Origin of the sequence: Jeotgalibacillus proteolyticus (genome assembly GCF_002926065.1) — a bacterium.
In the GTDB taxonomy this organism is placed as follows: domain Bacteria; phylum Bacillota; class Bacilli; order Bacillales; family Jeotgalibacillaceae; genus Jeotgalibacillus; species Jeotgalibacillus proteolyticus.
In genome coordinates this window covers 1-56,154 of sequence record NZ_PREZ01000010.1, presented here as the reverse complement: position 1 = coordinate 56,154, position 56,154 = coordinate 1, and the positions used below count along the sequence as shown (strand labels likewise).

The following is a 56,154-nucleotide window of genomic DNA, read 5'->3' as shown; positions in this document are numbered from 1 at the left end:
TAACTTTATTTTATTTAGAATGAAACTAAATTATCAAATCCATTAATTAGAATTATTATAATTTATTGTATTCCTAAACAAAATATTTGTCAATTTTACTGAGGATTTACTACTCTAATTGATAATGAGTATCATAGCCAGCTGTTTTCTAACTAGTGAAGAGGTTAAGAAAAGTGTGTATTTCACCCTCTTTACCCGGTTCACTGCGCTTCAGGGGGACGCTTTCCGCGGGACGGGGCTTGAGCTAACTTGCTACGCAAGTGGATCTCAAGCTCCCGCTTCATCCCGCAGGAGTCGCCCCCTTCCACTCCGTTCACCTCACGTTACTAAATTTATAAATTGTCCATATGCTTTTATCTAGTCAAGAGGATATGCAAGAACGCTAAGAGTCAATCTCCATTACGAGATCCTCATTTCTTTTTTGACACAGCTCTTACGATAAGAAAATGAGGGTTTGTCATGAGATAGTTATAAGATTTTTCATTTACCGTTCTCATTTTTTCTATTGGCTGAGGCTCAATCAATTGATCAAGATGAAAAAATCGGGTGGTATCGTTCACGATCTGCTGCAGAGGTCTTCGATAAAAGCTGACGTCAATCGTAACAGTTGGTTTATTCCAGGTTTCTGTTAACAATTGAGTTTTAAAATAATCTTTACATTCATATCTTGTCCAATCCATAAATGGATGATGAACTGAAAATAAGAGGGTTCCCCCAACTTTTAGAATGCGGTTAAATTCCTGAAAGACAGCAGTCCAATCCTTTAAATAATGAAGCGTAAGTGAGCTGACAATCACATCAAATGAATCTGCCTCAAACGGGAGCGGTTCCTGAAGATCGAGACAATAAAATGATGCCTGTCCGCCTAAACGCTGATTCGCTGCATTTACCATTTCAGGACTCACATCCACTCCCGTAACAATCGCTCCCTGCTGCCACAACTGGGCTGAATACCATCCAGCCGAGCAGCCGGCATCCAGCACCTTTTTTCCTTTTAATGGAGAAGGCAAAGAAGCCATCATAGCGGGGCGTTCATAATAAGCGTTATAAGGACTCCCCTCATCAATATCGTTTTGGTACGTAGAAGCTAGTATGTTATAGATGTCTCTCGTATTTTTGCTCATCTCATCCTCCCTTTGGACACTTAATATGTATAGTATAATGATAATTCGTTTTTACCGTAGCCTTCATTGCTTTCAACCCATTACCTGTTTTTGATTGTTAAAACACAAAAAAACTCCCAGCATAAAGGCTGAGAGTTTTGTAAAAGCAAAGATTAACGTTTTGAGAACTGAGGTGCACGACGAGCGCCTTTAAGACCTGGCTTCTTACGCTCTTTCATGCGAGAGTCACGAGTTAGTAGACCCGCGCTCTTAAGTGCGCCACGGTATTCTGGGTCAACGTGAAGCAATGCACGTGAAATTCCATGACGGATTGCTCCAGCTTGTCCAGTGTAGCCACCACCGTTAACATTTACGAAAATATTGTAGTTACCAAGAGTTTCAGTAATGTTTAGTGGTTGTTTGATTACTTCGCGCAATGCTGCGAATGGAATGTAGTTTTCTACTTCGCGTCCGTTGATCACGATTTGTCCGTCACCTGGTACTAGACGTACACGTGCTACAGAACTTTTACGACGACCTGTTCCGATATATTGAACTTGTGCCAAGATAATTCCCTCCTCTTTAGGTTAAATTAACCGCGTAGCTCGTACGCTTCTGGTTTTTGTGCTGCGTGTGGGTGCTCTGCTCCAGCATATACGTGAAGCTTCTTGAAGATTTGACGTCCAAGAGAGTTCTTTGGAAGCATCCCTTTAATTGCTAGTTCAAGCATTTTCGTAGGGTAGTTTGTACGCATTTCTAATGCAGTACGCTGCTTCAAACCACCTGGGTGCAAGCTGTGACGGTAGTAGATCTTGTCAGTAAGCTTTTTACCTGTAAGGTGAATTTTTTCAGCATTGATGATGATCACGTGATCACCTGTATCAACGTGTGGAGTGAATGTCGGTTTATTTTTACCACGCAAGATTGCAGCAACTTCACTAGCAAGACGTCCAAGAGTTTTACCCTCAGCATCTACTACGAGCCACTTGCGTTCTACTTCGTGACCTTTAGCCATAAATGTTGTACGCATGAGTTTACCTCCTAATAAGTTTAAAATGTTTCATCTATTCTTTTGAGCCGTATTTGAACACATCACTTGATGAGGTCCGGGTCTCATCAATGGGGTGAAATACATACCATAGGCTATAATATAACGTTTCAGCCCGTATGTCAAGGGGATGTTACACCAGGTCGAGTTGTTTTAATAAAAAACTTTTTCACTCAACGATTTCTTCAGAAACCTTTCCTTTGCCCCGCTCACCGTATTCTACCTTCCATAAATAAAGGCCGTGAGGAGGAGCTGTTTTTCCGGCTGCACTCCGGTTTTTCGCCTTTAACATTTCAGGGATGTCAGCAGGGGTGTATTTGCCGCTGCCTACCTCTAAAAGTGTTCCGACCATAATCCGGACCATATTATATAAGAAGCCATTGCCCTTTACGATAAAGATCCATTCAGAGCCCTGTTCGATAATATCAAAATACTCAATGGTCCTTACGCGATCGACTACCGCTGATTTTGCGACAGAAAAGCTTGTAAAGTCATGCTCGCCTACAAAATGCCGGGCAGCTTCCCGCATCAGTGCAAGATCAATCGTCACAGGATGGTGAACGGCGTAGTGGCGGCGAAACGGGGTGGGAAATTCGCCTCTGTCAATAACATAGCGGTATTCTTTCCCGCTTGTCTGGAACCGTGCATGGAAGTCAGGGTCTGCTTCCTCCACATTCATAACCACAATATCGTCCGGAAGCTTCTGATTTAACACGACAGGCCATCTTTCGGCCGGGATGCTGTAATCAGTGTCAAAATGAATAACCTGCCCTACAGCATGCACACGGGCGTCTGTACGGCCGCTTGCTGTCACCCGTGTCCTTTTGCCTTTATGGATCTCTGTTAAGACACGCTCGAGCTCTCCCTGGACGGTTCTCCCCCGCGCCTGGACCTGATAACCGAAAAAGCCGGCCCCGTCGTATGAAATGATGCATTTAAATCTGGGCATTCAAAATCCTCCTTACAGCCAAAACCTCATCCAGCTTAAAATTCCAGCCAAGATAATCAGTGTGAAAAGAGCCATCGTATCACGGATATGCCAGTTTAATAACCGGTACTTCGTTCTGCCTTCGCCGCCGCGATAGCCTCTTACCTCCATCGCTGTTGCCAGATCCTCAGCCCGTTTAAAGGCATTCACAAATAATGGAATCATTAACGGTACAACGGCTTTAATTCTGTCTTTTAACGGACCGCTCGACATATCTGACCCTCTGGCCATCTGCGCCTTCATAATCTTGTCTGTTTCGTCCATCAGCGTTGGGATAAACCGCAGTGCAATGGACATCATCAAGGCAAGCTCATGGGCCGGGAATTTAATTTTCTTTAAAGGATTCAGCAGACTCTCAAGACCATCTGTAATGGAAATAGGCGTGGTTGTCAGCGTTAAGAGAGAAGTCATAAAGACTAATAGTAAAAAGCGTGTTGAAATCATAAACGCCTGCCTTATCCCTTCTTCGTAAATCGTCAGGAAGCCAAGATCCAGCACGACTCTTCCTTCCCTCGCAAAAAAGATTTGAAGAATGAAGGTGAAGGCAATCAGAATCATAACAGGCTTTAGGCCGCTGATTAAAAAGCGAACCGTAATGCCTGACATCCAGATGGATGCCAGTGTGTAAATAGCCGCTATTCCATACGCCCAGGCGTTATCTGCTAAAAATATAATCGCAATAAAGGCAAAAACAAAAATCAGCTTCGCTCTGGGGTCCATGCGATGGACAATGGAATCAGCAGGAATGTAGCGTCCAAAGATCATTTTTTCCATCATGTTGCCTTACCTCCTGACAGCTCGCTAAAGGAGGCTGCCAGCTCCTCAATCGATAAACAGATTCCTGGCAATTTGCGCCCTGCTTTGGCCTCAAGCATCCGTTGGAACCTTACAACCTCCGGAACCCCAAGACCCCACTCAGAAAGGCGCTCAGCGTCACTGAAGAGCTCTCGCGGAGTGCCCTCATGGACCTTTTTGCCTTTATGAAGCACGACAACCTTATCAGCGTAATCCGCTGCGTCCTCCATGCTGTGGGTAACAAGGATCATGGTCATCTTTCTTTCTTTATGAAGACGGAAAAACATGTTCATCATTTCCTTGCGTCCTCGGGGATCGAGTCCCGCAGTCGGCTCATCGAGTACAAGCACCTCAGGCTCCATCGCAAGAACACCTGCAATGGCTACCCGCCTCATTTGTCCGCCTGATAAATCAAACGGGGATTCCTGCAGAATCTCCTCTGACAAACCAACCTGCTTGATCCAATAGACTGCACGGCATTTTGCTTCTTCCTCACTCACGCCAAAGTTCATTGGACCATAACAAATATCCTTCAGAACAGTTTCTTCAAAGAGCTGCTGCTCAGGAAATTGAAAGACGATGCCAACCTTTTGACGTATCGGCTTTAAGTCCTTTTCCTTGCGTCCAGCCTTTACCGTTCTGTCTCCGATGACTACTGAGCCTGAAGTCGGTTTTAACAGCGCATTAAGATGCAGCAGAATCGTTGATTTACCTGACCCTGTATGACCAATAACGGCAACACACTCACCGCTTGAAACCGTGAATGAGACGTTCTCAACTGCTTTTTTTTCAAATGGCGACCCCGCCGCATAACGATATTCTACTTCTTGAAGTGAGATGTCCATAGCTCATTCACCAACTCTTCTTCTGTTAAATGCTGTCCCTGCACCGGAACACCCTGCGCTTTTAATGCGTTTCCCATTTTGATCGGAAAGGGTAAATCCAGCCCTAAACTGACCAATTCATCACCGAGCTCGAAAATTTCCTCGGGTGTACCCGTACGGTAAACCTCTCCCTGGTTCATGACAATCAGGCGATCCGCTTTTGCAGCCTCTTCTAAATCATGCGTAATGGAAAGAACGGTCATCTCCTGCTCCTGCTTTAAAGCGCGAACCAGTGAGATCACCTCCTGCCGTCCTGTTGGATCAAGCATGGAAGTGGCTTCATCCAGAATAATGATATCGGGCTGGAGAGCCAGCACACTCGCCATCGCCACCCGCTGCTTTTGGCCGCCTGACAGATGGTGTGGCTCTTGATTTAGAAAGTCATCCATTTTCACCTGTCTCAGTGCGCTGTGAACACGCCTGACCATATCCTCATGAGGGACGCCATGGTTCTCCAAGCCAAAAGCCACATCATCTTGCACGGTTGTTCCGACAAATTGATTATCCGGATTTTGAAAGACCATCCCGATATGCTTCCTTGTCTCCCATACTGTGTCTTTTTCAAGCTTTTTACCCGCTATATGAATACTTCCCGCTTTAGGAAAATAAAGTCCATTCATTAATTTGGCAAGTGTTGATTTGCCGGAGCCGTTATGACCTACAATGGCTACCCATTCCCCTTCACGCACTGAAAAGGAAACATTCTTTAGCACCTGCTGCTCTGAACCTGGGTAGTGAAATGTGATAGAGTCCAGTGAAATAACTTCGCGTGACATCTATTCAAACCTCCTGACTAAACTGGCAGCCAGCACCTTTGCTTTTAAAAGGATTGCAGCTGATGCTAGATTCTCTCTATATACTTGCTATTCTCTACTCATCTGGATCAAAAACCTTTTTATACAAAAAAAGCGCGCACCTCATTCAAGGAAATGCGCTCGCTTGATTATCAAATCTATACGTTCCTATCCATTGTGACGATGGATGAATGAGGTGCTAAGAGCTAGACGCGACAGGGTTAGGTAAAACCTAAAGCCTGCCCATCGTAACACTCTGCTTTTTGCTTGTCGTCGTATTAAATCTGGTAGCTTTTAAAGAAAGAGGGCGAGAGCAGTTAGGCTCTAACTGTTCCGCCCTCTGTAAGTGTACGAATTAAACTAATTCGATAATAACCATTGGTGCGCCGTCTCCACGACGAGGACCAACTTTCATGATGCGAGTATATCCGCCTTGACGCTCTGCGTAGCGTGGTGCTACATCGTCAAATAACTTTTGAAGAGCGTATACTGAAGACTCAGCGCCTTCTTCATTCGTTGTAACGGCTTTATCACGACGGATGTAAGCAGCTGCTTGACGACGTGCGTGCAAGTCACCGCGTTTTCCAAGTGTGATCATTTTTTCTGCTACTGAGCGAAGTTCTTTCGCACGAGTTTCAGTTGTTTCAATGCGTTCGTTAACGATCAAGTCTGTCGTAAGGTCACGTAGAAGTGCTTTACGCTGAGAGCTTGTACGTCCTAACTTTCTGTATGCCATGAAGGGTTCCCTCCTTTGTTGAAATGGTGTCTAACTTTTATTCGTTCGACCTGAATCAGTCTTCTCTGCGAAGTCCCAATCCAAGATCATCTAATTTAGCCTTAACTTCTTCAAGTGATTTGCGTCCGAGGTTACGCACCTTCATCATGTCCTCTTCTGACTTGTTAGCCAGCTCCTGAACAGTGTTGATTCCTGCACGCTTCAGGCAGTTATAAGAACGAACAGATAAATCCAGCTCTTCGATCGTCATCTCAAGAACTTTTTCTTTCTGGTCTTCCTCTTTCTCTACCATGATTTCTGCATTCTGCGCTTCATTCGTCAAACCTACAAAAATATTAAGGTGTTCTGTCAGAATCTTAGCACCTAAAGCAATTGCTTCCTTAGGACCAATGCTTCCATCTGTCCAGACATCAAGAGAAAGCTTATCGAAATTCGTCATTTGACCAACACGAGTATTTTCAACCTGATAGTTTACACGAGAAACAGGTGTGTAAATCGAGTCAATTGGAATAACACCAATCGGTAGATCCTCACGCTTGTTTTGATCAGCAGGCGTGTAGCCGCGGCCGCGTGATGCGCTTAAACGCATACGAAGATGTCCGTTTTTGCCAATCGTTGCAATGTACAGGTCAGGGTTTAAAATCTCAACGTCGCTGTCATGGGTAATGTCAGCAGCTGTGATCACGCCATCGCCTTGCACATCAATTTCAAGTGTTTTTTCTTCATCTGAATAGATCTTTAATGCCAGCTTCTTGATATTCAAAATGATTGTTGTAACGTCCTCTACGACACCTTCAATAGTTGAAAATTCGTGAAGAACACTGTCAATTTGAATTGAAGTGATTGCAGCACCAGGAAGTGAGGATAACAGGATACGACGCAAGGAGTTACCCAATGTTGTACCATATCCACGCTCTAGTGGCTCTACAACGAATTTTCCGTACTTGGCATCATCGTTGATCTCAACCGTCTCAATTTTTGGCTTTTCAATTTCGATCATTCAAATTTACCCTCCTTCAAAACGTCGAAATCCCGGATGTTTTGATTCTATGAATCATTCCGAAATTCCCCATGTCTATCATACCCATTGTGCTTTACAACCGGATCTTTCATTTTCTGTACGAAGGAATCTATGATCCCAGTATCGACAAGGATCCAGATTTTATACAGAAAAATTAAACACGACGACGTTTAGGTGGGCGGCAGCCATTATGTGGAACTGGAGTAACGTCTTTAATCGCCGTTACATCAAGACCTGCAGCTTGAAGTGCACGGATAGCCGCTTCACGACCTGCACCAGGACCTTTTACTGTTACTTCAAGAGTTCTTAGACCATGTTCCATAGAAGCTTTAGCTGCTGTTTCAGCTGCCATTTGAGCTGCGAATGGAGTAGATTTACGAGATCCTCTGAAACCAAGTGAACCAGCACTTGACCATGCAATTGCATTACCATGAGTATCTGTAATCATCACGATTGTATTGTTAAAAGTTGAGCGAATGTGAGCAATACCAGCTTCGATATTCTTTTTCACACGACGCTTACGAGTTTGTTGTTTACGTGCCATGTTAAGAAGAAACCTCCTTTACTAATTATTTTTTCTTGTTAGCTACGGTCTTACGAGGACCTTTACGAGTACGTGCATTGTTCTTCGTGTGCTGTCCGCGAACAGGAAGTCCACGACGGTGACGAAGGCCACGGTACGAACCGATTTCCATTAGACGTTTGATGTTAAGGGATACTTCACGGCGAAGGTCACCTTCAACTTTCAAACGGTCAACGATTTCACGGATTTTATTAAGCTCATCTTCAGTCAAATCGCGAACGCGAGTGTCTTCAGATACGCCTGCTTCAGCAAGAATTTGACCTGCTGTTGATTTTCCAATACCAAAGATATACGTTAGAGAGATCACAACGCGTTTGTCACGCGGAATGTCTACACCAGCAATACGTGCCATTTAATAGAGCACCTCCTTCTTTATTAGCCTTGTTTTTGTTTATGCTTAGGATTTTCGCAAATCACCATTACTTTGCCGCGTCTGCGGATGACTTTACACTTTTCGCAGATCGGCTTAACAGATGGTCTGACTTTCATCTTATCTAAACCTCCTTAGTGGTTCGGAGTGCAAAAGATTATTTGTAACGGTAAGTGATACGGCCACGCGTCAAGTCATATGGAGAAAGCTCCACTGTTACCCGGTCGCCTGGTAAGATCCGAATAAAATGCATGCGAATTTTACCGGAAACGTGTGCAAGCACACTGTGACCATTCTCTAATTCTACCTTAAACATTGCGTTAGGCAAAGTCTCAACTACGGTTCCTTCAATTTCAATAACATCGTCTTTCGCCATCGAACAAGTCTCCCTTCTTTATCAAGCTTTCAGGATCTCATGAACAAATGATTGTACTGCATGACGCAGTTTTCCATTTGTCACACGCCCAGTTTCAGATATACTATTTTGAACCTCCGGGGATACATAATCGCATGAAGTCAAATGCTGAATGTTTTTCTTCTTGGGGCGGTCGAACTTCCGGCGTTCGCCATCCGCAATTAAAACAAACTTCTCATCCAACCGATGAATGACAACCGCGTATGTCAAAGCATCACGGCCCTTGTTCACATGCACAATCTGCCCTATCCCGGGGGGCGAATCGGAATCAAACAATAAGGATCACCTTCACTTAGGCTTTTGTCAGGATTTCATAACCGTCCTCAGTAATGGCAATCGTGTGTTCAAAATGCGCACACATTTTACCATCTACGGTCACTACTGTCCAGTTATCAGAAAGAGTTTTAACATAACGACTTCCTGCATTCACCATCGGTTCAATGGCTAGTACCATGCCGGGCTTCAGGCGCGGTCCTTTGTTGGGAGGTCCATAATGAGGAATTTGTGGTGCCTCATGCAAGTCTTGCCCAACTCCGTGCCCAACATACTCCCGTACAATTGAAAATGCATGATCTTCAACATAGGTTTGTATGGCATGAGAAATGTTCGAAAGACGAACCCCGGATTTAGCTTCCTTAAGTCCAAGAAAAAGTGATTCTTCCGTGACAGTAAGTAGCTTCTGTGTGTCAGCAGTAATACTGCCGACCGGATAAGTCCAGGCTGAATCTCCATGGTAGCCTTTGTAATGCGCACCGATATCGATAGAGATGATGTCTCCATCTTTTAGCTTCCGGTTACCCGGAATCCCATGAACAAGCTCTTCATTAACCGAAGCACAGATGCTGCCGCTAAAACCATTGTATCCTTTAAAGGACGGAACCGCGTCATGCTGCCGGATAAACCGATCAGCAATCGCATCGAGTTCCTTCGTCGTGATTCCAGGCGCAATATGCTTTTGCAACTCCTGATGGGTTAACGCAACAATCTTGCCTGCTTCGCGCATGATCTCGAGCTCGCGAGGAGTCTTGCAAATGATCATTAGCGAAGGCCTCCGAGCAAGTCATCAATATCAACGAATACCTTTTTGATATCCTGTTGGCCATTAATGTCTTCCAACACGCCTTTTTGACCATAGAAGTCAAGAAGTGGCTGCGTTTGTTTCATATTTACATCTAAACGATTCTTAACAGTTTCAGGCTTGTCATCATCACGCTGGTAAAGCTCTCCACCGTCTTTATCACATTTGCCCTCTACTGCAGGAGGATTGAAGATGGTGTGATACGCAGTTCCACAGTCTCTGCAAATCCAGCGTCCTGTGAGGCGTTCAACCAATTTATCATAGTCCACCTTGATGTTTAGAACATAGTCTATATTCTTGCCAAGATCAGCCAGTAACTGGTCAAGCGCTGCCGCCTGAGCCACTGTTCTTGGGAATCCATCGAGCAAGAAACCATTGCTGCAGTCATCCTTACTTAATCGCTCACGTACAATCCCGATGGTTACTTCATCCGGTACCAGTTCACCCTGGTCCATATACGATTTTGCTTCTAAGCCTAATTCCGTGCCGTTTTTAATTGCAGCGCGGAACATATCCCCTGTAGAGATATGAGGAATTTTATATTTATCTACAATCTGATCAGCCTGAGTGCCTTTACCGGCTCCAGGTAATCCCATTAAAACAATATTCACAAGTAAGCCCCCTCAAATTTGATGGGCTTCGGGGCAGTCAAAAGACCCCCAAAACCATGTGATTATCTCATAAATCCTTTGTAGTTCCGTTTCACCAGCTGTGACTCCAATTGCTTCATTGTTTCAAGCGCAACCCCTACAACGATCAAAAGACTTGTACCGCCTATTTGAACGGATTGAGGAAGTCCCGCAAGGTTAATGAAGAAAATCGGAAGAATTGAGATCACAGATAAGAAAATAGCTCCTACAAAAGTTAAACGGTACAGAACGCTTGTCAGGTAATCCTGAGTTGCTCTTCCCGGACGGATGCCTGGGATGTAACCGCCTTGTTTCTTAAGGTTTTCAGCCATGTTTTCCGGATTAACCTGAATGAAGGCATAAAAATACGTAAACGCGATAATTAAACCGACATAAATGGTCATCCCGATTGGCTGAGTATAATCGAACACTTCCTGGATCGTCGTCGTGATGTTGTTAGATCCGAAGAAGGTTACTAAGGTTTGAGGGGTAATAATAAAGGAAATCGCGAAGATAACCGGAATTACACCCGCAGCATTTACTTTTAAAGGCAGGTGAGTCGATTGACCACCCGTGCCGGGAGCATTTTTCCCTCCCACACGTTTTGCATACTGTACAGGGATTTTACGCAGCGCCTGCTGAATAAAGATAACCCCGACTGTAATTGCAATAACTGCTAATACAAGTAAAAGCATGATAATGATATTCAAGAAAAGCTGCTCTCCAGCTCCCTGAATTTGCTGCACGTAAATTTGATTAACGGCGTTAGGAATAGCTGCCACGATACCTGCAAAGATGATGATGGAAATTCCGTTTCCAACTCCCTTTGCCGTGATTTGCTCTCCTAACCACATTAAGAAGGCAGTACCCGCAGTCAGAACAATCGCAATCAGAAGATACGTTCCAATGGAAGTATCCTGGATTAACGTTCCTCCATACATACGGTTAAACCCGTAAGACATTCCGATCGCCTGGATGAAACCAAGGACGATAGTGAAATATCTTGTAAATTGAGTGAGCTTGCGTCGGCCAACATCCCCCTGCTTTGCCCACTCTGCAAATTTCGGTACTACGTCCATTTGCAAAAGCTGAACAATGATGGATGCCGTAATGTACGGCATGATTCCCATCGCAAGAATAGAGAAGTTGATCAAAGCTCCACCGCCAAATGTATTCATGAAGCCGATCAGGCCGGCCATTTCGTCCTGTGCCTGTAACACGCTTGCATCTACACCTGGAACGGGTATAAATGTTCCAATTCGGAATACCACCAACATTAAAAGGGTGAAAATAATTTTGTTTCTTATATCACCCACGCGCATAAAATTGGAGATTGTACGAAACATTAAACCACCTCAGTTGTTCCGCCAGCAGCTTCGATCGCTTCTTTAGCAGTAGAAGAGAATTTGTGAGCTTTAACAGTTAGTTTCTTCTCGATTTTCCCTTTTGCAAGAATCTTGATACCCGCTCTTTCTTTGCTTACAACACCAGTTTCGATAAGAAGTTCTGGTGTTACTTCAGTACCTTCTTCGAAACGGTTTAACGCATCAAGGTTCACAACAGTGAATTCCTTGCGGTGGATATTTGTGAATCCACGCTTTGGAAGACGACGTGCTAGTGGGTTTTGACCACCCTCGAAGCCAGGACGTACTCCGCCGCCTGAACGGGCGTTTTGACCTTTGTGACCTTTACCAGAAGTTTTACCGTTACCAGAACCGATACCGCGTCCTACACGATTACGCTCCTTACGAGAACCTTCTGCAGGTTTTAACTCATGAAGTTTCATAGTGGCACCTCCTTGTTGATAGACATTATATTAAAGTTCTTTGACTGATACCAAGTGAGAAACTTTGTTAATCATACCACGGATCGCAGCATTATCTTGTTGCTCAACCGTTTGGTTTGTTTTGCGCAAACCTAGTGCTTCAACTGTTTTGCGTTGATCTTTGTTACGGCCGATCAAGCTGCGAGTGAGGGTAATTGCTAGTTTATTCGCCATCAAATTTCCCTCCTTATCCTAACAGTTCTTCCACTGATTTGCCACGAAGTTTCGCGACGTCTTCTGCACGCTTAAGCTGCGTAAGACCGTTAATAGTGGCACGAACCATGTTGATTGGTGTGTTAGATCCTAGAGATTTAGATAGGATGTCAGCGACACCTGCAAGCTCAAGTACCGCACGAACCGGTCCACCAGCGATGATTCCTGTACCAGGAGAAGCTGGCTTGATCAGGATTGAACCTGCTCCAAAGCGACCTGTTACTAGGTGAGGAGTTGTTCCTCCTACCATTGGTACTTCAACAAGATTTTTCTTCGCGTCTTCGATTGCTTTACGGATCGCATCAGGAACCTCTTGGGCTTTACCTGTACCGAATCCTACGTGGCCGTTCTTGTCGCCTACTACTACAAGAGCAGAGAAACGGAAGCGGCGTCCACCTTTAACAACCTTAGCGACACGGTTAATCGTAACTACGCGTTCTTCAAGTTCGAGTTTGTTTGGATCAATGCGACGCATCTGGATTGTCCCTCCTTTTTCTATTAAAATTCAAGTCCGTTTTCACGTGCAGCATCTGCAAGAGCTTTTACACGTCCGTGATATAGATAGCCTCCACGGTCAAATACGACTGATTTCATACCTTTTTCTACTGCGCGTTTAGCGATAAGCTCGCCTACTTTAGCTGCAGCTTCAGCGTTTCCGCCAGCTTCAATGCCAAGCTCCTTGTCAGATGTTCCAGCGCTAGCTAGTGTTACGCCATTCACATCATCGATTAATTGAGCGTAAATGTGCTTGTTAGAGCGGAAAATGTTTAAACGTGGACGAGACTCCGTTCCAGTGATTCTAGAACGTACACGTGCATGACGTTTTTTACGTACCGCATTCTTGTCAGCTTTTGTAATCAATCAAGGTCACTCCTTTCATGCGCCTAAGCGGCATTATTTACCTGTTTTACCTTCTTTACGACGAACTTGTTCGCCTTCATAACGGATTCCTTTACCTTTGTAAGGCTCTGGAGGACGTACAGCACGGATGTTAGCAGCAAGTGCACCTACGCGCTCTTTGCTCGCACCTTTAATGATGATTTTTGTATTTGAAGGAACTTCAACTTCAATTCCTTCTTCTGGAGTCATCTCAACAGGGTGAGAGTATCCAACGTTAAGAATCAATTTGTTTCCTTGTTTTTGAGCACGATAACCGACCCCAACTAACTCAAGGCCGCGTTCGAATCCTTTAGCTACACCTTGAATCATGTTGTTCAAAATCGCACGGGTTGTACCGTGGATTGTACGGTGGTCTTTGGAATCAGAAGGACGGACTACAGTAAGTGTAGTACCTTCTTGTTCGAACTTCATTTCAGAATTGAAAGTGAAAGTTAATTCACCTTTAGGTCCTTTAGTTGTAACGGTTGAACCGTTAATAGTAAGCGTTACATCAGAAGGTACCTCAATTGGTTTTTTACCTACGCGAGACATTCTGTTGCACCTCCATTCCTATTCAAAAATATTACCAAACGTATGCTAGAACTTCTCCGCCAACTTGTTTAGAGCGAGCTTCTTTGTCTGTAAATACACCGTTGGAAGTTGACACTAATGCAATTCCTAAGCCGTTCAGTACGCGTGGAACTTCGTCAGCTTTAGCATAAACACGAAGACCAGGTTTAGAAATACGCTTAAGGCCAGTGATAACACGTTCGTTATTTGTACCGTATTTTAAGAAGATACGGATAATCCCTTGCTTGTTGTCCTCGATGTATTCTACATCACGGATAAAACCTTCACGTTTCAGGATTTCTGCAATTTCCTTTTTGATGTTGGAAGCAGGAACCTCAAGCTTCTCGTGACGAACTTGGTTCGCATTACGAATGCGAGTCAACAAATCTGCGATTGGATCTGTCATTGTCATATTATTTTACCTCCTTCCCAAAATCGGGTTTTACCAGCTGGCTTTCTTAACGCCAGGAATTTGACCCTTGTATGCTAGTTCACGGAAACAAATACGGCAAAGCTTAAATTTGCGCAGTACTGAGTGTGGACGTCCGCAACGTTCGCAGCGAGTATACTCTTGTACTTTGAATTTTTGTGTGCGTTTTTGTTTCGCAATCATTGATTTTTTAGCCACGTTTACGCCTCCCTTTTATAGAGATTACTTTTGGAATGGCATACCGAATTGTGTAAGCAATTCACGAGATTCTTCATCAGAATTCGCTGTTGTAACAATTACGATGTCCATGCCACGAACCTTGGATACTTTATCATAATCGATCTCTGGGAAGATAAGCTGCTCTTTAACACCAAGAGTGTAGTTTCCGCGACCGTCGAATGACTTCTTAGAAATACCACGGAAGTCACGTACACGTGGAAGAGATACAGAGATAAGCTTGTCTAGGAATTCGTACATGCGCTCGCCGCGAAGTGTAACTTTCGCTCCGATTGGCATACCTTCACGTAGACGGAAGCCTGCGATTGATTTTTTAGCTTTTGTAATCAATGGCTTTTGACCAGTGATTGTCGCTAATTCCTCAACAGCTGTATCTAGAGATTTAGTGTTTTGAACTGCGTCACCAACACCCATGTTGATTACGATTTTTTCGATTTTAGGTACCTGCATCACAGAAGTGTAGTTAAATTTGTTAACCAAAGCAGGTGTGATTTCGCTATTGAACTTTTCTTTTAGGCGGTTCATTCTTGAGTACCTCCCTTCTTCTTGAACTATTTATCTAAAGATTCACCTGATTTTTTTGCAATACGTACTTTTTTACCGTCCTCAACTTTGAAGCCAACACGAGTTGGTTCGTTTGTTTTTGGATCGATTAGCATCACGTTTGAAACGTGAATTGCTGCCTCCTGGTTGCTGATTCCACCTTGTGGATTCATTTGAGAAGGTTTAGAGTGCTTCTTGACGATGTTTACACCCTCAACAAGCACGCGGTCTTTTTTAGGGAAAGCTGCAAGAATTGTTCCAGTCTTGCCTTTATCCTTGCCCGAAATAACCATTACTTTATCGCCTTTTTTAACGTGCATCCTATCGCACCTCCTTGATACGGTGGTATTGATCAATTAAAGAACTTCTGGTGCTAGAGAAACGATCTTCATGAAGCTGTTGTCACGAAGTTCACGAGCAACCGGTCCAAAGATACGTGTACCACGAGGGCTCTTGTCATCTTTAATAATGACACAAGCGTTTTCGTCGAATTTGATGTAAGTTCCATCAACACGGCGTACTCCGCTTCTTGTGCGAACAACTACTGCTCTCACAACTTCACCCTTTTTAACAACGCCTCCTGGTGTTGCTTGTTTCACTGTGCACACGATCACATCACCAATGTTAGCAGTTTTGCGGCCAGAGCCACCAAGTACTTTGATTGTTAATACTTCACGTGCACCAGAATTGTCAGCTACTTTTAAACGGGATTCTTGTTGAATCATGTAGGTTACCTCCCTTCGGAATAAACATATCCGAACAATGTATTAGATAATAACCGCTTTTTCTACGACTTCCAATAGACGGAAACGTTTAGTTGCTGAAAGCGGGCGTGTTTCCATTACACGAACGATGTCGCCAATTTTGGCTTCGTTTTGTTCGTCGTGAGCTTTGTACTTTTTAGAGTATTTTACTCGTTTGCCATAAAGTGAATGTTTCTTTTGAGTCTCTACCAATACAGTAATCGTTTTATCCATTTTGTCAGACACGACACGACCGGTGTAGACTTTACGCTGGTTGCGTTCACTCATGCTGCAAACCTCCTCTCAGTTATCAGTTGTTTGCGCCAATTTCTCTTTCACGAATCACGGTTTTCATGCGAGCAATGGCTTTACGTACTTCACGGATGCGAGCTGTGTTTTCCAATTGGCCAGTTGCAAGTTGGAAACGCAGGTTGAAAAGCTCTTCTTTCAGTGATTTAACCTTTTGTTCAATTTCAGCAGTGGTAAGGTCACGAATTTCATTAGCTTTCATTTGATTCACCACCAATTTCTTCACGTTTTACAAACTTGCACTTAACAGGAAGTTTGTGTGCAGCAAGACGAAGGGCTTCACGTGCCACCTCTTCTGATACTCCTGCAATTTCAAACATAATCTTGCCAGGCTTTACAACCGCTACCCATCCTTCAGGAGCACCTTTACCAGAACCCATTCGGACTTCAAGAGGTTTTTTCGTGTAAGGCTTGTGTGGAAAGATTTTGATCCATACTTTACCGCCACGTTTCATGTAACGTGTCATAGCAATACGGGCAGATTCGATTTGACGGTTTGTGATCCAGCTGGCATCCACTGCTTGCAGGCCGTATTCACCGAAAGTTACCTCAGTACCGCCTTTCGCTTGACCGCGCATTTTCCCGCGGTGTACACGACGATATTTAACGCGTTTAGGCAATAACATGATTAGTTTCCTCCTTCCTCGGAATTCTTCTTGTTCTTGGTAGGAAGAACTTCTCCACGATAGATCCATACTTTAACTCCGAGCTTACCATACGTAGTATCCGCTTCAACGTGAGCGTAGTCGATGTCAGCACGAAGAGTATGAAGTGGAACAGTACCTTCGCTATAATGTTCAGCACGTGCGATATCCGCTCCGCCAAGACGACCAGAAACCTGAGTTTTGATCCCTTTAGCGCCAGCGCGCATTGTGCGTTGAATTGATTGTTTTTGTGCACGACGGAAAGACACACGGTTTTCCAGTTGACGTGCAATGTTTTCACCTACAAGTTTCGCATCAAGATCCGCTCTTTTGATTTCAACGATATTGATGTGAACACGCTTGTTAGTAATTTTGTTAAGGTCTTTACGAAGTGCTTCCACTTCAGTACCACCTTTACCAATTACCATACCAGGCTTAGCAGTGTGAATTGTAATGTTAATGCGGTTAGCCGCACGCTCGATTTCAACCTTAGAAACTGATGCTTCTTTAAGGCGTCCTTCAATGTAGTCACGGACTTTAAGGTCTTCATGAAGAAGATCTGCATAGTCTTTGCCTGCGAACCATTTTGATTCCCAGTCACGAATGACTCCGATACGTAGTCCAATTGGATGTACTTTTTGACCCACGCATTATCCCTCCTTTTTTTCAGATACCACGATTGTAATGTGGCTGGTACGTTTGTTGATTGCACTTGCACGGCCCATCGCACGTGGACGGAAACGTTTAAGTGTTGGACCTTCATTTACATAGGCCTCTGTAATCACTAGATTATTGATGTCCATATCGTAGTTATGCTCAGCGTTCGCTACAGCAGATTTCAATACCTTTTCAACTACCGGAGAAGCAGAACGTGGAGTGTGGTTTAAAATTGCAACCGCCTCACCAACCTGCTTGCCGCGGATTAAATCTGCTACTAGGCGTACTTTACGAGGAGCAATACGAACTGTTCTCGCAACAGCTTTAGCTTGCATTAGGATAGCCTCCTCTCAATTAGCGTCTTGTTTTCTTGTCATCGTTACCATGGCCTTTGTACGTACGGCTAGGTGCGAATTCACCAAGCTTGTGTCCTACCATGTCTTCTGTGACGTATACTGGAACATGTTTGCGTCCATCGTATACAGCGATTGTATGACCGATGAATGCTGGGAAGATCGTTGAACGACGAGACCAAGTTTTAACAACCTGCTTCTTGTCTGCTTCATTTAGCTTCTCAACTTTTACCATTAAATGATCGTCCACAAAAGGTCCTTTTTTCAAGCTGCGACCCATATTGGAACCTCCCTTCGTGATTGTCCTACGGCTCGATTGTTGAACCGTAGCTCAATCCCGTTATTTTTTACGACGACGTACGATAAATTTATCGGATTTGTTTGATTTCTTACGAGTCTTGTAACCAAGAGTTGGTTTGCCCCATGGTGACATTGGTGACTTACGTCCGATTGGAGCTTTACCTTCACCACCACCGTGTGGGTGATCGTTCGGGTTCATTACAGATCCACGTACAGTTGGGCGTTTGCCTAACCAGCGTGAACGGCCTGCTTTACCAATGTTAATAAGTTCGTGCTGCTCGTTACCAACCTGCCCTACTGTTGCACGGCAAGTAGCAAGGATCATACGAGTCTCACCAGAGTTAAGGCGTACAAGAACGTACTTGCCTTCTTTACCAAGCACCTGTGCAGATGTACCAGCAGAACGTACCAGCTGACCACCTTTACCAGGCTTAAGCTCGATGTTGTGAATGATTGTACCAACTGGGATGTTGATAAGTGGAAGTGCATTACCTGTTTTAATGTCCGCTTCAGGACCAGCCATTACTTCCATTCCTACAACTAGTCCTTTAGGAGCTAGGATGTAGCGTTTTTCTCCATCAGCATAATTGATTAGTGCAATGTTTGCTGAACGGTTTGGATCATACTCGATTGTGGCAACGCGTCCTGGAATGCCATCTTTGTTACGTTTGAAATCGATGACACGGTATTGACGCTTATGACCGCCACCTTGATGACGAACGGTTAACTTACCTTGGTTGTTACGGCCACCTTTACGCTTAATAGGCGCAAGAAGTGATTTTTCCGGAGTGCTTGTAGTGATTTCAGCAAAATCAGAAGTTGTCATGCCGCGACGACCGTTGGAGGTAGGTTTGTACTTTTTAATCGCCATTCTTATTCCCTCCTCTTCTAAATATCAGTTAATATTAAGCTTCGAAAAATTCGATTTCTTTGCTTTCTTGAGTAAGAGTTACAATTGCTTTGCGACGTTTGTTGGTATACCCAGCATAACGGCCCATGCGCTTGTATTTCCCTTTGTAGTTCATGATGTTAACTTTTGCAACGTCTACACCAAAAACTTCTTCAATAGCATGTTTAACCTGAGTTTTGTTGGCACGAGTGTCGACTTCGAACGTGTATTTCTTCTCACCCATAAGGTCTGAAGAACGTTCAGTAATTACGGGGCGCTTAATGATATCACGAGCTTCCATTATACAAGCACCTCCTCTACTTTTTGAACTGCATCCTTCGTCATAATCAACTTGTCGTGACCAAGTACGTCAAGAACGCTGATTCCGTTAGCAGCTACGATTGTTACTCCAGGAATATTACGTCCAGCAAGAGCAACATTTTCATCAAGACCGTCAGTCACTACTAGGACTTTTTTGTCTACTGAAAGGTTTTTCAATACTGATGCAAATTCCTTTGTTTTTGGCGATTCAAATGAAAGCGCCTCTAGTACTAAGATATTCTCTTCAACCACTTTGGAAGAAAGAGCTGATTTAATCGCTAAGCGACGAACTTTTTTAGGAAGCTTGTAGCTGTAGCTGCGTGGTGTTGGTCCGAAGACAACTCCACCTCCACGCCATTGTGGTGAGCGGATTGAACCTTGACGGGCACGACCTGTACCTTTTTGGCGCCATGGCTTACGTCCACCGCCGCGTACTGCGGAACGATTTTTTACTTTGTGTGATCCTTGGCGAAGTGATGCGCGTTGCATGACAACAGCCTCAAACATCACTGCGTTGTTTGGCTCGATACCGAAGATTGATTCGTTAAGCTCGAGTTCACCAGCTGTTGAACCATCCTGTTTGTATAGAGATACTTTAGGCATTCCTGTTTCCTCCTTTCCGATAGCGTCTATTATTTAGATTTAACCGCACTATTTACTTGAATTAGCGTCTTGTTAGGACCAGGAACGTTTCCTTTAACAAGAAGCAGATTACGTTCAGCATCAACCTTAACGATTGATAGGTTCTGAACTGTTACTCTTTCTCCGCCCATACGTCCAGGTAATAGTTTACCTTTGAATACACGGTTTGGATCTACAGGACCCATTGAACCGGGACGACGGTGATAACGTGAACCGTGAGACATAGGTCCGCGGGATTGGTTGTGGCGCTTGATTGCACCCTGGAAACCTTTACCCTTCGAAATACCTGTCACATCCACTACATCGCCTTCTGCGAAAATATCAACTTTGACTTCTTGACCAACCTCATACTCTCCAAGTTCTACACCGCGTACTTCACGGACGAAGCGCTTAGGAGCAGTTTCTGCTTTAGCAGCGTGGCCGCCTTCAGGTTTATTAGAAAGCTTTGCACGCTTATCTTCAAAACCTAACTGGATAGCCTCGTATCCGTCTGTATCAACTGCCTTCTTTTGAAGAACAACGTTTGGCGTTGCCTGGATTACAGTTACAGGGATCAAGTCACCATTTTCAGCAAAAACTTGAGTCATTCCAATCTTTCTACCTAAGATTCCTTTGGTCATTAGTCACACCTCCTAATTTGTTTTTATATTGTATTTGTTTGAATTAAAGTTTAATTTCGATGTCAACGCCAGACGGTAAATCAAGACGCATAAGTGCATCTACCGTTTGTGGTGTTGGATTCACAATATCTACAAGACGTTTGTGTGTGCGCATTTCAAACTGCTCACGAGCATCCTTGTATTTGTGTACCGCACGCAGGATCGTGTAGATAGACTTTTCAGTCGGCAACGGGATTGGACCCGATACACTTGCACCTGAACGTTTTGCAGTTTCAACGATTTTCTCTGCGGACTGATCAAGGATTCTGTGATCATACGCCTTCAAACGGATACGAATTTTTTGTTTTGCCATTATTTTCCCTCCTTTTTCGCCTATTTTGAAATAGACATTCTCCGCGAAAATTTCCCACACACCAGCCATGGCAAAGCGGCCGGGTGTGTCGGCAACCTCCCGCTTCATCGCAGTCAAAGACCAACATTAAACATTATACCGTGTACTAGTTGATCACGCAAGTCTTTTTACGAAATTAGTTTTCTTTCACACTTTCTTCATTATAGTAGGGATGCTTCCATGTTTCAAGTCATATGAAAATAGGCAGAAAATTCGTAGGTTTTATAAAGATTTGTCCCACTACAGCAACGATTCAACCCTCTATTCTCTTACGCTTACCGGATAGTAGATCAGAAAGAACAGTACTTATAAAACTGAGTTTCTTCTATATAGTAATAGCTGCTTTCCTTCTTCCTGAAATCTTACTACTCCTTATCCTGGACCTGGAGAATATAAAAAATCCCTGCAGCCAAATAGCTGCAGGGATTGTTGTTAGTGTCAGCAGAAATTACTTCTGGATAGAAGCAACAACGCCAGCGCCTACTGTACGTCCACCTTCACGAATAGAGAACTTAGTTCCTTCTTCGATTGCGATAGGAGAGATTAGCTCAACAGTCATTTCGATGTTGTCGCCAGGCATAACCATTTCTACTCCTTCAGGAAGGTTACAAACGCCAGTTACGTCAGTTGTACGGAAGTAGAACTGAGGGCGGTAGTTAGAGAAGAATGGAGTGTGACGTCCACCTTCTTCTTTTGAAAGAACATAAACTTCAGCTTTGAAGTTTGTGTGTGGAGTGATTGTTCCTGGCTTAGCAAGAACTTGTCCACGGTTGATGTCATCACGTGATACACCACGAAGAAGTGCACCAATGTTGTCACCAGCTTCTGCATAGTCAAGAAGTTTACGGAACATTTCAACACCTGTTACAGTTGTTGATTTTGGCTCATCAGTGAAACCGATGATGTCAATTACGTCACCGACTTTAACTTGTCCACGCTCAACACGTCCTGTAGCAACCGTACCACGGCCAGTGATTGAGAATACATCCTCAACAGGCATCATGAATGGTTTTTCAGTGTCACGCTCTGGAGTTGGGATGTAGCTATCTACTGCTTCCATAAGCTCATAGATTTTTTCTTCCCACTCAGCATCTCCTTCAAGAGCTTTAAGAGCAGAACCTTTGATTACAGGAACATCATCGCCAGGGAAATCGTAATCAGAAAGAAGATCGCGGATTTCCATTTCAACTAGTTCAAGAAGCTCTTCGTCGTCTACCATGTCACATTTGTTCATGAATACAACAAGGTAAGGTACACCTACTTGACGAGAAAGAAGGATGTGCTCACGTGTTTGAGGCATTGGGCCGTCAGCAGCAGATACTACTAGGATCCCGCCGTCCATTTGTGCAGCACCAGTGATCATGTTTTTAACATAGTCAGCGTGTCCTGGGCAGTCAACGTGTGCATAGTGACGAGTGTCAGTTTCGTACTCAACGTGTGCAGTTGAGATTGTGATTCCGCGCTCGCGCTCTTCTGGAGCACCATCAATTTGATCATATGCCATTGCTGTTCCACGACCATATTTCTTGTGAAGTACAGTTGTAATTGCAGCAGTTAAAGTTGTTTTACCATGGTCAACGTGTCCGATTGTTCCAATATTCGCATGGGTTTTCGAACGGTCGAATTTTTCCTTAGCCATTTGGGAAATCCTCCTTTGGATAGTTAAAGATTAGTTTTTTATTGTTATGGAATAAAGAAGTACGCAGGTACTCCCTTATCTCATAGCTTACATAAGTAGTTATACTTTATTGTAAGAGCTAAATCAATTATTCCCCTTTATTTTTCTTGATGATTTCTTCGGAGATTGATTTAGGTACTTCTTCATAGTGGTCGAAGAACATTGAGAACGTTCCACGTCCTTGTGTATTCGAGCGAAGTGACGTTGCATATCCAAACATTTCAGATAGAGGAACGAACGCTTTAACAATCTGCGCGTTACCGCGAGATGCCATACCTTCAACCCGGCCACGGCGAGATGTAATATCTCCCATGATATCTCCCATGTACTCTTCAGGAATTGTTACTTCAACACGCATAAGCGGCTCAAGAAGTACTGGGTTACACTTAGATACAGCGTTTTTCAATGCCATTGAAGCGGCAATTTTAAACGCCATTTCAGAGGAGTCAACATCATGGTAAGAACCATCATATAGACGAGCTTTAATATCGATTAATGGATATCCTGCAAGTACACCGTTATCAAGTGAATCTTCAAGACCAGCTTGAACAGCAGGAATGTATTCACGAGGTACAGTACCACCTACGATGCCATTTTCGAATTCAAAGCCTTTACCCTCTTCGTTTGGAGAGAATTCGATTTTAACGTGTCCAAATTGTCCACGACCACCAGATTGGCGTACGAATTTCCCTTCAACCTGAGCAGAGCCACGGAATGTCTCACGGTAAGATACCTGAGGAGCACCAACGTTAGCTTCTACTTTAAACTCACGACGCATACGGTCAACAAGGATATCAAGGTGAAGCTCACCCATACCTGCGATGATCGTCTGACCTGTTTCAGTGTCAGTGTGCGCGTGGAATGTTGGATCTTCTTCCTGAAGCTTTTGAAGCGCTTGACCCATTTTGTCCTGGTCAGCTTTTGACTTAGGCTCGATCGCAACAGAGATAACCGGTTCTGGGAATTCCATAGACTCAAGAATTACAAGACTCTTTTCGTCACATAGAGTATCCCCTGTTGTTGTATCTTTAAGACCAACAGCAGCCGCGATATCACCAGCATATACTTCAGCAATTTCTTCACGGGAGTTTGCGTGCATTTGCAGGATACGTCCAACGCGCTCACGCTTTCCTTTTGAAGCATTCTGAACATATGAACCGGATTGAAGTACTCCAGAGTACACACGGAAGAATGTTAATTTACCAACATACGGATCTGTCATAACTTTAAATGCAAGAGCTGCGAATGGCTCTTCGTCGCTTGGCGGACGTGAAACCTCTTCTTCGCTATCAGGAACATGTCCTTTAATAGACTCAACATCAAGTGGTGACGGAAGGTAGTCGATAACAGCGTCCAGCAGAAGCTGAACCCCTTTATTTTTGAAAGCAGAACCACAGATGACAGGATAGAACTCAACGTTTACAGTTCCTTTACGGATTGCAGCTTTAAGCTCATCAATTGTGATTTCTTCACCTTCAAGGTATTTCATCATTAGGTCTTCATCAAGGTCCGCTGCTGCTTCAATAAGCTTTCCACGGTACTCTTCAGCTTGTTCCTTGTACTCTTCAGGAATTTCGCGCTCTTCAGTGCGAGTTCCAAGATCATCTTCATAGAAGTAAGCAACGTTCTTTACAAGATCGATGATTCCTTCAAACTCATCTTCAGCACCGATTGGAAGCTGGATAGGATGAGCGTTTGCTTGAAGACGGTCATGAAGTGTTCCTACTGAATAAAGGAAGTCTGCCCCAATTTTGTCCATTTTATTAACGAACACGATACGAGGTACTCCGTATGTTGTCGCTTGACGCCATACAGTTTCAGTTTGCGGCTCAACACCCGACTGGGCATCAAGTACACCTACTGCACCATCAAGTACACGAAGTGAACGTTCAACTTCAACAGTGAAGTCTACGTGTCCAGGTGTATCAATGATGTTAACGCGGTGGTCTTTCCATGAAGCGGTTGTAGCAGCAGATGTGATCGTGATTCCACGTTCTTGCTCCTGCTCCATCCAGTCCATTTGTGACGCACCTTCATGCGTTTCACCAATCTTATGGATACGACCAGTGTAATAAAGGATACGCTCCGTCGCAGTCGTTTTACCAGCATCAATGTGAGCCATGATACCGATATTACGAGTGTTTTTTAAGGAGAACTCTCTAGGCATGGGTCTTTCTCCTTCCTAAAATGATAATATGGTAAAAACTGATTTTGATCTTACCAGCGGTAGTGAGCAAATGCTTTATTTGCTTCCGCCATTTTGTGTGTATCTTCACGTTTCTTCACTGCAGCTCCAGTGTTGTTTGCTGCGTCAAGAATTTCATTAGCAAGACGCTCTTCCATCGTTTTTTCTCCACGAAGACGAGCGTAGTTTACTAACCAGCGAAGACCAAGAGTAGTACGGCGTTCAGGGCGAACTTCAACCGGCACCTGATAGTTAGCTCCACCAACACGGCGTGCGCGAACTTCAAGAACTGGCATGATGTTCTTAAGACCTTGATCGAACACCTCAAGAGCATCTTTACCGCTGCGTTCCTGGATTACATCAAACGCTGAATAAAGAATTTTTTGAGCTGTACCTCTCTTACCGTCAATCATGATTTTATTAATTAAACGAGTAACCAGTTTCGAATTATAAATCGGATCTGGCAACACGTCACGTTTTGCTACTGCACCTTTACGAGGCATGTATGTTCCTCCTTTCACGAGAAAATCAAATTTTATTTAATAGATTATTTCTTTTCTTTTGGTTTCTTAGTACCGTATAGAGAACGACCTTGACGACGTCCGTCTACACCAGCTGTATCAAGAGCACCACGAACGATGTGGTAACGTACCCCTGGTAAATCCTTTACACGTCCGCCACGGATAAGAACAACACTGTGCTCTTGAAGATTGTGGCCGATACCTGGGATATACGCAGTTACCTCGATCATGTTAGTCAAACGTACACGCGCATATTTACGAAGAGCCGAGTTTGGTTTCTTCGGAGTCATCGTACCTACACGAGTACAAACACCACGTTTTTGTGGAGAAGATACGTTAGTCGCTTTCTTCTTAAAGCTGTTGTACCCTCTGTTAAGTGCTGGTGAAGTTGACTTTGTGCCTTTAGATTGACGCGGCTTGCGCACTAATTGGTTAATAGTTGGCATGAGTTTTTTTCCTCCCTTCAAAATTGTTGTAAGCCCACACATCCAGGTGGTTCATTTTTGGGCAAAAACAAAGTCTTTGTAGTACTAGTCTACAAAAACATCTTTAAATAGTAACGGCTACCGCAGCAGCACCGACTTCGATCCCGCATGCTTTCCCCAGCTTCTTCATTGAGTCGACATGGGAAACTGACACGTTCATATCATTAGCGGTGTGTATGATTTTATCAATCACATAAACATCCGCATCATCAGCGACGATCACCTCTCGGATAGTACCTGCCTTGAGGGCCTTTACGACTTGTTTGGATCCTACAATGATGTGTTTAGCCTGTGATACTTTTTCATAAGACATCTTCATATCCTCCAAAGTAACAGGTTACGAATAGGAGCAACCTTGAATATATTATCATCTCATCTAGTTGATGTCAACAATATTAAAAATAAATTGAGAATGCGATACCAGTGTTCGGTATCGCATTCTCATTAAAAGTAATGAGCTGCCTTTTGTCTTTCAAAATGAAAGAGTGCCGGCAGCGGCTTCAATTGAACTATTCGACAGAAACTGCTTCTTCAACAGTATCTTCCGATTCAATTTCCGCCTGGCGATAGCGCTGCATTCCTGTTCCGGCTGGAACAAGCTTACCGATGATTACATTTTCTTTTAGACCAAGCAATTCATCACGCTTACCTTTTATTGCTGCATCCGTAAGGACACGGGTTGTTTCCTGGAAGGATGCTGCTGATAGGAAAGATTCAGTTTCAAGCGACGCTTTTGTGATTCCAAGAATCAGCGGGCGGCCTGTTGCCGGTTTCTTTCCTGTCAATATTACCTGTTGATTGGCTTCCATAAATTGATGGACATCAAGCAGTGATCCTGGCAGTAGTTCTGTTTCACCGGCTTCAATTACACGCACCTTGCGAAGCATCTGGCGGACCATTACCTCTACGTGCTTGTCACCGATCTCAACGCCCTGCATACGGTATACTTTTTGAACTTCTTTCAGTAAGTATTCCTGTACAGCCGCGACGTCACGGATTTTGATCAATTCTTTCGGATCAATAGAACCTTCTGTCAGTTCCTGTCCTCTGGCAATTGTATCATCCACCGCTACTTTCAGGCGTGCAGTATAAGGAGCTGTGTAGCTTCTTGTTTCTACATCACCTTTAACTGTGATTTCCTGCTGACGGTCTTTGCCTTCGCTTACAGCTGTTACTACTCCATCGATTTCAGAGATGACCGCCTGACCTTTCGGGTTACGGGCTTCAAAAATCTCCTGGATACGCGGAAGACCTTGTGTAATATCGTCTCCTGCTACCCCTCCTGTATGGAATGTACGCATTGTAAGCTGAGTTCCCGGCTCACCGATTGACTGGGCAGCGATAATACCGACTGCTTCTCCCACTTCAACCTTTTCACCAGTTGCAAGGTTCTTACCATAACATTTTTCACAGACACCATGACGGGTGTTACATGTAAACGCTGAACGGATCGATACTTCTTCAATACCTGCTTCAATAATTTGACGCGCGATATCTTCTGTAATCAGCTCGTTGCGTTTTACAAATGCTTTACCTGTTTTAGGGTGTTTAACTGTTTGGTTTGAATAACGGCCTTCCAGACGCTCTTCAAGTGGTTCGATCGTTTCAGTGCCATCTTTCAGCGCACTTACACGAAGTCCGCGGTCAGTTCCGCAATCCTCTTCACGAACGATAACATCCTGCGCCACATCAACAAGACGACGTGTAAGGTAACCTGAGTCAGCTGTTTTAAGAGCTGTATCGGCAAGACCCTTACGCGCACCGTGAGTAGAGATGAAGTACTCAAGTACTGTCAGACCTTCACGGAAACTTGATTTGATCGGAAGCTCGATGATCCGTCCAGCCGGGTTGGCCATCAGACCACGCATACCGGCAAGCTGTGTAAAGTTAGATGCGTTACCACGGGCACCGGAATCACTCATCATATAGATTGGATTCAGGCTGTCAAGCGTAAGCATCAGTTTATCCTGAATAACGTCTTTCGCGGCACTCCAGATAGAGATAACACGATCATAGCGCTCTTCTTCGGTAATTAAACCGCGCCGGAATTGCTTTGTCACTTTATCTACTCTCTCTTGTGCTTCATTTAAGATCTCCTGCTTCTCAGGAAGAACAACGATATCCGCGATACCGATTGTAATACCAGCGCGAGTAGAGTGTTTGAAGCCCAGGTTTTTCATGCTGTCAAGCATTCTTGAGGTATCCGTGATATGGAATCTCTTGAATACTTCTGCGATGACATTTCCGAGATATTTCTTTTTAAACGGTGAAATTAATTCACTCGATTTAATGTGTTCTTTTACATCTGTTGTTGGATCAACGAAGAACTTATCCGGTGTTGCCACTTCTAAGTTTTCCATTGTCGGCTCGTTGATGTAAGGGAATGACTTTGGAAGAATTTCATTGAAAATAACTTTCCCCGGTGTTGTCAGGAGAAGTTTTTTGCTTTGTTCTTCCGTAAAGTTTTCTTTCTTCGCTGCACTCGCATGAATCGCAATACGGGTGTGAAGGTGTACATATCCGTTTTGATACGCAAGAAGAACTTCGTCTGCATCCCGGAATACTGTGCCTTCCCCTACAGCGTCCTTACGCTCAAGTGTCAGGTAGTAGTTTCCTAATACCATATCCTGAGAAGGTGTAACAACCGGCTTACCATCCTTAGGATTCAAGATGTTTTGGGCAGCCAGCATAAGCAGGCGTGCTTCAGCTTGAGCTTCAGATGAAAGCGGAACGTGAACAGCCATTTGGTCACCATCGAAATCGGCATTGTATGCAGTACATACAAGCGGGTGAAGACGAATCGCACGGCCTTCTACAAGAGTAGGCTCGAATGCCTGGATCCCAAGACGGTGAAGTGTAGGTGCCCGGTTAAGAAGCACTGGGTGTTCTTTAATAACATCTTCAAGTACATCCCATACTTCACTGTGAACGCGTTCGATTTTACGTTTCGCACTCTTAATATTGTGAGCAAGACCACGCTCGACAAGCTCCTTCATCACAAACGGCTTGAACAATTCAAGCGCCATTTCCTTTGGAAGTCCACACTGATACATTTTCAGGTTTGGACCTACCACGATAACGGAACGGCCGGAATAGTCAACACGCTTACCAAGAAGGTTCTGACGGAAACGTCCCTGCTTCCCTTTCAGCATATGAGAAAGAGATTTTAACGGACGGTTACCCGGTCCGGTTACAGGACGGCCGCGGCGGCCATTGTCAATTAATGCATCAACCGCTTCTTGAAGCATACGCTTTTCGTTTTGAACGATGATGCTTGGAGCACCAAGATCCAATAGACGTTTTAAGCGGTTGTTACGGTTAATAACACGACGATACAAATCATTTAAATCGGAAGTAGCAAAACGTCCGCCGTCTAATTGAACCATCGGACGAAGCTCCGGCGGGATGACAGGCAGTACGTCTAAAATCATCCAGTCCGGATAGTTTCCGGAATTACGGAATGATTCCACTACTTCAAGGCGTTTAATCGCACGGGTACGACGCTGGCCCTGAGCAGTTTTGAGCTCTTCTTTAAGCATTTCAGCTTCTTTATCCAGATCAAGGTCCTGAAGAAGCTTTTTGATCGCTTCTGCACCCATTGCCGCCTGGAATTTGTTGCTGTATTTATCGCGATATGCGCGATACTCTTTTTCTGAAAGCAATTGCTTTTTCTCAAGCGCTGTATCACCAGACTCTGTTACTACGTAAGAAGCGAAGTATATAACTTCTTCCAGTGCACGCGGGGACATGTCAAGAACAAGACCCATACGGCTTGGAATTCCTTTAAAGTACCAGATGTGAGATACAGGTGCTGCTAATTCAATATGGCCCATACGTTCACGGCGCACTTTTGCGCGTGTAACTTCTACTCCACAGCGGTCACAAACGACGCCCTTATAGCGGACGCGTTTGTATTTACCGCAGTGGCATTCCCAGTCCTTTTGGGGACCGAAAATACGCTCGCAGAAAAGACCATCTTTTTCAGGCTTCAACGTACGATAGTTAATGGTTTCCGGCTTTTTGACTTCTCCGAAAGACCATGAACGGATCTTGTCAGGAGCTGCCAAACCAATCTTCATGTATTCAAAATTATTAACATCTATCAAGGAGCCTACCTCCCTTTTCGTTTACAGGTTTTGCCCTTTTGTCGGTTATCTGCACGATAGTTATACTCATTCTTTTGTCGCAACGGTTTCTGATGTTAATGCATCGGCTTCCGGTGCAATATTCAACGCATCTGCCTGATGAATGTCTTCTTCATCGTCAAGATCACGCATTTCAATCTCTTCATCATTGCTTGACAGCATCTTCACGTCCATACCTAAGCTTTGAAGCTCTTTAATCAATACTTTGAATGATTCAGGTACGCCCGGTTCAGGTACACTGTCACCTTTTACGATCGCTTCGTATGTTTTAACACGGCCGACAACATCATCCGACTTAACGGTCAGAATTTCCTGCAGCGTATAAGCAGCACCGTAAGCTTCAAGTGCCCATACTTCCATTTCTCCGAAACGCTGTCCACCAAACTGCGCTTTACCACCCAGCGGCTGCTGAGTAACAAGTGAGTAAGGACCAGTTGAACGAGCGTGAAGCTTATCGTCAACCATGTGAGCCAGTTTGATCATATACATAACCCCAACTGATACACGGTTGTCAAACGGATCTCCTGATCTTCCATCATAAAGAACCGTTTTACCGTCACGTGACATGCCGGCTTCTTCGATTGTTGCCCATACATCTTCCTCGTTCGCACCATCGAATACTGGCGATGCAATATGGATACCCATTGCACGCGCAGCCATTCCCATGTGCATTTCAAGTACTTGTCCGATGTTCATACGTGATGGTACACCAAGAGGATTTAACATGATGTCAATTGGTGTTCCGTCTGGCATGTAAGGCATATCTTCTTCAGGTAAAATACGGGAAATAACACCTTTGTTACCATGGCGTCCGGCCATTTTATCCCCAACAGAGATTTTTCTCTTTTGAACGATATAAGCACGAACCAGCTGATTAACGCCCGGCGGAAGCTCATCACCGTCTTCACGGTTAAAGATCTTCACATCAAGGATAATTCCACCTGCACCATGCGGCACACGAAGAGAAGTATCACGGACTTCACGCGCTTTTTCACCAAAAATGGCGTGCAGCAAACGCTCTTCCGCAGTTAATTCAGTAACACCCTTAGGCGTAACTTTACCGACAAGAATGTCTCCGTCTTTTACTTCCGCACCGATACGAATGATTCCGCGCTCATCAAGATTGCGAAGTGCATCCTCACCGACGTTTGGAATATCACGGGTAATTTCCTCTGGTCCAAGCTTTGTATCACGTGACTCCGACTCATATTCTTCAATATGGATCGACGTATATACATCGTCTTTTACAAGGCGCTCACTCATGATAACGGCATCCTCATAGTTGTAGCCATCCCATGTCATGAAGCCAACCAGCACGTTACGTCCAAGCGCAAGCTCACCTTTTTCCATTGAAGGACCATCAGCAAGAATTTCGCCTTTCACTACGCGGTCGCCAACAGCCACGATCGGGCGTTGGTTATAACAAGTTCCCTGATTGGAACGAATAAATTTTTGCATTTTGTATTTATCAAGATCGCCTTCTGTTTCCTTGCCGTCGATATCGACAATTCTGCGAACCCAAACCTGGCTCGCCTGAACGCGCTCAACAATACCTTCATGCTTATTAATAACAGCAGCACCTGAATCCTTCGCTGAAACGTGCTCCATTCCAGTACCTACGAATGGTGCTTCAGGGTTCAATAAAGGAACTGCCTGACGCTGCATGTTCGCTCCCATTAGAGCACGGTTGGAGTCATCGTTTTCTAAGAAAGGAATACACGCTGTCGCTGCAGACACTACTTGTTTTGGTGATACATCCATGTAATCTAAGCGATCACGTCTGATAACCTGGTTGTCACCGCGGAAACGGGAAACAACTTCATCATCAAGGAATGAACCATCATCACCTAAACGGGCATTTGCCTGTGCCACTACGTAGTTATCTTCTTCATCAGCAGTCAGGTAATCAATCCGGTCGGTAACCTTCCCTGTCTCAGGGTCAACACGACGATAAGGTGTTTCAATAAATCCGAAACGATTTACCTTCGCAAAACTTGATAAAGAGTTGATTAGTCCGATGTTTGGTCCCTCAGGCGTTTCAATTGGACACATACGGCCGTAGTGGGAATAGTGAACGTCACGCACTTCAAAGCCTGCGCGCTCACGCGTTAAACCACCAGGTCCAAGCGCCGATAGACGGCGTTTATGTGTTAATTCAGCCAGCGGGTTAGTCTGGTCCATGAACTGCGATAATTGAGAGCTTCCGAAGAACTCTTTAATTGATGCAATAACAGGACGGATATTAATTAATTGCTGCGGTGTAATGGTGTTGGTGTCCTGAATGGACATTCTCTCACGCACGACACGCTCCATACGGGAAAGCCCGATACGGAATTGGTTCTGCAGAAGCTCACCTACAGAACGCAGGCGGCGGTTTCCTAGATGATCAATATCATCCGTTAGGCCGACACCGTGCAGAAGGTTAAAGAAGTAGCTGATAGAAGAAATGATATCGGCAGGCGTGATGTTTTTCACACTGTCATCGACATAAGCATTTCCTAGTACAGTAATTTCCTTGTCGCTGTCTGCATTTGGAACCTGGATTTTAATCGCCTGAAGCGTTAAGTCTTCTTCGATTACACCACCTACTTGATTGATTGTCTTAAAGCCGACTCCGTTTTCAAGATACGGGATAAGCTTATCAAGATTTCTCCGGTCAAGGGTTGTTCCTTTTTCTGCTAGAATCTCTCCTGTTTCAGGGTCTGCTAGTGTTTCCGCCAGCACTTGCCCAAACAAACGATTCTTAATGTGAAGCTTTTTATTCATTTTATAACGACCTACATTTGCAAGGTCGTAACGCTTAGGATCAAAGAAACGAGATTCCAAGAGGCTTTTAGCATTATCTACTGTTGGCGGTTCACCAGGGCGAAGACGCTCATAGATTTCAAGCAATGCCTTTTCTACGTTTTCTGTGTTATCTTTTTCTAATGTATTACGGATGTACTCATTGTCTCCGATCAGATCAATAATTTCCTGATCTGTACCAAAGCCAAGCGCACGTAATAAAACAGTTACAGGAAGTTTACGGGTACGATCGATTCGAACGTGCACCACATCTTTTGCATCTGTTTCATACTCAAGCCAGGCACCGCGGTTTGGAATAACCGTTGCACCAAAGCCTCTCTTACCGTTTTTATCCATTTTGCCATGGAAGTACACACTCGGCGATCGAACAAGCTGTGATACGATTACGCGTTCAGCACCATTAATGATGAAGGTACCCGTATCTGTCATAAGAGGAAAATCTCCCATGAATACGTCTTGATCTTTTACTTCTCCGGTTTCTTTATTCAACAGTCGAACCTTAACACGAAGCGGAGCAGAATACGTTACGTCGCGCTCTTTGGATTCATCTACTGAATACTTTGGCTCACCAAGGCTATAATCAATAAATTCTAGTGAAAGGTTTCCAGTGAAGTCTTCGATTGGGGAAATATCGCGAAACATTTCTCTCAATCCTTCTTCTAAAAACCATTCATAGGAAGCTGTCTGAATCTCAATAAGATTCGGAAGTTCCAATACCTCACTGATACGCGCAAAACTTCTGCGTTGGCGGTGTCGTCCATACTGAACTAGTTGACCTGTCAACTGATTCACCCCTCAAATCAAGCGTTTTGATAGAGCCCATTTTGCTCAATGTCATCACAAAATGGACATAAGACAAATAGAAAACGAGGCTATTATTGACCACATTTTCTATCATAAAGAACAATTATTTAAACCATTATTGCCAGAAAACTATCCATTTATACAAATAGACATACTTTCTGACTTTAATAATTTTACATCTTATTATAGTATCATAAGAGATCTTACGGGTCAAACCTTTTTAGCTCTGAAAATAAAGTAGCCTTTGCTCTTGCTGACGACTTCCGTATTTCCGAAAAGCTCTTCCATTTTAACCCTTGCTGAAGGGGCACCCTGCTTTTTCTGAATAACAACCCACAGCTCCCCGCCAGGAGCCAGATGATTGAAACTCTGTTCAAAGATTTGGTGCACAACCTTTTTGCCTGCCCGAATAGGCGGGTTCGTGACAATTGCTGCAAAACCGGTAAAGGTCACTTGGTCAAGGCAATCACTCTCATATACTTTTACAGAAGGCACTTCATTCTGCATAGCATTCTCTCGCGCTAGTTCTAGCGCACGATTGTTGACATCTACAAGATGAACATCCCGCGTTTCAAAGCTTTTTGCCAGCGTTAAACCGATCGGCCCGTAACCGCAGCCTACATCTAAAATCGGCCCCTCTATTTCAGGCTCTCTAAATGAATCAATCAAGACCCGTGAGCCAAAATCAACCTCGTTTTTTGAAAAGACACCGTGGTCTGTTTTAAAACGCATGCTGTGCCCGCGCAGGGTAAAGTTCCACCATTGCGGATTACTTTCAGCTCCCGGAGTTTTGGAATAATAATGATCTGACATTCCAGATCACCCTCCCGTGTCTTCATTTTTCCAGTGGCTTTTACCTTAACGAAAGCAAAAATCCCCTGTCAGTAAAACAGGTAAAAAAAAGCCCGCCTATTCAAGCGAGCTTTTTCTTTAACAAGTTATTACTTAACTTCTACGCCAGCTCCAACTTCTTCAAGCTTAGCTTTAAGTTCTTCAGCTTCTTCTTTAGAAATGCCTTCTTTAACAGTTTTAGGAGTGTTGTCAACTACTTCTTTAGCTTCTTTCAAGCCAAGACCAGTGATTTCACGAACTGCTTTGATAACTTTGATTTTTTGTGAACCAGCGTTTGTAAGGATTACATCAAATTCAGTTTGCTCAGCAGCAGCTTCTCCGCCACCAGCACCAGCAGCAGCTACAGGAGCAGCAGCAGATACACCGAATTCTTCTTCGATTGCTTTTACAAGGTCGTTTAGTTCAAGAACGGACATTTCTTTGATAGCTTCGATCATTTGTTCTTTAGTCATGATATAGTTCCTCCTTAGTGGATGTTTAGTTTTGTTTTTAGATGATTTCTCATCCGGCTTGCAGGAGCTTTAAATTAAGCGCCCTGTTCTTCTTTTTGGTCTGCAACTGCTTTAGTTGCAACGGCAAATCCGCGAATTGGTGCTTGAAGTACGCTAAGAAGCATAGAAAGAAGACCTTCACGTGATGGAAGCTCAGCAAGTGCTTTAACTTCTTCAACAGAAATGATATTACCTTCCATGACACCCGCTTTGATTTCAAGCGCTTCGTGTTTCTTTGCGAATTCGTTAATGATTTTCGCTGGTGCTACTACATCCTCAGTAGAGAATGCAATTGCGTTTGGTCCAGTAAGATTTTCATTTAACCCTTCAAGACCAGCCGCTTCAGCCGCTCTGCGCGTCATTGAGTTCTTGTAAACCTTGAATTCAACACCGGCTTCACGAAGTGACTTACGTAGCTCAGTTACTTCTGCAACAGAAAGTCCACGGTAATCTACAACGACTGTTGATACACTTCCTTGTAGCTTTTCCTGGATTTCAGTTACGAGTTGTTTCTTTTGCTCGATAATGCTGCTCATCTTAACACCTCCTGTTGATTTATCTGGAGCGTCATTTATACCGTTCGATCATTCAAAAAGCCCCAATGTCCGATGCAGACATTGAGGCATATCATTTCAATAAAAGAATTCTTTATCGTCATGACCTCGGCAGGAAATTAAGTCCCCTAAAGGACACCTACTGTCTACGGTACAAATGTTATATACTTACACAACGTTTCAAATCTTAGCAGATTAAAAGCGCTGTGTCAATATTATTTTAAATTTATTATTTAGTGGAAACGGAAGATGCGTCGATCTTGATTCCAGGACCCATTGTAGAAGTTACAGCTACAGACTTCATGTAAGTTCCCTTAGATGAAGCAGGCTTAGCTTTTTGTACTGTATCAAAGATTGTGTTGAAGTTTTCAACAAGCTTTTCTGTTTCAAAAGAAACTTTTCCGATTGGAACATGGATGATACCAGCTTTTTCAGCGCGGTATTCCACTTTACCAGCCTTGATTTCTTTAACAGCCTTGTCAACATCAAATGTTACAGTGCCTGTTTTCGGGTTTGGCATTAAGCCTTTTGGTCCAAGGACACGTCCAAGCTTACCAACTTCACCCATCATGTCAGGTGTAGCAACGATTACGTCAAAATCAAACCAGCCGCCCTGAATTTTTTGAACAAGGTCGCCTTCGCCAACAAAGTCAGCTCCTGCAGCTTCAGCTTCTTTTGCTTTTTCGCCTTTAGCGAAAACAAGAACACTTTGCGTTTTACCTGTTCCGTTTGGAAGAACTACTGCTCCACGGATTTGCTGATCGTTTTTACGAGTATCGATTCCAAGACGGAATGCTACCTCTACTGTTGCATCAAAATTCACAACGCTTGTTTTTTTCGCAAGCTCGATTGCTTCAGTGACACCATAATTTGTTGTACGGTCTACAAGCTTAGCTGCTTCAACGTACTTTTTACCTTTTTTAGCCATTTCATGTTTCCTCCTCGATTGTGGTTTTAGCGGAATAACCTCCCACGAATAAAGGTTGCGAGTGAAAAAAACCTTTTCAGCTTCGCAACCTCGTCCAAGACATGCATCAATTAATCTTCAATCGTAATACCCATGCTGCGAGCCGTACCTTCAACCATGCGCATCGCTGATTCAACATCAGCTGCGTTTAGGTCAGGCATTTTTGTTTCCGCGATTTCACGCACCTTGTCACGTTTGACAGTCGCTACTTTGTTGCGGTTAGGTTCACCTGAACCTGACTCGATACCAGCTGCTTTCTTAAGAAGAACGGCAGCAGGGGGAGTTTTAGTGATGAATGTAAATGAACGGTCTTCAAAAACCGTGATTTCAACAGGGATAATAAGACCAGCTTGATCAGCTGTACGAGCATTGAACTCTTTACAGAATCCCATGATGTTGACACCAGCCTGACCCAATGCAGGACCTACCGGCGGAGCTGGATTAGCTTTCCCAGCTGGGATTTGAAGCTTTACCATTTTGATAACTTTTTTAGCCACGAGACACACCTCCTTAAGTCCGTGATGTGGTAATAGGGTTGTATACCCTCCCACTCAATAATCCAATTCTTTATATAAAGAATGTAAATGTTAGTTCAGTCTCTCTATTGAGACATACTGACTTAAAAGATGTTACCACCTTTGGAATCAGAATTCAAGATGTTTCTAATTATATTTTATTGATTTGAGTAAAGTCGAGCTCAACCGGGGTTTCACGGCCAAACATATTTACCAGAACTTTTACTTTTCCTTTAGCCGTATCAATGCCCTCAATGACACCGGCAAAGTTCGCAAATGGACCTTCATTTACCGTTACACCCTCACCGACTTCAAAGTCAACCTCAACCGTACGCTCCTGCATACCCATGCTCTTAAGAAGCTGGGTTACCTCTTCAGGAAGCAGCGGTGTAGGCTTTGAGCCTCCGCCTGATGAACCAACGAAACCGGTCACTCCTGGTGTATTACGAACCACATACCAGGAATCATCCGTCATAACGATTTCAACCAGCACATAGCCAGGGAACGTTTTACGCTTCACTGTTTTCGCTTTGCCATCTTTAATCTCGGTCTCTTCCTCTTCAGGAATCACAACGCGGAAAATCTTATCGGACATTCCCATTGATTCAACACGTTTCTCTAAATTCATCTTAACTTTATTTTCATAACCGGAATACGTATGAACAACATACCAATTCTTCTCCAAACCATTTTCCCTCCTTAAATTTAAAAGTGCAGGTGGCTCGTTCAGCTCCGACAAGTTTAAGGCGCATCGGAGCGACTTAAAACCTCGAGGAGCCAGTCCTCCTAAACCACTATCTTTAATCAGATGATACAGCTGGCGCATCGCTGCCGCAAACACACCTCTATAAATAAATTAGACAAACTTTTTAGTTTAGCTCTATTTTTGCCCAATGAAAAAACCCGTTAAACGGGCTTCTGCATTTCTCTTACTATTGTACACGAAATCCGCCCTCTATACGAAGAGAATTCCTATAACATTATAAAATCCAATCAATAATAGCAGAAATACCTTGATCAATTAGCGTAAAAAACAAAGCGACAAAAATAACAGTTGAGATAACTGTAATCGTATATTTCGTTAGCTCTTTCCGCTTTGGCCAGCTGACCTTGCGCATTTCAGAGGAAACGTTACGAAAAAAGTTGCTAATTTTACCCATGCTGATGTACCCTCCAACCAGTGTTATTTCAGTAGTCCGTTTCCCTAAAACAGCAAGCGGACCTGCCCGCATCAGATCGTTTGTTTATGCGATGTGTGGGCATTGCAGTGGCGACAAAACTTCTTAATTTCAAATCTATCAGACTGCCTGTCCTTCCCTTGAGGCACAGCGTAATTCCGTGAACCGCAAGTTGAACAAGCCAGCGTTACTTTTTTACTCACGATTTTCATTCCTTTTAGGAAGTAGTTCATTACCATAATAGCAGATGGAGATTTACAGAACGCAGCAGCATTTTCAGCCGGACAAACTGCTTTTAGTCTCTCATTTGCCAACACATTAAAACGTACCATCTTGACAGTCCTCTGTCAATAAGCCTTCTGACTAAAACGTCAGCTCCCGTGCTTCTAAATAGCGTTCAAGCTTACGTTTTACACGCTGAAGTGCATTATCAATCGACTTCACATGACGATCCAGTTCTACTGAAATTTCCTGATAGGACTGGCCATCCAGATAGAGTGATAGAACCTGTCTTTCGAGATCACTGAGCAGCTCAGCCATCTTGTCTTCAATCTTGCTGAATTCTTCTCTATGAATAATTAATGCTTCCGGATCTGTCGGCTTAGCTCCGGAAATAACGTCCATAAGGGTCCGGTCCGACTCTTCATCGTAAATTGGTTTATCAAGCGAAATATAAGAGTTAAGAGGAATATGCTTTTGGCGAGTAGCGGTTTTAATTGCTGTGATAATTTGACGGGTGATGCAAAGCTCTGCAAAGGCTTTAAAAGAGGTAAGCTTTTCTTCTTTGTAGTCCCGAATGGATTTATACAAGCCAATCATGCCTTCTTGGATGATGTCTTCTTTATCGGCACCAATTAAAAAATAGGACCTTGCTTTTGCTCTTACAAAATTTCGGTATTTGTTAATTAAATAATCAAGCGCTTCTGTATTCCCATTGTGAACCAGTTCAATAATCTGATCATCTTCCAGTACGTGAAATGTTTCCCGCTCTATCGATATCCGCTTGTATCCGTTCAAATGGATCCCCCCGACGCTCTAAACAAATAGATAGAAATATTATACAGCAGGTTTTTTTAAAGCGTCAACCACTCATTTGTCGCCCCGTCTCCATTTTTCGAAAATTTCGGCAACTTCTTCACTGAGAGGGATTTTGGATACAGGCTGCTCTCCCTTGATTTTATTAACTCTTTTAGCAATCTTTTTTTCGATTTGATTCATCTCAATTAATAATTCTCTCGCAGACTTTCTGAGTGCTCCCTGGGCAAAAATAACCCGCTGCTCGGTAAAATCACTCGTCGCTACAATCACCTGAGTTTTTATATCATTTAGTTCAATCGCAAGCTTTTCAATCCGTTCATCAGCTGTTTCATTTTCCTTTGTAAAAAAAATATCCAGATTATAAGAGCGGTGCTTTTTAGCGATACCCTGAACAAACTGTGCATCGAAAACGATAATGACCCGATAGCCGGTATACCCCTGGTACTCGGCCATCATTTCAACCAGCCGGTCCCGGGCTGCAGCGAGATTATGGTATTTTAATTCAGTAAGCTCCGGCCAGGCTCCGATGATATTATAACCATCGACGAGAAGAACATTTTTCATGGGTGTCAGCCTTCTAACGGATAGCGTTTCCGATAGATTTCATACATCAAAATGCTCGCTGCAACGGAAGCATTCAGTGAGGTGACATGCCCTGTCATTGGAAGGTGGATAAGAAAATCGCATTTCTCCCTGATCAGGCGGCCCATTCCTTTTCCTTCGCTGCCGATTACAAGACCTAGCGGCATGGTGCCATCAAAGCGTCGATAATCCTCGCTCCCTTTTGCATCAGTTCCGGCAATCCAAAGGCCAAGCTCCTTTAAGTCATCAATGGTGCGGGCAAGATTGGTGACCCTGGCTACCGGCACATGCTCGATGGCTCCTGTTGATGCTTTTGCAACTGTTGCTGTCAGGCCGACAGCACGTCTTTTTGGAATGATGATCCCGTGAACGCCGACTGCATCGGCCGTACGCATAATCGATCCTAGGTTATGCGGATCCTCCAGTTCATCCAAAATGAGAATAAAAGGATCTTCATTTCTGCTTTTTGCCAAAGCGATCATATCGTCTACCTCAGCATATTGATAGGCTGCAACGGAAGCGACCACTCCCTGATGCTGACCCTCAAGCATCTGGTCGATCTTTTTCTTTGGAACAAACTGAACCAGGATCCCCGCTTCCTTTGCCAAATGGATAACCTGCTGCATTTGTCCTTTTTGAGAGCCTTCGGCAATCCAGACCTTATTAATTTCACGTCCGGCTTTTAACGCTTCAATTACGGGGTTTTTGCCTCCAATAAATTCCTGGCTCATGTTGATTCTCCTCTCTGCTTGTCCATCATGATGGAAATTGAGCGCATCACAATTTCCTCTAAGCGTTTTTCCTGTTTGGTTAAATATAAAAAGCCGATTAACGCTTCGAATGCGGTGCTGTAACGGTAGGTTTGAACATCTACATTTTTCGGCACAGTTCCTGATTTTGCGTTTCTGCCCCGGCGGATAATAGCTTCTTCTGTTTCTGTAAAAAAATGATCCTGTGAAAGCACCTTGAGCGTGTAGCTCTGGCCTTTTGCCGATACATATTGAATCGACGCTTTTTGCAGAAAGTTCGGTCTTACCGTCCCCTGCAAGAGGAGATGGTGTCTGACATACTGCTCATAGACCGCATCTCCCATATAAGCTAAGGCAAGGGCATTTAATTGCTTCGGGTCAAGCGTATAGTTATTGTCTTCAGTCATGTATTACCCTCTTCTCCAGCGAATACCCTGAGCTGTATCTTCAAGCAGGATATTCTGCTCTTTCAGCTGGTCGCGAATGGCATCAGCCGTTTTGAAGTCACGGTCTTTTCTCGCCTGCTCGCGTTTTTGAATGAGCGCTTCAATGTCCTCATCAAGCAGCTCCTTTTGCTTCGCTATGGATAGGCCAAGCACAGCAGCAAGCTCATCGAAGGCAGCAGTGAAGGCATCAATGACTTCCCCTGACGTATTTTTCTCTCTAAGATAAAGATTCGCCTGGCTGGAAAGCTCAAAAAGTACGGATATGGCATTGGCTGTGTTAAAGTCATCATCCATCGCCTCACCAAATGCATCCTTGTTTTTCTGGATTACCTTTAGCCATTCACCGTTCGAATCTGTCAGCTCTGCACTGCTTTGTTTGCGGTGCAGCAAATTATCATAGGATGTACGAATTCGTTCAAGTCCTGATTTTGCCGCATTTAACAAATCCAGATTGTAGTTTATCGGATGACGATAATGAACAGACAGCATAAAGAAACGCAAAACCTGGGGATCATGTTGTTTTAATATGTCGTTTACAAGAACAAAATTTCCGAGCGATTTTGACATCTTCTCGTTGTCTATATTAATGTACCCGTTGTGCATCCAATAGTTTGCAAAGGATTTCCCTGTCAGGGCTTCTGATTGAGCAATCTCATTTTCATGGTGAGGAAAAGCCAGGTCCTGGCCGCCCGCATGAATATCAATCGTATCGCCGAGGTATTTTCTCGCCATTGCCGAGCATTCGATATGCCAGCCTGGACGCCCATTACCCCATGGACTTTCCCAGGAAATTTCTCCTTCTTTTGCCGCTTTCCATAAAACAAAATCAAGCTCATCGTCTTTTCGCTCATCTGATTCAATTCTGGCCCCTATTCTCAGTTCATCGATGGACTGATGAGAAAGCTTGCCGTAATCCTTGAATTTTCGGGTTCTGTAATACACATCTCCCGCTGATTCATAGGCATACCCTTTTTCGATAAGCGCTTCGATAAATTCAATAATCAGGTCAATGTTTTCTGTTACGCGAGGGTGCTCCGTTCCTCTTTTGCAGCCAAGGGCCTCTACGTCATTAAAAAACGCCTCGATAAAACGTTCGGCAACGGTCGGTACGTCCTCACCGAGCTCGTTAGCTGCGCGGATTAATTTATCATCCACATCAGTAAAATTCGACACATACTTTACATCATATCCTCTATATTCCAGATGTCTGCGAACCGTGTCAAAAACAATTGGCGGTCTTGCGTTCCCGATATGAATATAGTTATATACGGTCGGACCGCACACATACATGGAGACCTTTCCTTCTTCTATCGGTGTAAATAATTCTTTATTTCTTGTAACCGTATTATAAAGTTGAATGCTCATTTACAGAGCTCCTCTCTCGTTCTTTCTTAAGCTGATCCTGCACAAACGCAAGCTCGGTTTCAAGGTGACGGATACGATCCATAATCGGGTCTGGCATATCCTGATGGTCTAAATCGCGCCTGCATCTGACACCGTTTCGCACAACCACTTTTCCCGGAATGCCCACAACGGTTGAGTTAGCCGGCACATTATGAAGGACGACCGATCCCGCTCCCACCTTAGAATTTTCCCCTATGACAATTGAACCTAACACCTTCGCTCCTGTAGCAATAAGCACATTGTCCTCAAGTGTAGGGTGCCGTTTCCCTTTTTCCTTACCGGTTCCGCCAAGGGTTACTCCCTGAAAAACAGTTACATTATTTCCAATCTCGCAGGTTTCACCAATGACTACTCCCATGCCGTGGTCGATGAAGAATCGCCTGCCGATCCTTGCTGCCGGGTGGATTTCAATGCCGGTGAAAAATCGGGCAATCTGAGATATTACCCGGGCAATAAAATACATTTTCCGACGGTAAAAGACATGCGCAATTCGATAACCCCATATCGCATGAAGGCCTGAGTAGGTTAAGATCACTTCTATTGCAGAACGTGCTGCAGGGTCCTGGTCGAATACAGTATCAATATCTTCTTTTATTCGTTTAAACATGTAATTCCCCCCTTATTCAGGTCTAAATCCGACTTACCTTATCGGAAACGTTGACTTTTTTAAACAGAAAAAGCGCCTCTGTCAATAGACAGAGACGCTTATGCGCGGTTCCACTCTGTTTGAAGCATCGATCTGCTCCCCACTTAATCAGAAATAACGGCCTGACCGCTTCTGCCTACTGTAAATTCGGCAAAAGACTCTGAGGGGCACTTCAAAAAAGGAGTAGCCTGAACCACTTTCAGCCGGTGATGGTTCTCTCTTCTTGGTGTCCTTTTTTTACTTTTCCTCATCTATGCTTTAGAAATATATTACTAAAATTATCGGCTTAAAGCCTTTTTTATAAACCTGTTATCATACTATATACTATTTTTATAAAAATGTTAATTCGAAAGTTTGCTTATGCGGGCAAGCACGCGTTCCTTGCCTAATACTTCGATCGCATTTGGCAGCTCAGGACCATGTGTCTGGCCGGTTACAGCTACGCGGATCGGCATGAAAAGTTTTTTCCCTTTATGCCCGGTTTGCTTTTGAACAGCTTTAATCGCTTTTTTAATTTCAGCTGCTTCAAATACCTCTAAATCAGAAAGCTGTTTGTGGAACTCTGTCATTACCTCAGGTACCTGTTCTTCTGCGAGCACTGCACTTGCTTCTTCGTCATAGGCAATCTCTTCTTTGAAAAACAGCTCAGAAAGCTCGACAATTTCCGCTCCAAAGCTCATCTGTTCCTGATACAAAGCGACAAGGCTCCGCACCCATTCGTCTTCTTCTGCAGAACGGTCGGTTGAAATTCTTCCTGCCTGCTCAAGGTGAGGGACTGCAAGCTTCACGACTTCATCAAGGTCCAGATTTTTAAGGTATTGGTTATTCATCCAGATCAGCTTTTGTGTATCAAACACAGCAGGTGATTTGGACAGACGCTCAGGATCAAAGATCTCAATAAACTGCTCTTTCGAGAAAATCTCCTCTTCTCCCTTTGGAGACCAGCCAAGCAGGGCAATAAAGTTAAATAATGCATCCGGCTGATAGCCAAGCCCTTCATACTGCTCGATAAATTGAATAATCGATTCATCCCGCTTGCTTAGTTTCTTGCGGCTTTCGTTCACAATTAACGTCATATGGCCAAAAACGGGCGTTTCCCAGCCGAATGCTTCAAAGATCATCATCTGCTTCGGTGTATTTGAAATATGGTCATCCCCGCGCAGAACATGAGAGATTTTCATGAAATGATCATCGACCGCTACTGCAAAATTGTAGGTTGGAATTCCATCCTTCTTCACAATAACAAAATCGCCAATGCCGTCACTTTCAAATGAAACATCGTCTTTTACCATGTCGTTAAAGGTATAGGTTTTCCCTGCAGGCACTGCAAAACGGATGCTTGGCTCGCGGCCTTCTGCTTCAAGTGCAGCCCGTTCGTCATCTGTAAGGTTACGGCATTTGCCGCTGTATCGCGGCATTTCACTGCGGGCAACCTGGGCTTCCCGCTCTGCCTCAAGCTCCTCTGAAGTACAGTAGCACTTATACGCAAGTCCTTTTTCAAGAAGCTCATTATAATGCTCCGCATACAAATCGTTCCGTTCAGACTGACGGTACGGTCCGTATTCTCCACCAATATCAATGCTTTCATCCCAGTCAATTCCAAGCCATTTCAGATGGTTCAACTGAGACTGCTCTCCACCCTCAATATTACGCTTTTGATCTGTATCCTCTATACGGATAATAAATTTACCGCCTTGATTTCTTGCAAATAAATAATTAAATAGGGCTGTACGTGCGTTCCCTATATGTAGGTGTCCGGTTGGACTTGGTGCATAGCGCACACGAACTTCTGCTGCCATTGTAATCCTCCTATAGTTTGACTGCTTTTATTCACTCGTTTGAAGTAAAATGGTTGCCTGTGCGGCGATTCCTTCACCGCGGCCGGTAAAACCAAGCTTTTCAGTTGTCGTCGCCTTCACATTAACCTGAGCGGGCTCTGCTTCTAAAAGTGATGCAATCCGCTCTCTCATTTCTTCTATATATGGTGCCATTTTAGGCTTTTGGGCAATAATTGTACAGTCTATATTTCCAAGTTCATAGCCTTCTTTTTTTACAAGCTCCCATACATGCTCAAGAAGCTGGCCGGAATCTGCTCCTTTAAAGGCCGGATCCGTGTCAGGGAAATGCTTGCCGATATCCCCTGCCCCAATGGCCCCAAGTGCTGCATCCGCTACTACGTGAAGAAGAACATCAGCGTCAGAATGGCCAAGAAGGCCTTTTTCATAGGGAATGGTAATGCCTCCAAGAATTAATGGGCGGCCTTCTGTTAACTGATGAACATCGAATCCCTGTCCAATGCGGAACATAACCTTCCTCCTTTCCTGCTTAAGGATTTTTTATTTTACGGTCATTGCCCGTATTTTCGTCTTTTTGCGAGAATAGCTTCAGCAAAAATTAAATCTTCCTTTGTCGTCAGCTTTATATTATCATAATCTGCTTCGACAACCTGAACTTTTTCACCTATATGTTCCACCAGAGAAGCGTCATCTGTACCTTCAAACCCTGCCTTTTGGGCTTCTTCGTAGGCTTTCATAATAATAGAAAGACGAAAAGCCTGTGGTGTCTGGATTAACCACAAGCTGGCACGTTCTATCGTTTCTTCTACGAAGCCATCACGAATCTTTTTAATTGTATCCTTCACAGGTACTGCCGCAACAGCCCCTCCCATTTTATGCGCCTGCTGGGCCAGCTCTAAAATGGTCGGCTGCTGAATAAATGGTCTGGCGCCGTCATGCACCATCACAATGGAAGCCTGCGCCTGCTTCAGGGCATTATGAACGCTCTGCTGGCGCTCCCTGCCTCCGTCGACAAGCGCAGTAACCTTCTTAATTTGATAAGCTTTTAACAAACCCGTAAGCTCACTTCGATCATCCGGATTGATGGCAAGCAGAATTCCCTGGCACAAGGGGTCTTGTTCAAAAACCAGTAAGGTGTGGACAATAATCGGTTTATTGTCTACTTCAATAAAGAGCTTGTTGCGACCTGCTCCCATTCGTTTTCCTTGTCCTGCTGCTGGAATCACCACTTCATATTTCATTCGATTAACTCCTGTTCACGGGGCTATAGTGCTTTTTCATATGCTTTGGGCTTGGCAAAAATCATTCGGCCTGCTGAGGTTTGCAGCACGCTTGTGACGATCACATCGATATGCTTGCCAATAAAATTTTTCCCATCTTCTACAACAATCATCGTACCATCATCTAAATAGGCGATGCCCTGATTTTGTTCTTTTCCATCTTTAATCATTTGGACATGAAGCTCTTCACCAGGTAAAACAACCGGCTTAACTGCATTGGCAAGATCGTTAATATTTAACACCTGCACATCCTGCAGATCACAAACTTTATTTAAATTAAAATCATTTGTTACAACGATGCCATTCAGAACCTTTGCCAGCTTAACAAGCTTGCTGTCAACCTCATGAATTTCTTCAAAATCGCCCTCATAAATGGTTACCTGTATTGGAATATCACGTTGAATGCGTTTTAAAATATCCAGACCTCGGCGGCCTCTGTTTCTTTTTAATGCATCGGAGGAATCGGCAATATGCTGAAGCTCACCCAGCACAAATTGAGGAATGACAATCTCGCCGTCTAAAAAGCCTGTCTGGCAAATATCGGCAATTCTTCCATCAATAATGACACTTGTATCAAGAATTTTATGTCTCTTAAATACAGGCTGATCCTGCAGATCGACAGCATTTGCATCCTGAGCATTTTTGTTAGTAGAATTTTGGCGGGTAAAAAGCTGGATCAGCTCATCCCTTTTGGTAAATCCTACCTGAAAGCCCATATAACCTAAAATTAATGTTAATAGAATCGGCGCTACTGTATTTACACCGGGAATTTGAATCTCGTTAATCGCTACACCAATCAAAAATGCGACAATCAGCCCGATAATAAGTCCTACCGTCCCAAATAAAAGGTCTGTTACAGGGGCTTTTACCAGTCGATCTTCGAACCACTTGAGGAAACCTACTACGTAATCAATAAGCCAAAAAAATAAGAAATAAAAGATAATAGCTCCTAAAATCGCAGTTACGTAAGGATTATTAATAAGTCCATTATCCCAATTTAAAGGTCCGAGGACTAGGTCCGGGATTAAAATAACACCAAGGGTACCGCCTATAATTAAAAAACAGGATTGTACAATTCTTCTTAACATTCCTTCACCTCCTTGTTTCATTATTTACCATTTTCATCATTTCAAACCTCATATTATGCGCTATTTATTACAATTATAGTACTTTTCGTTTATTTTACACCGTCACTCTTGTGAAAAGGGTAGCACGTTCATCTTTAGAATGTCAATTTATTCAAAACGACATATCATACCATAAATCTACAAAACAGACAAACTATTTTTATTACAGCTGGTTGTCAGCAATGGATTGCTCCTTTATAAAGCGAAGCCCGTCTTTAATCTTTCTGGCCCTTACTTCCCCTATGCCTTCAACATCATCCAGTGCATTGACAGATGCCTTCACCATTTGATTTAGATCACTAAATTCATTTATTAAATTTTCGATAATAGCGATAGGCAGACGCGGGATTTTGTTCAGTACACGGTAGCCCCTTGGTTCTATAGCATCCTCCAAAGGAACGTAAATACTATGGCCCAGCAGCTTTAGAAGCGCCGAGTCCTCCAGTACCTCTGAAGTGATCATTTTCTGAAACCGCTGAAGAAGCTCAAATGGCTTAATTTGCCTCTCCTTGGCATAATCACGAATGATCAGGGTTACTTCTTCCTCCATATCAGCAAGCAGCTCGTGCATTTGCAGATGGACAAGCCGTCCTTCTGTCCCAAGCTCATATAAATAAATAAAAAGCTCATTTTTAATGCGAAGAACCATTTCACAGCGGTGCAGGACCTGCAGCACATCTCCAAATGTAACCATTTCCTCAAATTCAAGTAGAGTCAAATGCGAGATGCTCTGATCAAGTACGACCCGGTATTTTTCAAGTGTTTGAACCGCCTGATTAGCCTTCGCTAAAATAACGGAAATTTCCCTTAGTGCATAGCGGAAGGTGCCTTTATAGAGGGTAATGATATTTCGACGCTGGGAAATTGCGATGACCAGGCCGTCTGTCTCTCTTGCTACCCGCTCAGCGGTCCGGTGTCTCATCCCCGTTTCAGAGGATGGGATCATCGGGCTTGGAGCAAGCTGGGCGTTGGCAATTAGGATTTTACTTCCGTTTTCGTTTAAAATAATGGCTCCGTCCATCTTTGCAAGCTCATATAAATAGGTGGGAGAAAACGGGCAATTGATTTGAAAGCCTCCGTCTACAATCGCCTTCATTTTGTCGTTATATCCAACGACAATCAAACCGCCTGTATTTGCCCGGAGGACATTTTCCAGCCCTTCTCTTATGGGGGTTCCAGGTGCTACAAGCTGAACGATATCTACTGCCCGCTCTGTTTTCTTTTTTTCCTCCATGTGCTAGTCCCCCAATACTTTCTTCAATGCTTCATTTACGTCAGAAACACCGATCACCTGAATATCCTCAGGGAACTTCCACCCTCCAATATTATTGGCGGGAACAATAATCCGCTTAAAGCCGAGCTTTGCCGCCTCCTGGACCCGCTGCTCAATACGCGAGACCCTGCGCACTTCCCCGGTCAAGCCAACCTCTCCGATAATACAGTCAAACGGATTGGACGGCTTATCGCGAAAGCTTGATGCGATGCTCAGCGATACCGCTAAATCAATTGCCGGTTCATCCAGCCTTACGCCTCCGGCAACCTTTAAATAAGCATCCTGCTGCTGAAGCAAGAGCCCGGAACGCTTTTCAAGCACTGCCATTAAAAGTGAAACCCTGCTTTGGTCCACTCCTGTTGCCATACGGCGGGGATTATTAAAGCTGGTTGGCGTTACAAGCGCCTGTATTTCAACAAGCACCGGGCGGGTTCCTTCCATTGAAGCAACAACGGTGGAGCCTGCAGCGCCCTGTGAACGCTCTTCTAGAAAAATTTCTGAAGGGTTCAGCACTTCTTCAAGCCCTGTTTCCTTCATTTCAAAGATGCCCATCTCATTGGTGGAGCCAAACCTGTTTTTTACTGCACGAAGGATTCGATACGTATGATGACGCTCTCCTTCGAAATACAGTACAGTATCAACCATATGTTCTAAAATTCTTGGACCTGCTATCGAGCCTTCTTTTGTTACGTGCCCGACGATGAAAATCGCGATATTTTTCATTTTTGCAATGCGCATCAGCTCTGCTGTACATTCACGCACCTGTGTAACACTTCCTGGAGCGGATGTGACTTCAGGATGATAGACGGTTTGAATTGAATCAATTACTACAAAATCAGGGGATAATTGTTCGATGGATTGATGAATGGATTCTAAATTCGTTTCAGCGTAAACATATAAATCTTCTGATGTCACATTTAATCGATCAGAGCGAAGCTTCGTCTGCTTAACGGATTCCTCACCTGAAATATAGAGTACTTTATTTTTCGTTTCAGCTAACTGCGAGGATACCTGAAGCAGCAGGGTCGATTTTCCGATCCCCGGATCTCCACCAATTAATATCAATGAGCCCGGAACGACGCCTCCTCCAAGCACTCGATTTAATTCGTTGATTTTTGTTTTTACTCTCGGCTCCTGAATGGACTCGACAGAAACGAGCGGAGTCGCTTTTACTGAGCTTCCTTCCGGCGTATGAGTAAAAGACTTTCTGGGTTGCTTTCCTGTTATGGCAACATCCTCGACCATGGTGTTCCATTCACCGCAGCCCGGACATTTTCCCATCCATTTAGCCGATTCATAGCCACAGGACTGGCACATGAACTTGGTTTTCTTTTTGGCCACGCGTTGTTTCAGCTCCTTATAAAAAATGGTGCACGTGTAACGCAGCACACGTGCACCCAAAGAAATTGCATCTGGTTTGGCTCTTTACTTTGTTGCTGAGCCTGCTTCTTCTTTACGTTTTACAGTAAATTCATTGTCTTCTGTATCAATTTCGATCGCATAGCCGGAAAGCACATTGCCTTTAAGCAGCTCTTCTGACAAACGATCCTCTACATGCTTTTGAATGGCCCGGCGGAGCGGTCTTGCGCCGTACTCCGGATCAAAGCCTTCATTAGCAATTTTTTCTTTTGCAGCTTCTGTAATCGAAAGATCAATATCCTGTTCTTTCAAACGCTTCACCAGCTCATTAGCCATTAGCGTAACAATTTCTTTTAAGTGATCCTTCTCAAGTGAGTGGAACACAATCGTTTCATCAATACGGTTCAGGAATTCAGGACGGAATGCGCGCTTCAGCTCTTCAAGCACTTTTCCTTTCATGTCCTTATACTCCTGTTTGGAATCCTGCACATTAAAGCCAACATTTTTATTGTTTTTAAGTGCACTTGCCCCTACGTTTGACGTCATAATCAAAACGACATTCCGGAAATCGACCGTGCGTCCTTTTGAATCAGTCAAACGGCCGTCTTCAAGCACCTGGAGCAGGATATTAAATACATCCGGGTGAGCTTTTTCAATTTCATCCAAAAGCACAACAGAGTATGGCTTGCGGCGTACCTTTTCAGTAAGCTGACCGCCTTCTTCGTAACCGACATAGCCTGGAGGCGAGCCGACAAGTCTTGAGGTCGAATGCTTCTCCATGTACTCTGACATATCAATTCGAATCATCGCGTCCTCATCGCCGAACATTGATTCTGCAAGTGCTCGTGCAAGCTCCGTTTTCCCTACGCCAGTTGGTCCTAAGAAAATAAATGAACCGATTGGACGCTTAGGATCCTTCAGACCGGCACGCGCACGGCGTACAGCTTTAGAGATAGCCGTTACAGCATCACTTTGACCGATTACACGGTTATGAAGCGTATCTTCTAATTTTAGAAGTTTTTGTGTTTCGGTTTCTGCAAGGCGTGATACAGGTACTCCAGTCCAGGTAGAGACGACGTGCGCAATATCCTCAACCGTCACTTCTGTATTTTCCTGCCCCTGTTTTTCTTTCCACACTTTTTTCGTTTCATCGAGCTTTTCTTTTGTTTTTTGCTCAGAGTCTCTTAATGAAGCTGCCTTTTCAAATTCCTGGCTTTGAACAGCTGCATCCTTCTCTTTACGGATTCCTTCTAATTTCGCTTCAAGCTCTTTTAAATTAGGAGGCGTTGTATATGAGCGAAGACGCACTTTAGAGCCTGCCTCATCAATTAAGTCAATGGCCTTATCCGGAAGAAAACGGTCAGATATATAGCGGTCTGAAAGTTTTACTGCTGCATCAATGGCTGCATCCGTGATCGATACGCGGTGATGCGCCTCATAGCGGTCGCGAAGACCTTTTAAAATCTGGACTGATTCCTCTGCTGTCGGCTCATCCACCTGAATTGGCTGGAACCGGCGCTCAAGAGCAGCATCCTTTTCAATGTATTTGCGGTACTCATCAAGTGTTGTAGCACCAATACATTGAAGCTCGCCGCGGGCAAGAGAAGGCTTCAAAATGTTCGATGCATCAATTGCACCCTCTGCTCCGCCAGCACCAATCAGCGTATGAAGCTCATCGATGAATAAAATGATATTTCCTGCCTGACGGATTTCATCCATGACCTTTTTCAAGCGGTCCTCAAATTCACCGCGGTATTTTGTTCCTGCAACAACCGTTCCCATATCCAGTGTCATCACGCGCTTGTCGCGAAGAATTTCTGGCACTTCATTTTGAACAATCTGCTGGGCTAACCCTTCAGCAATCGCTGTTTTCCCTACACCTGGCTCTCCAATTAAAACCGGGTTGTTCTTTGTACGACGGCTAAGGACTTCAATAACACGCTGAATTTCCTTGCTCCGTCCAATAACAGGGTCTAAGCTTCCCTCGCGTGCAATCACGGTCAGGTCGCGCGCAAGGCCGTCAAGAGTAGGCGTGTTTGCATTGGCATTAGAGCCTCCCTGACTTCCGCTTGCCTCGTTGCTGCCCAGCAGCTGGAGCACCTGCTGGCGGGCTTTATTTAAGCTGACGCCAAGATTATTCAATACACGGGCCGCTACGCCTTCTCCTTCACGAATTAGCCCAAGAAGAATATGCTCAGTACCTACATAGGAGTGTCCCAGCTTACGGGCTTCATCCATAGATAGCTCGATCACTTTTTTTGCACGAGGCGTGTAGTGAACACTCGGAGATTGCTCTGTTCCTTTTCCGATCAGTTCTTCAACCTCTTCCTGAATTTTATCCGTGCTTAAATTTAAGCTTTTTAATGCCTTGGCTGCGATGCCTTCTCCTTCGCGTACAAGACCAAGCAAAATATGTTCCGTGCCAATATTTGAATGGGAAAGACGAATTGCCTCTTCCTGTGCTAGCGCCAATACCTTCTGAGCTCTTTCCGTAAACCGTCCAAACATCATAGGTCTGTTCCTCCTTTTAGCTGTGAATCATCCATTTCCAATCTCTCACGTATCAATGAGGCTCTTCGCAGATCACGCTCAAAGGGCTTCAAACCCTCTCCTGCATACTGCTGAAGAAAGCCTGGCTGAGTAAGAATCATTAATTCATTTAAAATCGTTCGCGGTACATCCTTTATATACCCTAAATCAATACCTAAACGCACATCTGACAGACATTTCGCCGCTTCCTTAGATTCGATGATGCGGCTGTAGCGCAAGACACCATATGAACGGAAAACCCGGTCTTCAAGCTGAATGCCTGATGTCTGCACCAATGCCTCACGTGCTGATTTTTCCTGGGCGATAATCTGATGAACGACGCGAAGCAGATCCTCAACAATATCTTCTTCAGCTTTTCCAAGAGTCGTCTGATTAGAAATTTGAAAGATGTTACCTAATGCTTCGCTGCCCTCACCGTAAATTCCTCTAACAACCAGACCAAATTGTCCGATTGCAGGAATTATTCTGTTCATTTGATTCGTCATCATAAGTCCTGGCAGGTGCATCATAACAGAAGCACGCAAGCCGGTGCCGACATTTGTCGGACATGTCGTCAAATATCCTGCTTCTTCATCAAACGCATAATCAAATTTTTCTTCAATCTTATCATCAAGCTCGTTGGCTTTTTTCAGCGCCTCTTTTAATTGAAGGCCAGGATATAGACATTGTATTCGAAGATGGTCCTCTTCATTTACCATTATGCTAATATCTTCATTTTCTGAAAGAAAAACAGCTGCTCCTGCTGTATCCTCAGCAAGATTTGGGCTGATCAGATGCTTTTCAACGAGCACCCGCTTTTGCAAATCCTGCAGATCCTTCATTTGAAGCAATTCCAGAGAATCAAACTGCCCTTTCATCGCTTCTTTTGTTTTAGTTAAAACCTCTTCTGCTTCTTCGTCAGTGAATAAGGTTGGGAAAGTATGATGTCTGCTGTTCCGGGCGAGACGAATGCGAGTGGACAAAACAATTTCTGAATTCGGCCCCTCTTCATTCATCCAGGAAGTAACGGCTTTTGTTAAAAATCGTTCAAGCGTCATGACTGCGCACCTCCCTCATTATTCATTTCATTTTCAAGCGAGCGGATCTCATCACGCACGGAAGCCGCCTTTTCAAACTCTTCATTGTTAATTAATTCCTTCAGATCTTCCCGCAGTTCACTGATCTTGCGTTTAACCTGAATTAATCCTCCCTCACGTCCCGGAAGCTTCCCTTGATGAACAGTGTTTCCACTGTGGAGACGTTTCAAAATGGGAGGAAGCTCACTTTTAAAGGATGTATAGCATTCAGGACAGCCGAACTTCCCAAGCTTTAGAAATTTAGAAAAGGTAAGCTGGCATTTTTTACAGCGCAATGCTTCCTTTTCCGACTGCTGCTGTGCCTGATTTGTCTGTTGAACCACTGGTGATATATTTAATAAGCCTGACAGCAGATTATTGAAGGAAAAGGCATTTGCTGCATTAGATAACAATCCCTTTCCTTTATCCTGTGCACAGACCTCACATAAGTGAACCTCTGTTTTCTCCCCATTCACCGTCTTTGTAAAATGTATTGCTGCCGGACGTTCCTGGCATTCCTGACAAACCATCCTACTCACCTCATTTATTTATATTTCAGCGCTACAAGCATTGCTGTTAAAATACGCGAGCGAACCTCATCTCGAAGCGGCAGGGGCATGTTTAAGGTGGTACGTTCCATCGCACTCAGCATAAGCTTTGCCTCTCTTTTTGAAATGCATTCTTCATTAAGCAAACGATAAACAACATCTTCCCCAGCAGCCTGTGTCAGATGCGTTTGAAGAAGCGCTAACAGCTGATCAATTAAATGTGAATGGTCGTGACTTTTTACCTTTATAATCCGAATGTAACCTCCACCGCCGCGTTTACTTTCTACCACATATCCCCTTTCGATCGTGAAACGGGTTTTAATGACATAATTTATTTGCGATGGGACACATTGAAATTTATCGGCAATTTCACTTCTCTTTATCTCCACTATTTCACTTTCATTGCCCTCTAAAACCTGCTTAAGGTATTTTTCAATTACGTCGGAAATGTTTTTCACTGCTCACACCCCCTTTATTTGACTTTGACTATCTTTGACTTAAATTATACACCACTCTATTTTCTTATTGCAAATAATGAATATCGCATTATTCCTGTCATTGCGCTAAATTTTTTTGTCATCACTTTATCCCTGTTACACGATGTAAATTTCTGTTTTCTCTATTTAAAATAGGTAATTATGGTAGCATAAATATAAAACGATCTTAAAATAGAGGTGGAGTTCGTGTGGGTTAATGAAGCAATAAAGAAGCTGGGCATCCGTTATCCAATCATCCAGGCGCCTATGGCTGGCGGGATAACTACAACAGAACTTATAACGTCTGTCGCAAGCAGTGGTGCGCTCGCCATGATTGGAGCAGGCTACATGAAGCCGGACAGCGTTAGAAAGCAAATCCGGGAGATAAAAAAGCAGACCACAAGACCCTTTGGAATCAACGTTTTTGTCCCCCGCCCTTTTTCAGCAGATTTAAAACAAATTCAAACAGCAAAAGAAATTCTTAAGCCCTTTACCGAAGAAGACATTGCAACGGAAATTCCCACCTTTGAAAAGGAACAGGAAACCTATGAGGCTATAATTGAGATCATCCTTAAAGAAGAGGTTCCCATTTGCTCCTTTACCTTTGGTCTGCCTGCTAAAGCAGTAATTGAGCGTTTTAAGGAAAAGAACACCATCTTAATCGGGACAGCTACTACGGTTAAAGAAGCGATTGAAGCAGAAAAAGCCGGGTTGGACATGGTCGTCTTGCAGGGAAGTGAAGCCGGAGGGCATCGAGGAAATTTCCTCCATGATGCTGAAGAAAGCTCAATTGGGCTCATGTCATTCATTCCACAGACAGTTAATCAGGTCACAATCCCCGTCATCGCTGCAGGCGGCATTATGGACGCACGTGGAGCCCTGGCAGCGCGCTGTCTAGGAGCTGCTGCTGTTCAAATGGGCACCGCCTTTTTAACCTGCAAGGAAAGCGGGGCTCACGACCTGCACAAAAAAGCAATCCTAACTGCAACAGAAGACAAAACGGTCATGACAAAAGCATTCTCCGGAAAATGGGCAAGAGGCATCCAAAACGAATTCATAGCCAAAACGAAAAGCAGACAATCAGAGCTTCCTGCCTTCCCCATACAAAATGCCCTGACAAAAGGAATTCGAAGTGCATCCTCCGCCCGTAATTCTACAGACTTTATGTCTCTATGGTCCGGACAAAGCCCGATGCTTGCAAAAGACCAGAGTGTTGAAGAGTTGATTCAGTCACTTATTAAGGAGGCTGAAGAGGTGCGTGGATTGTTGTGAGGTAAGCAGTAAGATTAGAAAAACACAAACGTTCTTAAGAGTATTGATTAAGATCTTTTTTGATAAAAACATTGCTAAAAAAAGCTTATAAAGTTAATGGAGTTTTTGTTTTTTAAGCGGATTGATTCTAAAGTGTTTTTTACCCAAACAAAAAAACCATTCCCCAACAGGGAATGGTTTTGAGTGCCTAGCGACGTCCTACTCTCACAGGGGGACCCCCAACGACCATCTGCGCTGGCTGCGGCTTCCGATACACGTCGAATCTCTTCGTCCGCTTCGCTCACTCGGATCCTCACGTGAGCTGCACGCTCCGGTCCTCCCTCACTCACGTCCTCGACCTTCTCGTGTCTCGAAACCCTCGCT

70 protein-coding genes and 2 other annotated features are annotated in these 56,154 nt (G+C 44.0%); of the genes, 1 reads left to right on the top strand and 69 read right to left on the bottom strand.

Going from position 1 to position 56,154, the window contains the following annotated elements:
- Window positions 1–410: 410 nt before the first annotated feature.
- From C4B60_RS20175 to C4B60_RS19835, 69 genes are all read right to left on the bottom strand, one after another.
- Window positions 411–1,124, bottom strand: a complete 714-nt coding sequence (locus C4B60_RS20175; RefSeq protein ID WP_104059768.1) for a class I SAM-dependent methyltransferase — start codon at window positions 1,122–1,124, stop codon at window positions 411–413.
- 152 nt (window positions 1,125–1,276) lie between these two features.
- On the bottom strand, window positions 1,277–1,669 hold the full coding sequence (gene rpsI, locus C4B60_RS20170; RefSeq protein WP_104059767.1) for a 30S ribosomal protein S9: 393 nt from the start codon (window positions 1,667–1,669) through the stop codon (window positions 1,277–1,279).
- Between the two features lie 26 nt (window positions 1,670–1,695).
- The gene (gene rplM, locus C4B60_RS20165) at window positions 1,696–2,133 is read right to left on the bottom strand and encodes a 50S ribosomal protein L13 (protein ID WP_104059766.1); all 438 of its coding nucleotides are present in this window, start codon (window positions 2,131–2,133) and stop codon (window positions 1,696–1,698) included.
- A 187-nt stretch (window positions 2,134–2,320) separates the two neighbouring features.
- Window positions 2,321–3,100 (bottom strand): tRNA pseudouridine(38-40) synthase TruA, encoded by a 780-nt coding sequence (gene truA, locus C4B60_RS20160; RefSeq protein WP_104059765.1) that lies wholly within the window; start codon window positions 3,098–3,100, stop codon window positions 2,321–2,323.
- A gap of 12 nt (window positions 3,101–3,112) precedes the next feature.
- Window positions 3,113–3,916, bottom strand: coding sequence for an energy-coupling factor transporter transmembrane component T family protein (locus C4B60_RS20155; protein ID WP_104059764.1), 804 nt, complete (start codon window positions 3,914–3,916; stop codon window positions 3,113–3,115).
- Window positions 3,913–4,779, bottom strand: a complete 867-nt coding sequence (locus C4B60_RS20150; RefSeq protein ID WP_104059763.1) for an energy-coupling factor ABC transporter ATP-binding protein — start codon at window positions 4,777–4,779, stop codon at window positions 3,913–3,915. The genes C4B60_RS20155 and C4B60_RS20150 overlap by 4 nt, the downstream gene beginning before the upstream one ends.
- Window positions 4,755–5,594, bottom strand: coding sequence for an energy-coupling factor ABC transporter ATP-binding protein (locus C4B60_RS20145; RefSeq protein WP_104059762.1), 840 nt, complete (start codon window positions 5,592–5,594; stop codon window positions 4,755–4,757). The genes C4B60_RS20150 and C4B60_RS20145 overlap by 25 nt, the downstream gene beginning before the upstream one ends.
- Before the next feature lie 373 nt (window positions 5,595–5,967).
- Window positions 5,968–6,348: a 50S ribosomal protein L17 gene (gene rplQ, locus C4B60_RS20140; RefSeq protein ID WP_104059761.1), complete on the bottom strand. Its 381-nt coding sequence runs from the start codon at window positions 6,346–6,348 to the stop codon at window positions 5,968–5,970.
- Window positions 6,349–6,403: 55 nt separating this feature from the next.
- Window positions 6,404–7,348: a DNA-directed RNA polymerase subunit alpha gene (locus C4B60_RS20135; RefSeq protein WP_104059760.1), complete on the bottom strand. Its 945-nt coding sequence runs from the start codon at window positions 7,346–7,348 to the stop codon at window positions 6,404–6,406.
- A gap of 175 nt (window positions 7,349–7,523) precedes the next feature.
- Window positions 7,524–7,913: a 30S ribosomal protein S11 gene (gene rpsK / locus C4B60_RS20130; protein ID WP_041054868.1), complete on the bottom strand. Its 390-nt coding sequence runs from the start codon at window positions 7,911–7,913 to the stop codon at window positions 7,524–7,526.
- 25 nt (window positions 7,914–7,938) lie between these two features.
- Window positions 7,939–8,304 carry a 30S ribosomal protein S13 gene (gene rpsM / locus C4B60_RS20125; RefSeq protein WP_104059759.1) on the bottom strand — a complete coding sequence of 122 codons (366 nt, stop codon included), beginning with the start codon at window positions 8,302–8,304 and terminating at the stop codon, window positions 7,939–7,941.
- Between the two features lie 23 nt (window positions 8,305–8,327).
- Complete coding sequence (rpmJ, locus tag C4B60_RS20120) at window positions 8,328–8,441, bottom strand: 50S ribosomal protein L36 (RefSeq protein ID WP_000868344.1); 114 nt, start codon at window positions 8,439–8,441, stop codon at window positions 8,328–8,330.
- A 38-nt stretch (window positions 8,442–8,479) separates the two neighbouring features.
- Window positions 8,480–8,698: a translation initiation factor IF-1 gene (gene infA, locus C4B60_RS20115; protein ID WP_104059758.1), complete on the bottom strand. Its 219-nt coding sequence runs from the start codon at window positions 8,696–8,698 to the stop codon at window positions 8,480–8,482.
- A gap of 21 nt (window positions 8,699–8,719) precedes the next feature.
- Window positions 8,720–9,013: a KOW domain-containing RNA-binding protein gene (locus C4B60_RS20110; protein ID WP_342365054.1), complete on the bottom strand. Its 294-nt coding sequence runs from the start codon at window positions 9,011–9,013 to the stop codon at window positions 8,720–8,722.
- 16 nt (window positions 9,014–9,029) lie between these two features.
- Window positions 9,030–9,776: a type I methionyl aminopeptidase gene (gene map / locus C4B60_RS20105; RefSeq protein ID WP_104059757.1), complete on the bottom strand. Its 747-nt coding sequence runs from the start codon at window positions 9,774–9,776 to the stop codon at window positions 9,030–9,032.
- A complete protein-coding gene (locus C4B60_RS20100; RefSeq protein ID WP_104059756.1) occupies window positions 9,776–10,426 on the bottom strand; it encodes an adenylate kinase in 651 nt (216 codons plus the stop codon). The genes map and C4B60_RS20100 overlap by 1 nt, the downstream gene beginning before the upstream one ends.
- 62 nt (window positions 10,427–10,488) lie before the next feature.
- On the bottom strand, window positions 10,489–11,790 hold the full coding sequence (secY, locus tag C4B60_RS20095) for a preprotein translocase subunit SecY (RefSeq protein WP_104059755.1): 1,302 nt from the start codon (window positions 11,788–11,790) through the stop codon (window positions 10,489–10,491).
- Window positions 11,790–12,230, bottom strand: a complete 441-nt coding sequence (rplO, locus tag C4B60_RS20090; protein WP_104059754.1) for a 50S ribosomal protein L15 — start codon at window positions 12,228–12,230, stop codon at window positions 11,790–11,792. Before rplO ends, secY begins: the two co-directional genes overlap by 1 nt.
- Before the next feature lie 30 nt (window positions 12,231–12,260).
- Window positions 12,261–12,443 carry a 50S ribosomal protein L30 gene (gene rpmD, locus C4B60_RS20085; RefSeq protein WP_041054725.1) on the bottom strand — a complete coding sequence of 61 codons (183 nt, stop codon included), beginning with the start codon at window positions 12,441–12,443 and terminating at the stop codon, window positions 12,261–12,263.
- Window positions 12,444–12,456: 13 nt separating this feature from the next.
- The gene (gene rpsE / locus C4B60_RS20080) at window positions 12,457–12,957 is read right to left on the bottom strand and encodes a 30S ribosomal protein S5 (RefSeq protein WP_104059753.1); all 501 of its coding nucleotides are present in this window, start codon (window positions 12,955–12,957) and stop codon (window positions 12,457–12,459) included.
- A gap of 23 nt (window positions 12,958–12,980) precedes the next feature.
- On the bottom strand, window positions 12,981–13,343 hold the full coding sequence (gene rplR / locus C4B60_RS20075) for a 50S ribosomal protein L18 (RefSeq protein WP_104059752.1): 363 nt from the start codon (window positions 13,341–13,343) through the stop codon (window positions 12,981–12,983).
- A 33-nt stretch (window positions 13,344–13,376) separates the two neighbouring features.
- Window positions 13,377–13,913 (bottom strand): 50S ribosomal protein L6, encoded by a 537-nt coding sequence (gene rplF / locus C4B60_RS20070; protein ID WP_104059751.1) that lies wholly within the window; start codon window positions 13,911–13,913, stop codon window positions 13,377–13,379.
- Between the two features lie 31 nt (window positions 13,914–13,944).
- Window positions 13,945–14,343, bottom strand: coding sequence for a 30S ribosomal protein S8 (gene rpsH, locus C4B60_RS20065; RefSeq protein ID WP_104059750.1), 399 nt, complete (start codon window positions 14,341–14,343; stop codon window positions 13,945–13,947).
- Between the two features lie 30 nt (window positions 14,344–14,373).
- Window positions 14,374–14,559: a 30S ribosomal protein S14 gene (gene rpsN / locus C4B60_RS20060; RefSeq protein ID WP_010285078.1), complete on the bottom strand. Its 186-nt coding sequence runs from the start codon at window positions 14,557–14,559 to the stop codon at window positions 14,374–14,376.
- A gap of 24 nt (window positions 14,560–14,583) precedes the next feature.
- The gene (gene rplE / locus C4B60_RS20055) at window positions 14,584–15,123 is read right to left on the bottom strand and encodes a 50S ribosomal protein L5 (RefSeq protein WP_104059749.1); all 540 of its coding nucleotides are present in this window, start codon (window positions 15,121–15,123) and stop codon (window positions 14,584–14,586) included.
- Window positions 15,124–15,149: 26 nt separating this feature from the next.
- Complete coding sequence (gene rplX / locus C4B60_RS20050) at window positions 15,150–15,461, bottom strand: 50S ribosomal protein L24 (RefSeq protein WP_104059748.1); 312 nt, start codon at window positions 15,459–15,461, stop codon at window positions 15,150–15,152.
- A 36-nt stretch (window positions 15,462–15,497) separates the two neighbouring features.
- Window positions 15,498–15,866: a 50S ribosomal protein L14 gene (gene rplN, locus C4B60_RS20045; protein WP_104059747.1), complete on the bottom strand. Its 369-nt coding sequence runs from the start codon at window positions 15,864–15,866 to the stop codon at window positions 15,498–15,500.
- Between the two features lie 42 nt (window positions 15,867–15,908).
- Entirely contained in the window at window positions 15,909–16,172 is a 264-nt protein-coding gene (gene rpsQ / locus C4B60_RS20040) for a 30S ribosomal protein S17 (RefSeq protein ID WP_104059746.1), read from the bottom strand.
- A 22-nt stretch (window positions 16,173–16,194) separates the two neighbouring features.
- The gene (gene rpmC, locus C4B60_RS20035) at window positions 16,195–16,395 is read right to left on the bottom strand and encodes a 50S ribosomal protein L29 (RefSeq protein ID WP_104059745.1); all 201 of its coding nucleotides are present in this window, start codon (window positions 16,393–16,395) and stop codon (window positions 16,195–16,197) included.
- Entirely contained in the window at window positions 16,385–16,819 is a 435-nt protein-coding gene (rplP, locus tag C4B60_RS20030; RefSeq protein ID WP_104059744.1) for a 50S ribosomal protein L16, read from the bottom strand. The genes rpmC and rplP overlap by 11 nt, the downstream gene beginning before the upstream one ends.
- 2 nt (window positions 16,820–16,821) lie before the next feature.
- A complete protein-coding gene (rpsC, locus tag C4B60_RS20025) occupies window positions 16,822–17,484 on the bottom strand; it encodes a 30S ribosomal protein S3 (protein WP_104059743.1) in 663 nt (220 codons plus the stop codon).
- Window positions 17,485–17,487: 3 nt separating this feature from the next.
- Window positions 17,488–17,829, bottom strand: coding sequence for a 50S ribosomal protein L22 (gene rplV / locus C4B60_RS20020; protein ID WP_041054677.1), 342 nt, complete (start codon window positions 17,827–17,829; stop codon window positions 17,488–17,490).
- 19 nt (window positions 17,830–17,848) lie between these two features.
- Entirely contained in the window at window positions 17,849–18,127 is a 279-nt protein-coding gene (rpsS, locus tag C4B60_RS20015) for a 30S ribosomal protein S19 (protein WP_104059742.1), read from the bottom strand.
- A 60-nt stretch (window positions 18,128–18,187) separates the two neighbouring features.
- Complete coding sequence (gene rplB, locus C4B60_RS20010; RefSeq protein WP_104059741.1) at window positions 18,188–19,018, bottom strand: 50S ribosomal protein L2; 831 nt, start codon at window positions 19,016–19,018, stop codon at window positions 18,188–18,190.
- A 34-nt stretch (window positions 19,019–19,052) separates the two neighbouring features.
- Window positions 19,053–19,337, bottom strand: a complete 285-nt coding sequence (rplW, locus tag C4B60_RS20005) for a 50S ribosomal protein L23 (RefSeq protein ID WP_104059740.1) — start codon at window positions 19,335–19,337, stop codon at window positions 19,053–19,055.
- Window positions 19,337–19,960: a 50S ribosomal protein L4 gene (gene rplD / locus C4B60_RS20000; protein ID WP_104059739.1), complete on the bottom strand. Its 624-nt coding sequence runs from the start codon at window positions 19,958–19,960 to the stop codon at window positions 19,337–19,339. Before rplD ends, rplW begins: the two co-directional genes overlap by 1 nt.
- A gap of 29 nt (window positions 19,961–19,989) precedes the next feature.
- Window positions 19,990–20,619 (bottom strand): 50S ribosomal protein L3, encoded by a 630-nt coding sequence (rplC, locus tag C4B60_RS19995; protein ID WP_104059738.1) that lies wholly within the window; start codon window positions 20,617–20,619, stop codon window positions 19,990–19,992.
- 43 nt (window positions 20,620–20,662) lie between these two features.
- Window positions 20,663–20,971 (bottom strand): 30S ribosomal protein S10, encoded by a 309-nt coding sequence (gene rpsJ, locus C4B60_RS19990; RefSeq protein ID WP_104059792.1) that lies wholly within the window; start codon window positions 20,969–20,971, stop codon window positions 20,663–20,665.
- A 487-nt stretch (window positions 20,972–21,458) separates the two neighbouring features.
- A complete protein-coding gene (gene tuf, locus C4B60_RS19985) occupies window positions 21,459–22,649 on the bottom strand; it encodes an elongation factor Tu (RefSeq protein ID WP_104059737.1) in 1,191 nt (396 codons plus the stop codon).
- Between the two features lie 127 nt (window positions 22,650–22,776).
- On the bottom strand, window positions 22,777–24,855 hold the full coding sequence (gene fusA / locus C4B60_RS19980) for an elongation factor G (protein ID WP_104059736.1): 2,079 nt from the start codon (window positions 24,853–24,855) through the stop codon (window positions 22,777–22,779).
- 50 nt (window positions 24,856–24,905) lie between these two features.
- Window positions 24,906–25,376, bottom strand: a complete 471-nt coding sequence (rpsG, locus tag C4B60_RS19975) for a 30S ribosomal protein S7 (RefSeq protein WP_104059735.1) — start codon at window positions 25,374–25,376, stop codon at window positions 24,906–24,908.
- A 44-nt stretch (window positions 25,377–25,420) separates the two neighbouring features.
- The gene (rpsL, locus tag C4B60_RS19970) at window positions 25,421–25,840 is read right to left on the bottom strand and encodes a 30S ribosomal protein S12 (protein WP_104059734.1); all 420 of its coding nucleotides are present in this window, start codon (window positions 25,838–25,840) and stop codon (window positions 25,421–25,423) included.
- 103 nt (window positions 25,841–25,943) lie between these two features.
- Window positions 25,944–26,192 carry a 50S ribosomal protein L7ae-like protein gene (locus C4B60_RS19965; RefSeq protein ID WP_104059733.1) on the bottom strand — a complete coding sequence of 83 codons (249 nt, stop codon included), beginning with the start codon at window positions 26,190–26,192 and terminating at the stop codon, window positions 25,944–25,946.
- Between the two features lie 196 nt (window positions 26,193–26,388).
- A complete protein-coding gene (gene rpoC / locus C4B60_RS19960; RefSeq protein ID WP_104059732.1) occupies window positions 26,389–29,985 on the bottom strand; it encodes a DNA-directed RNA polymerase subunit beta' in 3,597 nt (1,198 codons plus the stop codon).
- Window positions 29,986–30,051: 66 nt separating this feature from the next.
- The gene (gene rpoB, locus C4B60_RS19955; RefSeq protein WP_104059731.1) at window positions 30,052–33,612 is read right to left on the bottom strand and encodes a DNA-directed RNA polymerase subunit beta; all 3,561 of its coding nucleotides are present in this window, start codon (window positions 33,610–33,612) and stop codon (window positions 30,052–30,054) included.
- Window positions 33,613–33,843: 231 nt separating this feature from the next.
- Window positions 33,844–34,446 carry a class I SAM-dependent methyltransferase gene (locus tag C4B60_RS19950; protein WP_104059730.1) on the bottom strand — a complete coding sequence of 201 codons (603 nt, stop codon included), beginning with the start codon at window positions 34,444–34,446 and terminating at the stop codon, window positions 33,844–33,846.
- 128 nt (window positions 34,447–34,574) lie between these two features.
- Window positions 34,575–34,937, bottom strand: a complete 363-nt coding sequence (gene rplL / locus C4B60_RS19945; protein ID WP_104059729.1) for a 50S ribosomal protein L7/L12 — start codon at window positions 34,935–34,937, stop codon at window positions 34,575–34,577.
- A gap of 74 nt (window positions 34,938–35,011) precedes the next feature.
- Entirely contained in the window at window positions 35,012–35,512 is a 501-nt protein-coding gene (gene rplJ, locus C4B60_RS19940; protein WP_104059728.1) for a 50S ribosomal protein L10, read from the bottom strand.
- A 44-nt stretch (window positions 35,513–35,556) separates the two neighbouring features.
- Window positions 35,557–35,700: a sequence feature (ribosomal protein L10 leader region), on the bottom strand.
- A gap of 59 nt (window positions 35,701–35,759) precedes the next feature.
- A complete protein-coding gene (gene rplA / locus C4B60_RS19935; protein ID WP_104059727.1) occupies window positions 35,760–36,458 on the bottom strand; it encodes a 50S ribosomal protein L1 in 699 nt (232 codons plus the stop codon).
- Between the two features lie 110 nt (window positions 36,459–36,568).
- A complete protein-coding gene (gene rplK, locus C4B60_RS19930; protein WP_167578717.1) occupies window positions 36,569–36,994 on the bottom strand; it encodes a 50S ribosomal protein L11 in 426 nt (141 codons plus the stop codon).
- A 169-nt stretch (window positions 36,995–37,163) separates the two neighbouring features.
- Entirely contained in the window at window positions 37,164–37,697 is a 534-nt protein-coding gene (gene nusG / locus C4B60_RS19925; protein WP_104059725.1) for a transcription termination/antitermination protein NusG, read from the bottom strand.
- 295 nt (window positions 37,698–37,992) lie between these two features.
- On the bottom strand, window positions 37,993–38,172 hold the full coding sequence (gene secE, locus C4B60_RS19920) for a preprotein translocase subunit SecE (protein ID WP_104059724.1): 180 nt from the start codon (window positions 38,170–38,172) through the stop codon (window positions 37,993–37,995).
- Window positions 38,173–38,243: 71 nt separating this feature from the next.
- Entirely contained in the window at window positions 38,244–38,393 is a 150-nt protein-coding gene (gene rpmG / locus C4B60_RS19915) for a 50S ribosomal protein L33 (RefSeq protein WP_104059791.1), read from the bottom strand.
- A gap of 160 nt (window positions 38,394–38,553) precedes the next feature.
- Window positions 38,554–39,189, bottom strand: a complete 636-nt coding sequence (sigH, locus tag C4B60_RS19910; protein ID WP_104059790.1) for an RNA polymerase sporulation sigma factor SigH — start codon at window positions 39,187–39,189, stop codon at window positions 38,554–38,556.
- A gap of 90 nt (window positions 39,190–39,279) precedes the next feature.
- The gene (locus C4B60_RS19905; protein ID WP_104059723.1) at window positions 39,280–39,792 is read right to left on the bottom strand and encodes an NYN domain-containing protein; all 513 of its coding nucleotides are present in this window, start codon (window positions 39,790–39,792) and stop codon (window positions 39,280–39,282) included.
- Between the two features lie 5 nt (window positions 39,793–39,797).
- Window positions 39,798–40,541, bottom strand: a complete 744-nt coding sequence (gene rlmB / locus C4B60_RS19900; RefSeq protein ID WP_104059722.1) for a 23S rRNA (guanosine(2251)-2'-O)-methyltransferase RlmB — start codon at window positions 40,539–40,541, stop codon at window positions 39,798–39,800.
- Window positions 40,538–40,966 carry a Mini-ribonuclease 3 gene (locus C4B60_RS19895; protein ID WP_104059721.1) on the bottom strand — a complete coding sequence of 143 codons (429 nt, stop codon included), beginning with the start codon at window positions 40,964–40,966 and terminating at the stop codon, window positions 40,538–40,540. Before C4B60_RS19895 ends, rlmB begins: the two co-directional genes overlap by 4 nt.
- A 3-nt stretch (window positions 40,967–40,969) precedes the next feature.
- On the bottom strand, window positions 40,970–42,370 hold the full coding sequence (gene cysS, locus C4B60_RS19890) for a cysteine--tRNA ligase (RefSeq protein ID WP_104059720.1): 1,401 nt from the start codon (window positions 42,368–42,370) through the stop codon (window positions 40,970–40,972).
- A complete protein-coding gene (cysE, locus tag C4B60_RS19885) occupies window positions 42,351–43,016 on the bottom strand; it encodes a serine O-acetyltransferase (RefSeq protein WP_104059719.1) in 666 nt (221 codons plus the stop codon). Before cysE ends, cysS begins: the two co-directional genes overlap by 20 nt.
- Window positions 43,017–43,103: 87 nt before the next feature.
- Window positions 43,104–43,318: a binding site (T-box leader), on the bottom strand.
- A 78-nt stretch (window positions 43,319–43,396) separates the two neighbouring features.
- Window positions 43,397–44,854, bottom strand: coding sequence for a glutamate--tRNA ligase (gene gltX / locus C4B60_RS19880; protein WP_104059718.1), 1,458 nt, complete (start codon window positions 44,852–44,854; stop codon window positions 43,397–43,399).
- 27 nt (window positions 44,855–44,881) lie between these two features.
- Complete coding sequence (ispF, locus tag C4B60_RS19875; protein WP_104059717.1) at window positions 44,882–45,361, bottom strand: 2-C-methyl-D-erythritol 2,4-cyclodiphosphate synthase; 480 nt, start codon at window positions 45,359–45,361, stop codon at window positions 44,882–44,884.
- Window positions 45,362–45,402: 41 nt separating this feature from the next.
- On the bottom strand, window positions 45,403–46,092 hold the full coding sequence (gene ispD, locus C4B60_RS19870; protein ID WP_104059716.1) for a 2-C-methyl-D-erythritol 4-phosphate cytidylyltransferase: 690 nt from the start codon (window positions 46,090–46,092) through the stop codon (window positions 45,403–45,405).
- Between the two features lie 23 nt (window positions 46,093–46,115).
- The gene (locus tag C4B60_RS19865) at window positions 46,116–47,219 is read right to left on the bottom strand and encodes a PIN/TRAM domain-containing protein (RefSeq protein ID WP_104059715.1); all 1,104 of its coding nucleotides are present in this window, start codon (window positions 47,217–47,219) and stop codon (window positions 46,116–46,118) included.
- Window positions 47,220–47,421: 202 nt separating this feature from the next.
- Entirely contained in the window at window positions 47,422–48,492 is a 1,071-nt protein-coding gene (gene disA, locus C4B60_RS19860; RefSeq protein WP_104059714.1) for a DNA integrity scanning diadenylate cyclase DisA, read from the bottom strand.
- A gap of 3 nt (window positions 48,493–48,495) precedes the next feature.
- On the bottom strand, window positions 48,496–49,872 hold the full coding sequence (gene radA / locus C4B60_RS19855) for a DNA repair protein RadA (protein WP_104059713.1): 1,377 nt from the start codon (window positions 49,870–49,872) through the stop codon (window positions 48,496–48,498).
- A gap of 84 nt (window positions 49,873–49,956) precedes the next feature.
- On the bottom strand, window positions 49,957–52,401 hold the full coding sequence (clpC, locus tag C4B60_RS19850; RefSeq protein WP_104059712.1) for an ATP-dependent protease ATP-binding subunit ClpC: 2,445 nt from the start codon (window positions 52,399–52,401) through the stop codon (window positions 49,957–49,959).
- Window positions 52,398–53,477: a protein-arginine kinase McsB gene (gene mcsB / locus C4B60_RS19845; RefSeq protein WP_104059711.1), complete on the bottom strand. Its 1,080-nt coding sequence runs from the start codon at window positions 53,475–53,477 to the stop codon at window positions 52,398–52,400. Before mcsB ends, clpC begins: the two co-directional genes overlap by 4 nt.
- Complete coding sequence (mcsA, locus tag C4B60_RS19840) at window positions 53,474–54,025, bottom strand: protein-arginine kinase activator protein McsA (RefSeq protein ID WP_104059710.1); 552 nt, start codon at window positions 54,023–54,025, stop codon at window positions 53,474–53,476. The genes mcsB and mcsA overlap by 4 nt, the downstream gene beginning before the upstream one ends.
- 14 nt (window positions 54,026–54,039) lie before the next feature.
- Window positions 54,040–54,501 (bottom strand): CtsR family transcriptional regulator, encoded by a 462-nt coding sequence (locus tag C4B60_RS19835; RefSeq protein WP_104059709.1) that lies wholly within the window; start codon window positions 54,499–54,501, stop codon window positions 54,040–54,042.
- 225 nt (window positions 54,502–54,726) lie between these two features.
- Here C4B60_RS19835 and C4B60_RS19830 point away from each other — a divergent pair, with 225 nt between their 5' ends.
- On the top strand, window positions 54,727–55,791 hold the full coding sequence (locus C4B60_RS19830) for an NAD(P)H-dependent flavin oxidoreductase (RefSeq protein WP_104059708.1): 1,065 nt from the start codon (window positions 54,727–54,729) through the stop codon (window positions 55,789–55,791).
- The last annotated feature ends 363 nt before the right edge of the window (window positions 55,792–56,154 follow it).

Bases quoted from the DNA above. Each gene is read 5' to 3' on its own strand.
- C4B60_RS20175 (WP_104059768.1), bottom strand. From the start codon at position 1,124: ATGAGCAAAAATACGAGAGACATCTATAACATACTAGCTTCTACGTAC.
- rplM (WP_104059766.1), bottom strand. From the start codon at position 2,133: ATGCGTACAACATTTATGGCTAAAGGTCACGAAGTAGAACGCAAGTGG.
- truA (WP_104059765.1), bottom strand. From the start codon at position 3,100: ATGCCCAGATTTAAATGCATCATTTCATACGACGGGGCCGGCTTTTTC.
- C4B60_RS20155 (WP_104059764.1), bottom strand. From the start codon at position 3,916: ATGATGGAAAAAATGATCTTTGGACGCTACATTCCTGCTGATTCCATT.
- C4B60_RS20150 (WP_104059763.1), bottom strand. From the start codon at position 4,779: ATGGACATCTCACTTCAAGAAGTAGAATATCGTTATGCGGCGGGGTCG.
- C4B60_RS20145 (WP_104059762.1), bottom strand. From the start codon at position 5,594: ATGTCACGCGAAGTTATTTCACTGGACTCTATCACATTTCACTACCCA.
- rplQ (WP_104059761.1), bottom strand. From the start codon at position 6,348: ATGGCATACAGAAAGTTAGGACGTACAAGCTCTCAGCGTAAAGCACTT.
- C4B60_RS20135 (WP_104059760.1), bottom strand. From the start codon at position 7,348: ATGATCGAAATTGAAAAGCCAAAAATTGAGACGGTTGAGATCAACGAT.
- rpsK (WP_041054868.1), bottom strand. From the start codon at position 7,913: ATGGCACGTAAACAACAAACTCGTAAGCGTCGTGTGAAAAAGAATATC.
- rpsM (WP_104059759.1), bottom strand. From the start codon at position 8,304: ATGGCACGTATTGCTGGTGTAGACATTCCGCGTGACAAACGCGTTGTG.
- rpmJ (WP_000868344.1), bottom strand. From the start codon at position 8,441: ATGAAAGTCAGACCATCTGTTAAGCCGATCTGCGAAAAGTGTAAAGTC.
- infA (WP_104059758.1), bottom strand. From the start codon at position 8,698: ATGGCGAAAGACGATGTTATTGAAATTGAAGGAACCGTAGTTGAGACT.
- map (WP_104059757.1), bottom strand. From the start codon at position 9,776: ATGATCATTTGCAAGACTCCTCGCGAGCTCGAGATCATGCGCGAAGCA.
- secY (WP_104059755.1), bottom strand. From the start codon at position 11,790: ATGTTTCGTACAATCTCCAATTTTATGCGCGTGGGTGATATAAGAAAC.
- rplO (WP_104059754.1), bottom strand. From the start codon at position 12,230: ATGAAACTTCATGAGTTAAAACCTGCAGAAGGTTCTCGTAAGGAGCGT.
- rpmD (WP_041054725.1), bottom strand. From the start codon at position 12,443: ATGGCGAATAAACTAGCAATTACCCTCACTCGCAGCTTGATCGGCCGT.
- rpsE (WP_104059753.1), bottom strand. From the start codon at position 12,957: ATGCGTCGCATTGATCCAAACAAACTCGAACTTGAAGAACGCGTAGTT.
- rplF (WP_104059751.1), bottom strand. From the start codon at position 13,913: ATGTCTCGCGTAGGTAAAAAACCAATTGAGGTACCTTCTGATGTAACG.
- rpsH (WP_104059750.1), bottom strand. From the start codon at position 14,343: ATGACAATGACAGATCCAATCGCAGATTTGTTGACTCGCATTCGTAAT.
- rplE (WP_104059749.1), bottom strand. From the start codon at position 15,123: ATGAACCGCCTAAAAGAAAAGTTCAATAGCGAAATCACACCTGCTTTG.
- rplX (WP_104059748.1), bottom strand. From the start codon at position 15,461: ATGCACGTTAAAAAAGGCGATAAAGTAATGGTTATTTCGGGCAAGGAT.
- rplN (WP_104059747.1), bottom strand. From the start codon at position 15,866: ATGATTCAACAAGAATCCCGTTTAAAAGTAGCTGACAATTCTGGTGCA.
- rpsQ (WP_104059746.1), bottom strand. From the start codon at position 16,172: ATGAGTGAACGCAACCAGCGTAAAGTCTACACCGGTCGTGTCGTGTCT.
- rpmC (WP_104059745.1), bottom strand. From the start codon at position 16,395: ATGAAAGCTAATGAAATTCGTGACCTTACCACTGCTGAAATTGAACAA.
- rplP (WP_104059744.1), bottom strand. From the start codon at position 16,819: ATGTTATTGCCTAAACGCGTTAAATATCGTCGTGTACACCGCGGGAAA.
- rplV (WP_041054677.1), bottom strand. From the start codon at position 17,829: ATGCAAGCTAAAGCTGTTGCGAGAACAGTTCGTATTGCTCCTCGTAAA.
- rpsS (WP_104059742.1), bottom strand. From the start codon at position 18,127: ATGGGTCGCAGCTTGAAAAAAGGACCTTTTGTGGACGATCATTTAATG.
- rplB (WP_104059741.1), bottom strand. From the start codon at position 19,018: ATGGCGATTAAAAAGTACAAACCTACCTCCAACGGTCGTCGCGGCATG.
- rplW (WP_104059740.1), bottom strand. From the start codon at position 19,337: ATGGAAGCTCGTGATATCATTAAGCGCCCCGTAATTACTGAACGTTCT.
- rplD (WP_104059739.1), bottom strand. From the start codon at position 19,960: ATGCCTAAAGTATCTCTATACAAACAGGATGGTTCAACAGCTGGTGAA.
- rplC (WP_104059738.1), bottom strand. From the start codon at position 20,619: ATGACCAAAGGAATCTTAGGTAGAAAGATTGGAATGACTCAAGTTTTT.
- rpsJ (WP_104059792.1), bottom strand. From the start codon at position 20,971: ATGGCAAAACAAAAAATTCGTATCCGTTTGAAGGCGTATGATCACAGA.
- tuf (WP_104059737.1), bottom strand. From the start codon at position 22,649: ATGGCTAAGGAAAAATTCGACCGTTCGAAAACCCATGCGAATATTGGA.
- fusA (WP_104059736.1), bottom strand. From the start codon at position 24,855: ATGCCTAGAGAGTTCTCCTTAAAAAACACTCGTAATATCGGTATCATG.
- rpsG (WP_104059735.1), bottom strand. From the start codon at position 25,376: ATGCCTCGTAAAGGTGCAGTAGCAAAACGTGACGTGTTGCCAGATCCG.
- rpsL (WP_104059734.1), bottom strand. From the start codon at position 25,840: ATGCCAACTATTAACCAATTAGTGCGCAAGCCGCGTCAATCTAAAGGC.
- C4B60_RS19965 (WP_104059733.1), bottom strand. From the start codon at position 26,192: ATGTCTTATGAAAAAGTATCACAGGCTAAACACATCATTGTAGGATCC.
- C4B60_RS19950 (WP_104059730.1), bottom strand. From the start codon at position 34,446: ATGTCAGATCATTATTATTCCAAAACTCCGGGAGCTGAAAGTAATCCG.
- rplL (WP_104059729.1), bottom strand. From the start codon at position 34,937: ATGACTAAAGAACAAATGATCGAAGCTATCAAAGAAATGTCCGTTCTT.
- rplJ (WP_104059728.1), bottom strand. From the start codon at position 35,512: ATGAGCAGCATTATCGAGCAAAAGAAACAACTCGTAACTGAAATCCAG.
- rplA (WP_104059727.1), bottom strand. From the start codon at position 36,458: ATGGCTAAAAAAGGTAAAAAGTACGTTGAAGCAGCTAAGCTTGTAGAC.
- secE (WP_104059724.1), bottom strand. From the start codon at position 38,172: ATGGGTAAAATTAGCAACTTTTTTCGTAACGTTTCCTCTGAAATGCGC.
- C4B60_RS19905 (WP_104059723.1), bottom strand. From the start codon at position 39,792: ATGAAAAATGTTCTTCTCGTCGATGGTTATAATATCATCGGAGCCTGG.
- rlmB (WP_104059722.1), bottom strand. From the start codon at position 40,541: ATGAGCCAGGAATTTATTGGAGGCAAAAACCCCGTAATTGAAGCGTTA.
- C4B60_RS19895 (WP_104059721.1), bottom strand. From the start codon at position 40,966: ATGACTGAAGACAATAACTATACGCTTGACCCGAAGCAATTAAATGCC.
- cysS (WP_104059720.1), bottom strand. From the start codon at position 42,370: ATGAGCATTCAACTTTATAATACGGTTACAAGAAATAAAGAATTATTT.
- cysE (WP_104059719.1), bottom strand. From the start codon at position 43,016: ATGTTTAAACGAATAAAAGAAGATATTGATACTGTATTCGACCAGGAC.
- gltX (WP_104059718.1), bottom strand. From the start codon at position 44,854: ATGGCAGCAGAAGTTCGTGTGCGCTATGCACCAAGTCCAACCGGACAC.
- ispF (WP_104059717.1), bottom strand. From the start codon at position 45,361: ATGTTCCGCATTGGACAGGGATTCGATGTTCATCAGTTAACAGAAGGC.
- ispD (WP_104059716.1), bottom strand. From the start codon at position 46,092: ATGAAATATGAAGTGGTGATTCCAGCAGCAGGACAAGGAAAACGAATG.
- C4B60_RS19865 (WP_104059715.1), bottom strand. From the start codon at position 47,219: ATGTTAAGAAGAATTGTACAATCCTGTTTTTTAATTATAGGCGGTACC.
- disA (WP_104059714.1), bottom strand. From the start codon at position 48,492: ATGGAGGAAAAAAAGAAAACAGAGCGGGCAGTAGATATCGTTCAGCTT.
- clpC (WP_104059712.1), bottom strand. From the start codon at position 52,401: ATGATGTTTGGACGGTTTACGGAAAGAGCTCAGAAGGTATTGGCGCTA.
- mcsB (WP_104059711.1), bottom strand. From the start codon at position 53,477: ATGACGCTTGAACGATTTTTAACAAAAGCCGTTACTTCCTGGATGAAT.
- mcsA (WP_104059710.1), bottom strand. From the start codon at position 54,025: ATGGTTTGTCAGGAATGCCAGGAACGTCCGGCAGCAATACATTTTACA.